We start from the raw sequence: 40,806 nt of genomic DNA on the forward strand, positions 1-40,806 counted from the left end.
CCCGCTGAGCCTGCGTAATGTCTTTGCGTCCCATGGTTCACCTCGTTCTGGCTGTGAAGCCCTCTCGGGATGTCCAGAAAGATTAGACCACCTCAGGGCACCGAAGGCTCTGCGCTGCTACGTCCACGCCCGCCGCGGCGTCCCCGGAATTTCCGCCATGAACCTTTTTTTCGCGCGACATGGGGGAGTCGCTTCAGCGGCGATGCCGCTCTCAGCGCACCGGTTTCGCCAGCCGCATCAGGTCGGTATCGAATCCATGGGCCACATAAAGGTCGCGGGCCTTCTCGTTGCCGGGGAACACGGCCAGGGTGACAAACTGGCAGTGATGTTCCTTCGCCCAGCTGTAGGCGTATTCGAGCAGGAACTTACCCACGCCGACGCCCTCGTATTTCTCCGCGACCGCGATGTTGGCGATGTGGCAATTGTCGCGGTGGGTGAAGAAATCCTTGGTCTTCTGCAGTTGCAGGAAGCCCACCGCTTCGCCGTCCTCGTTCTTTTCGGCGACGAAGATGTAGCTGTTGGACGGCTGGTCGTCGAGGTGGTGAACGAGGTCGGCCTCGATGCCCTTCAGGCAATCGGTGCGCGTGCGCCCATTGGGCAGCGGGAAACTGATGAAACGGGGGACCAGATCCAGGATGAACTCGTCGTCGTCGCTCTCGGCGAGACGGATCAGGAACGGGGAGTCGCTCATCGTATCGGGCACCGTCGCGGCTGAAGGATTCCGGAAAGAGTCTGTTTTCTACACCTTCACGCTGGCCGACGGAAGCCCCGGGGCGGGGCTTCTTTTATGTGGGAGCCGATTCATCGGCGATGGGTCCTTGCGGTAACCCTTGCCCGCTGCCGCGGGATCGCCGATGAATCGGCTCCTACAGGGGCCGGTTTACAGCAGCTCAGGCAGCGTGGCGACGCCCGCTTCAATCGCCGCCTTGTGCACGTGGATGCGCGGCAGGATGCGGGTGAAGTAGAAGGTGGCGGTGTCGCGCTTGGCCTGTTTGTCGTTCGCCGAGAGCGTGGAGCCACCCGCGGCCAGCACGCTGCGCGCCCAGAAATAGGCCAGGGTCACGTAGCCGGAGAAATAGAGGTAATCCACGGCGGCGGCGCCAAGCTCTTCCGGGTTGGCCTGCGCACGCTGCGCAATCGCCTGGGTGACGTCTCCCCAGGTCTTCGTGGCCACGGCGAGTGGGCCGATGAAGGCCTTGACGGTGTCGTTTTCCGCATTGGCCTGGCAGAAGGCGGAGATTTCGTTGAGGAAGTGCTTCAGGCCGGCACCCTGCAACTGCATGATCTTCCGGCCAAGCAGGTCGAGGGCCTGGATGCCGGTGGTGCCTTCGTACAACGTGATGATGCGCGCGTCGCGGACGAACTGCTCCATGCCGTGCTCGGCGATGTACCCGTGGCCACCGAAGATCTGCAGGGCTTCCTTGGTGCACTCCTGCGCGGCCTCGGTAAGCAGTCCCTTGGCGATCGGAATCAGGAAGGAGAGCAGTTCGCCGGCGTTCTTGCGCGCCTGCGGGTCGGCATCACGGGTCTCGATGTCGCTTTGCAGTGCGGCGTATGCCGCCAGCACGCGGCCGCCTTCGACGAAGGCGCGCTGGGTGAGCAGCATGCGGCGGACGTCCGGGTGGACGGTGAGCGGATCGGCCGGCTTGTCCGGGAAGGCCGGGCCGGTAAGCGCGCGCATCTGCAGCCGTTCGCGGGCGTAGTTGAGGCTGTTCTGCAGGGCCCGCTCGGACACGGCCAGACCCTGGATGCCGACCGCGAGGCGCGCCGCGTTCATCATGGTGAACATCGCCATGAGGCCCTTGTGCGCCGGTCCGATCAGCCATCCTTCGGCGCCGTCGAAGTTCATGACGCAGGTGGCTGAACCCTTGATGCCCATCTTGTGTTCGATCGCGCCCGCAGCGACGGCGTTGCGCTCGCCGAGCGAGCCGTCCTTGTTCACCTTGAACTTGGGCACGACGATCATCGAGATGCCGCGACTGCCCGCCGGGGCATCCGGCAGACGGGCAAGCACGAGGTGGACGATGTTCTCCGAGAAGTCGTGCTCGCCCGCGCTGATGAAGATCTTGGTGCCGGTGACAAGGTAGCTGCCGTCCGCTTGGGGTTCGGCACGCGTCTTGAGCAGACCAAGGTCGGAACCGGCCTGGGGCTCGGTCAGGCACATGGTGCCCGTCCAGCGGCCTTCGACCAGCGGCTTCAGGAAGGTCTCCTGCTGCCACTCGGTCCCGTGGTGTTCGAGCGCGTCTGTGGCACCGTGGGACAGCAGCGGATAGATGCCCCAGGCCAGGTTGGCCGAGTCGATCATTTCCTTGGTCATCGCGCCGAGCGCGGCGGGCAGGCCCTGGCCGCCGAACTTTTCGTGTGCCGTCAGGCCGGCCCAGCCCCCTTCGGCGTACTGGCGATAGGCCTCCTTGAAGCCCTTCGGCGTGGTCACCGTGGCGGTGGCCTTGTCGTAGTGGCAGCCTTCCTGATCGCCCGAGGCATTCAGCGGCGCCAGCACCTGCTCGTTGAAACGCGCGGCCTCGTCGAGCACGGCGTCGAGCAGGTCGCGTGTATGCGCCTCCCCGCCTTCCAGACGACCGAGCACGGTATCGGCACCGAGCACGTCGTAGAGGGCGAAACGCATGTCAGTGAGGGGGGCTTTGTAGATCGTCATCGTGAATCCTGGAGTAATCAGGGGGAGCGGTAGGTGTCGGGGATGCCGGGTACGGGCGAGAGCCAGTTCTTGCCGTGCACGTCGAACGTGCGCGACTTGTCCTCTTTCTCGGGCGTAGCCGATATGCGGCCGTCGATGGTGTAGGGCAGTGAGCCGCTGCTGCCCTTGGCGGCGAGTTCGGCCAGCGCCCTGGACATCTCGGCCGTGGGCAGGATGTCGATGACGGTGACGTCCGCGGCAAAAGAGGGAATGTCCTGGTCGATCTTCGCGTCCAGCAGCACACCGCCCAGCTCGCCCACGCGCAGCGTGCCCTGGAAGCGGTCGAAGGACATCCCGCCGTAGCTGTTGTTACGCAGGCGCAGGGTCACATGCCAGGTTCCGCCGGGCTTGGCGGCAACTTGCTGCAGGGTCACCGCGGGCGGGTACACGCTCTTCTTCTCCGGCCCACAGGCCGCCAGAACGGCTGTCACGGCAAGCAGTGCCGCGCGGAAAACGGTGGTGCGAAGGATCGAGGTCATTCCCTGGGATTCCGGCGATAGGCGTCGAACGATCGTTCGATGGTAGCGCTGGCCGGCCCCCGCGCGCGAGACGTGCGTTTGAAACGCGGTTCCCAAGCGCCGGTCTAGCAGGCATCATTCGTATTGACCTTTCTACGTGCCTTCCCATGACCCGACGCATCGCCGCCCGACGTTCTCCCATCCATGGAAATGGCGTTTTCGCCACCGCCGCGATCAAGGCCGGTGACGAGATCGTCGAATACAAGGGTGATCGCATGACCCACGCCCAGGCCGACAAGAAGTACGGCGACGGCGGGGAGACCGGCCATACTTTCCTGTTCACCCTCAACGATCGCTTCATCGTCGACGGCAACAGCAACGGCAATACCGCTCGCTGGATCAACCACGGCTGCAACCCCAACTGCCAGGCGGTGATCGAGGAAGCGGTGGATGGCAAGCCGACGAAGAAAGACCGCGTGCTGATCGAAGCCATCCGCGACATCGCCCCCGGCGAAGAGCTGACCTACGACTACGGCATCACGCTGGACATGCCGCACACGGCCCGCCTCAAGAAGGTGTGGTCCTGCCTTTGTGGCTCGCCGAACTGCATCGGCACCATGCTCAAGCCGAAGCGCAAGGCCGCCTGAGCCTGATTGCCTTCTGTGGGAGCCGCTTCAGCGGCGATAGCCAGGTCGCCGCATGGCCATCGCCGCTGAAGCGGCTCCCACACCTCAGTCTTCCTCGGCCCGCGGCTTCCACTGGTCTGCCAGCCTGCGTTGCACCCCAGCGGGAACGGCGTCGTAGTGGCTGAACTCCATCGCATACCGCCCTTGTCCACCGGTCATCGCTTTCAACTGCGTCGGATAGTCGGTGAGCTCCGCCAGTGGCACCCGCGCCTTGATCAGCGTTTCGCCGCCTCGTAGCGAATCGGTGCCCATGATGTGCGCGCGTTTGGAGGCCAGCCCCCCGGTCACGTCGCCCACGTAGCGTTCGGGGATCGACACCTCCAGGTCGACCACCGGCTCCAGGACCTGTGGCTGCGCACGCGATACCGCGTCGAGGAACGCCTTGCGGCCGGCGCTGATGAAGGCGACTTCCTTCGAGTCGACGGGGTGGTGTTTGCCGTCATACACCACCACGCGAACATCCTGAATCGGATAACCCGCAATGGCTCCGCCATCCAGCGCCTGGCGCACGCCTTTCTCGATAGCGGGCATGAACTGGCCGGGGATGACGCCGCCCCTGGTTTCATCGTCGAAGACGAAGCCCTTGCCGCGCTCCAGCGGTTCCACCCGCAGGAACACCTCGCCGAACTGACCGGCACCGCCGGTCTGCTTCTTGTGCCGATGATGACCTTCGGCTCCGGCGCCGATGGTTTCCCGATACGCGATGCGCGGCGGATGGGTTATCACGTCGACGTCGTAGCGCGCCTTCATCCGTTCCAGCATGAGTTTCAGGTGCAGGTCGGACAGGCCACGGATCACCGTCTCGTTGAGTTCCTTGCGGTGCTCGACGCGAAAGCAGGGATCTTCCTCGGCGAGCTTCGACAGCGCTTGCGACAGCTTCTGTTCCTGGCCCTTGTGCGCCGGCTCCACGGCTAGGCCGAACATCGGTGCCGGGAAGGCGGAGGGTTCGAGGTGGATGCGTGATTCGTCGGCGGCGTCGTGCAGCACGGCATCGAAGTGGATGTCGTCGATCTTCGCCACGGCAGCGATGTCGCCGGGCAACGCCTCGTCCACCTCGACATGGTCCCGTCCCTGCAGGCGGAACAGGTGAGCCACCTTGAAGGGTTTGCGTCCGTCATCGACGAGAAGCTGGGCGTCCTTGCGCACGGTGCCCTGCCATACGCGGAATACACCGAGTTTGCCGACGAAGGGGTCGTTGACGATCTTGAACACGTCGGCGACGACGTGGCGGGATGCATCGGCGGCCACATCGAAAGGTGAGCCCGCATGGTCACGAAACAGTGGCGGATTGGTTTCGGTGGGGCAGGGCAGGATGCGTTCGACCAGTTCGAGCAACTCGCTCACGCCGATGCCGTCGCGCGCGCCGGTGAAGACGATCGGCACGAGATGCCCGTCGCGCAGGCAATGCTCGAGCGCGCCGCGGATTTCCGCGGCCGATAGCGCGGACTCGCCCGCTTCGAGGTAGTGCTCCATCACCTCATCGTCGATCTCGACGACCTGGTCGATGATGCGCTGATGGGCTTCCCCCGGCGATGAAAAGTCGGTGTCGCCGGCGGTCTGGAAGAAGGCGTCACGCACCGAATGTCCCTTCGAGGCGGGCAGGTTCAATGGCAGGCATTCGTTGCCGAATTCCTCGCGCAGCGCGTCGACGAGCGTCGCCAGGTCCAGGCCTTCCGCATCGATGCGGTTGACCACGAGGATGCGCGCCATGCCGCGTTCTTTCGCATGCGCCATCATCGTGCGCGTGCCGTGCTCGATGCCGTTCGCGCCGTTGACCACGATGGCCACGGTGTCGGCCGCGGCGAGGGCGGCGAGCGCGGGTCCGCGGAAGTCGGCGTATCCGGGTGTGTCGACGAGATGGATGCGATAGCCGTTGCGTTCGATCGAGGCGATCGAGGCGTCGATCGAATGACCCCGGGCCTTTTCCATGGGATCGGTATCGGAGACGGTACTGCCACGCTCGATGCTGCCGGGTGTGGTCAGTGCACCTCCGGCGTGGAGCATGGCTTCGAACAGGGTGGTCTTGCCGGCACCGGCGTGTCCGGCGAGGGCGAGGCTGCGGATGCGTTCCGTGGATGGCGACACGATGCGACCCTCCTTCTCAAGGTCGTCCGGGCAATCCGGACGCTCATGGCGGCGGTGGTTCAGGCGCGCCAACGCCAGCCCCAAGGCTTCTCCGAACCCGGGCCGGACGCAAGGGGAATCTTCGTCGCCGTGAGTGGTCTGTAAGCCAGGGCTTACGCTGTGCTCAGCGGCACGCCACTATCCTGTCCCAATCTGAAGGCCCCATGGGGACTCCCGCTCGCGTGCAATATCCCGGTAAGGCGCCACCGCCCTTCGTCGAACCGCACCGGCTCGAACCGGAGGCGTCGTCGCGCTCGCGTGGACTGGTTCCTATCGACGCGGCGACGCTGGTCGCGCTGCACGCCATCGGCCGCCGTCCGCCGCCCCGCGATCGGGTGCGTTTCACGCTGGCCCTCGCGGCGGCCCTGATCCTGCACATTGGGCTGATCTTCCTCGTGCGCTACGAAATGCAACCGCAGGTACAGGTGCGCTTCGCCATGCCGGACGACCACCCCGACGTGCTCGAGGTGCGCTTCATCGAGCCGACACGTCCCGCGCCCCCCGTCGCCGACGTGCCGCCCCCTCCGCCGGTTTCCGAGCCGCCGCCCAAGGTACGCTCGCCGGAGGCCACCCGTCCCGAGCCGCCGCGGCCGAAGAAGAAGCCGGAGGATGCAGTGCCGGCCGACACCACGACACCCGCGCCGGCCCCCGCCGCCCAGGCGCCGCAACCGGCCCTGTTCGGCAGTGACGGCGCCGTGGCCATGCCGACCTCCGGTACCGGATCGAAGCCCGATTTCGTGCCGCGCAAGCCCACCGACGACACCGGCATCATGTCGCACAAGACCACGGTGACCTATACGCAGACACGGTTCGAGAAGGATTGGGCGCCGCGCGATGAAAACGCGTTGAGCAAGGGGGTTCGCCAGGTCATCGAGAAGACCACGGTCAAGCAGACCGTCGACCTGGGGCACGGTACCCGCGTCAACTGCGCGGCGGTGCTGTTCGTCCTGCCGGTCGGCTGCAACGGGGAAGATCCCTCGAAGGCCTCGAAGAAGGACGGCGACGTCCGCCTCAACATGGCGCCTGCGAATCCGTTGGTGAAGGACCTTCCCGACCAGGCTCCGCCGCCCACCGAAGCACAGTGCATCGCCGCGTTCCGCGCCGACAAGCCACTGCCGCAGGGCTGCGCCTCGGACATCCCATTGAAGGCCATGGACCAGGAGAACACCGAGCGCGATCGTCGCGCCGGCAAGTGAAGCCATCGGCGTACGCGGCGATTGTCTGCGGCGCCCACAGCATGGACACTAGTTGTCCATGCATACCCCTGGCCCGCCGGACAGCGATCGACCGATCGCCGCGAATTCGCTGCCCGTCTCGCCCCGCGAGGCGGCCATGCGTGCGCTCGTCTATCGGCGTCGCCTGCGCGAGAAGCCGCGCGAAAGCGCGCGCCGCATCGCTGGCTGGGTCGGCACGATCCTCGTCCACCTGGTCTTCCTGTTCGGGATGATCCTCGGCCCGGCGTACAACGTCCTGCCAGCGCCGCCGGAGCCGGACAATCCCGACGCGCTGCAGGTTCGCCTGCTCGACAAGCCACCGCCGCCACTGCCGCCCGTGCGTGGCACGCCATCGACCGCGCCCGTGGCCAAAGTGAAACGCACGACCACTTGGGACACCAAGGCCAGCCGGGCGGCGCGCGGTTCGCATGCGGCAGCCGTGGCGGCGGTGAAGACGCAGGCGCGCCCGGCGATCGCCGTGCCCGCCGCCCAGCCGCCCAAGGCGAAGGCTGACCCGAAACCTGCCGCGCCGCCGCCGAGCGTCGCGGCGGTGGCCGAGCGCCCCGTGGTTCAGCCCAAGTCACCACCGGCGCAGCGCGACCTCGAGAAAGTGCCTTTGCCGACACCGGCGCCGCCCGACCTTGCGGTGGATACGCCGAAGCCGCAGATCGTGCCGCCGACCTTCCAGCCGGACCCGGTTCGCCGGCCGCAGGAGGAGGGTTCGGAACCCATGCCGCCGCCCGCGTCACTGGACATCCCGCCGACCCCGGCATCGCAGATGACCGTGACGCCCAATCCGCCCACGATCACCGCCGAACGTACGACGCCGGTACCCACCCAGGCGATGACGTTGGCGACGGTGCCGCGCCCGGAGGTGGAGGAAAGCTCGGCGCCACCCACGCCGCAGGACGTCCCGCTGCCGCAGGTCGCCACCGAGCCAGCGGCGCCGCCGCAACCGGACCTGACCGTGGATACGCGTCCCGTTCCGCCGAAGATTTCGGTGCAGGCGGTGACCGCACCGCCCGTCGAGGCGGAGGCGGAGCTCGAGGCCGTCCCCTTGCCCGACGCGGTCGCGAAGCCGTCCGTATCGGCGCCGGTCACCACCGTCGATCGACCGTCGGTGCAGGCGCCCGCCGTATCGCCCGGCGACATGCAACGCCCGGTGGCGGGTGTCGAGACGGCGCCCTCCGCGCCGGGCCAGGCTCCCGGTGACACCGCTGCGGGCGAGTCGACCGCAGAGGCTGCGGCAACGCAGGGCAAGCAAGGCGACAACCACGCGGCCGAAGCGGTCGAGGGACAGTCGGCGGGCAAGGCATCGCCCGGCGAAGCCAATGTCGCTGGGTCGAATACGCCCGGCGCTGCGCAGGAGTCCGGCAAGCCGGGCGCCGCCAGGGGCGCGGACGAGGGTGAGCGGCTGACGGGAGCGAACGGCACATCCAACCGCAGCGACGGTGTCGTCGGCGGGCAGGGCGACAAGACCGGTCAGGTCGGCGCGTATACGGAACTGAAGCCGCGCGGCAACGTCACCGTGCAGAACGGTCCCCACTTCCATGTCGACTACAAGCCGACGCGGTTCGAAGGTGCGTGGACGCCGAAGGGTGAATCGAGCGTGGATACCGCGCTGCGGCAAGGTGTGGAGGCATCCACGGCACACTTCGCCGTTCCGCTTCCGCGAGGCATTCGCCTTAATTGCACGGCTGGGCCCGGCACCGCAGGCGACCGCAAGGCGAGCGACACCATGAATGCGATCTCCATCTTCACCCTTGGCTGTAGCGGTGGCGATGGCCCGCCGAAGCCGACGAATACCGAAGCCACGGCAAAAAACCAGACCATGGCTCCGGCCAAACCGCTGGCCGAAAACCTGCCGCCGGCGAACTCGGCGACGGTGGCAACGGCACCCGTAGCGCTGGACAACACCGCGTACTGCACTGCGGCTCGGATTGCTGGTGGGCCGTTGCCGCCTGGCTGCGAGGCCTCGATCAAGATCAACGTCCCCGCGGCCAACGCGGCGAGCGGTTCGTGGGTCCCGGCCAGCGATCAGTTCAAGTAGGCAGGCGTCGGATCTCGGTGCCGGCGACCATGTCGGGAATCGCCCGGCGACGGCGGTCGACAAGTGCGGGTAACAACAGCACGAGCCAGCCGATCACCGGTGCCCACAGCGCAGCCTTCATCGAGGTCAACGGATAGATGAGGACCAGGGCAAGGGGCAGGGCGGCGACGATCAGTCGCAACAGGCCCCGCTTCCAGGTCACGGGCGCGCCACTGGCATCCGTGACCCGGATGCGCCAGGGCCGCATGCCCAGTGTCTGCCCACCGCGCATCCAGGACAGCAGGAAATAGGCGCCCACGACGAGGCCCTGCAACGGCTGGTACCACCATGTGAGCATCTGCCCGTGTTCGCCGAACAGGTGTCCGCCAGTAACCATCTGCGAGAGCAGCCCCACGACCATGACGATGGCGACCACCGCGAGCACGTCGTAGACGATCGCCGCGAAGCGGCGCCAGGCGGGAGCGGGCGAGGTCGGGGTCATGCAATTCCATGGCGATGGTGACGCGGCATTGTAGACGGGGCCGATGAGTGCGATGGTGCCGTGAACTTTCGCGAGGACAAATCGAGTATCGAGCGTCTCTGATGTCGGCGTGAGAGTATTCGGGTGTTGCTTGCCATGCCCGAACTCATGTCCGTCGATACCGATCTTCCCGCCGCCGAACTTGCCGCCGATGACGCTCATCGCATCGAGCGCTTCATCGAACGCATCTGGGCGGAGGATGGCCTGGCCGACCGTACGCTCGACGCCTACCGCCGCGACCTGCAAGGGCTGGCGCGCTGGCTGGGTACGCGCGGACGCTCCCTGGCGACGGCGGGTCGCGAGGATATCTCCGCTTATCACGGCAGTCAGCCGGTCGCCGTGCGCAGCATGGCGCGGCGCCAGTCGGCGTTTCGCCGGTTCTTCGCCCAGCTCGCGCGAGACGAGGGTGCGCGCGAGGATCCGACCCTGCTCATGCAGCGCCCACGTATGCCGCGTAGCCTGCCGAAGGCGCTGGCCGAGCGCGAGATCGAGGCGCTGATCGTCGCTCCCGACCTGACTAACCCACTAGGCCAGCGTGACCGGGCGATGCTCGAATTAATGTACTCGTCCGGCCTCCGGGTGTCGGAGCTCGTGGAGTTGCCGCTCACCGGCCTGAATACGCGACAAGGCGTGCTTCGGGTCACCGGCAAGGGTGGCAAGGACCGGCTGGTGCCGGTGGGCGAGGAAGCTCTGAACCATGTCGAGACGTACCTGCGCGAGGCCCGCCCACAACTGGCCAGGGGCCATGGGCAGCCGGTGGCGCTGTTTCTGTCCCGCCGCGGCGACGGCATGACCCGGCAGATGTTCTGGACACTGGTGAAGCGCTACGCCATGCAGGTGGGTATCCCGGCCAAGCGGGTATCCCCGCATGTACTCCGGCATTCGTTCGCCACCCACCTGCTCAATCACGGAGCCGACCTGCGGGCATTGCAGATGTTGCTCGGCCACAGCTCGCTCAGCACCACGCAGATCTACACACTGGTGGCCAAGGAAGGGCTCAAGCGGCTTCACGCCCAGCATCACCCGCGCGGCTGAGGGTCCATGGCACAATCGGGGGAACCGATTGCGTGGCGCGTGTTCCAACACCTGCCCCGCACTTCCCCCGGTAGCAGATTGGAGTCCGCTATGTTCAAGAAAATCCTCCCGGCGATCCTGGCTGGCGCGTTCGCCATGACGGCCTCCGCCGCCGACGACCAGGCCGCCGTGCGCGCCGCCGTCGAAGGGATCGGCCCCGGCATCGAGGTGCAGAGCATCGCGCCCGCGCCGATTCCCGGCTATTACCAGGTCATTGCGTCGGGCCGCATGGTCTATGTCAGCGCCGACGGCCATTACATGCTCAACGGCAACCTGGTCGACCTGCAGAAGAAGACCGATCTCAGCGCCGCCGCGTGGTCTGGCCTGCGCAAGACCGAGCTGGCCAAGGTGCCCGAGTCACAGCGGCTGGTTTACTCGCCGGCCAATCCGAAGCACAAGATCACCGTCTTCACCGACGTGGACTGCGGGTTCTGCCGCCAGCTGCACGCGCACATCAACGAATTCAACAAGCAGGGCATCGCCGTCGAGTACGTGTTCTGGCCCCGCGAAGGCGTGAAGACCACCGCCGGTAACGACACACCCTCGTACACGAAGGCCGTGTCGGTGTGGTGTGCCGCCGACCGCAAGAGTGCCTTCGACTCGGCCATGTCGGGCGCGGCGGTGAAGGCCGCCAGCTGCGCCAATCCGGTCAAGGACGAATTCGAACTGGGCGAGCGGCTGGGTGTGAACGGCACGCCTACCATCGTCAACGAGAACGGCGACGTCATTGGCGGTTACCTGACCCCGGAGCAGATGCTGAAGGCGCTCAGCGCCCCGGCTGGGTCCGCGCGCAACGGCTGATTCGGAAGCTTCGCCGCTGAAGCGGCTCCCACAAGGGCGCCCGGTCTACCTCGCCCCCTGTGGGAGCTTCTTCAGCGGCGATTCCTTACGCCAGGCCCCCTGTGGGAGCCGCTTCAGCGGCGATTCCCTACGCAAGATGCTGCCGCGCAACATCATGTAGAATAGGCGTTTTCCTGCAGCGCCTTTCCCCCCGCATGATCGCACTCGACGGGCAGAGCGCCCTCTCACCGTTTCGCCTCGAACGACTGAACGCGCACCTCGATGCCCTGCATCACGGCACGCGCGTCCAGGCCGCCTGGTTCACCTATTTCGTCGACGTCGCCGTCGCACCGGAAGGCGAGGCGCGTGCGCGCCTGTTGTCCGTGCTCGAAGCGAAGCCAGGCGCGCCTGATGCGGCTACGTTCTGGGTTGTCCCGCGCCTGGGCACCATCTCGCCCTGGTCGAGCAAGGCTACCGACATTCTCCACGGCGCAGGTTTCGACGTGCACCGCGTCGAGCGCGGTACCGCCTGGCGCGTCACCGGCATGCCCGACGCGACCGATCCCAGCTACGCCGCCGTCATGGGCGCGTTCTGCGATCCGATGGTGCAGTCACCGCTGGCTTCGCTGGCCGATGCCTCGGGCCTGTTCCTTGCCGGTGAGCCGGGCCCCCTGGGCCATGTGGAGCTCGGCCTGGATCCGCGTGGCGCGCTTTCCGCCGCCAATCAGCAGCTGGGTCTTGCCCTGGCCGACGACGAGATCGACTACCTCGCCGAGCGGTATGCCGAGATGGGTCGCGCGCCGACCGACGCCGAGCTGATGATGTTCGCGCAGGCGAACTCGGAGCACTGCCGGCACAAGGTGTTCAATGCCACCTGGACGCTCGACGGCCAGACGCAGGAAAACTCCCTGTTCGGCATGATCAAGAACACCCACCAGAAGTCGCCGGCGCACACCTTGTCCGCTTATCACGACAACGCCGCGGTGATCGAAGGTTACGAGGGCAATCGCCTTTTCGTCGATCCGAATGACGGCGTATTCCGCACGGTGGCCGAATCCGCGCCGTTCGCGATCAAGGTCGAAACGCACAACCACCCCACCGCGATCGCACCGTGGCCGGGCGCCGCGACGGGCGCTGGCGGCGAAATCCGCGACGAGGGCGCGACCGGCCGTGGTGGCAAGCCGAAAGCCGGCCTTACCGGTTTCTCGGTATCGCACCTGCGCATCCCGGGCCTGCCGCGTCCCTGGGAGAAAGATCGTCCGCTGCCGCCGCGCATGGCGTCGGCCTTTGAGATCATGCGTGACGGCCCGCTGGGCGCTGCCGCGTTCAACAATGAATTCGGTCGCCCCGCGCTCGGTGGATACTTCCGCACGTTCGAGCAGGAGACCGGTGAGAAGGGTCTCCGCCGCGGTTACGACAAGCCGATCATGATCGCCGGCGGCCTCGCCGCGATCCGTCCGGACCATGTCCAGAAGCGCAAGGTTCGTCCGGGTGACAAGGTCATCGTGCTCGGTGGTCCGGCCATGCTGATCGGCCTGGGCGGCGGTGCCGCGTCCTCGGTCGCCTCGGGCACGTCCAGCGCCGAACTCGACTTCGCCTCGGTGCAGCGCGACAACGCCGAGATGGAACGCCGTTGCCAGCAGGTGATCGACGCCTGCTGGGCGCGCGGCGACGAGAATCCCATCGTCAGCATCCACGACGTGGGCGCCGGTGGCGTTTCCAACGCGATTCCCGAGATCCTCAACGACGCTGGCGTCGGCGGCATCATCGATCTCTCCGCGCTGCCGTGCGACGACCCGACGTTGTCGCCCATGCAGGTCTGGAGCAACGAATCGCAGGAGCGCTACGTGCTGGCGATCGGCGCGGAAGACCTCCCGCTGTTCGAGGCCTTCTGCGTTCGCGAGCGCTGTCCGTATGCCGTGGTTGGCGACGCCACCGCGGAAGCGCGCCTCATCGTCAAGGATCCGCGCCGCGACCTCACCGTGATCGACCTCGGCATGGACGTGCTGTTCGGCAAACCGCCGCGCATGCATCGGGACGCCGTGCGCGTGAAGCCGCGCATCGACCTGGTGGCCGATCTCACCGGTATCGGCATGGACGAGGCATTGATGCGCGTGCTGCGCCTGCCGGTCGTCGGCAGCAAGAACTTCCTCATCACCATCGGTGACCGCACCGTGGGCGGCCTCAATGCACGCGACCCGATGGTCGGTCCGTGGCAGGTGCCGGTGGCTGACGTCGCCGTGACCATGACCGACTTCGACGGCTACACCGGCGAAGCGATGGCCATGGCCGAGCGTGCACCGATCGCCTTGCTCAACAGCGCCGATGCCGCACGCATGGCGGTTGGTGAAGCCATCACCAATATGGCTGCCGCGTCGCTCAAGCTCGACGAAGTGCGTATGTCCGCGAACTGGATGGCCGCCGTGAACCATGCCGGCGAAGACGCCGCGCTGTTCGACGCGGTAAAGGCCGTCGGCATGGAGTTGTGCCCCACGCTCGATATCTCGATCCCGGTGGGCAAGGACTCGCTGTCCATGCAGACCGTGTGGACGGATGAGACCGGCAAGGCGCAGAAAACCGTTTCGCCGGTTTCCCTGGTGATCACCGGCTTCGCCCGCGTGGACGACGTCCGTCGCACGCTCACGCCGCAGATCAAGCTCGACCGTGGCGACAGCGAGCTCTGGCTGATCGACCTCGGCGCAGGCCGCGATCGCCTCGGCGGTTCGGCGCTCACCCAGGTGTTCAATCGTGCTGGCGGCGTGCCACCGGATCTGGACGACCCGAAGCGCCTGCGTGCGATGTTCGAGTTCATCCAGGAAGCGAACCAGGCCGGCCTCCTGCTGGCCTATCACGATCGTTCCGACGGCGGCGCCATCGTCACGCTGCTGGAAATGGCGTTCGCGGGACGCTGCGGCCTCGAGCTGCGCCTGGATGGCTGGGCCGAAGCGACGCTGCGTGCCCTGTTCAACGAGGAACTCGGCGCGGTCGTGCAGATCGCCGCGGCCAACCGCGAAGCCTTCGAGCAGTTGCTGGTGAAGTACAACCTCGCCGGCATGACCCACCATGTGGGTCGTCCCAAGGAAAAACTCGGCATCAAGCTCCACCTCAACGGCGAAACCGCCTTCAAGTGGAACTTCACCGAACTGTTCCGCGCATGGAACGAAACCAGCTCCGCCATGCAGCGCCTGCGCGACAACCCGCAGAGCGCGGACCAGGAAAGCGACTGGCGCCTCGACGACGCCGATCCGGGCATGTCGCCGAAGCTCACCTTCGATCCGGCCGAAGACATCGCGGCGCCCTACATCAACACCGGCGTGCGTCCGCGCGTGGCGATCCTGCGCGAGCAGGGTGTCAACGGCCAGGTCGAGATGGCGGCGGCCTTCAGCCGCGCCGGCTTCGACGCGGTCGACGTACACATGTCCGACCTCGCCAGCGGGCGCCATCACCTGAAGGACTTCCGTGGCTTCGCTGCCTGCGGTGGTTTCTCCTACGGCGACGTGCTCGGTGCCGGCCGCGGCTGGGCAACCTCCATTCTGTACAACGACGCGCTGCGCGAGCAGTTCGCGCGCTTCTTCGAGGACGGCTCCAAGTTTGCGCTTGGCGTGTGCAACGGCTGCCAGATGATGTCGCAGCTGAAGGACATCATTCCGGACGCGAAGCACTGGCCGCAGTTCCTGCGCAACCAGTCGGAGCAGTACGAAGCGCGCCTGGCGACGCTCGAGATCCTCGATTCCGCCAGCATGTTCTTCCGCGGCATGACCGGGTCACGCATCCCCGTCGCCGTGGCGCATGGCGAGGGGCGAGTGTATTTCCCGAACGTGTGCAGCCCGTCGAAGAGCCACGGCTCGGCACGCTTCGTCGACAACCGCGGCAAGCCGACGGAGAGCTATCCGCTCAATCCGAACGGTTCGCCGGGTGGCCTGGCCGCCTTCACCGCCGCCGACGGCCGCGTCACGATCATGATGCCGCACCCGGAGCGCGTGTTCCGTACGGCGCAGATGAGCTGGCACCCGGAGAACTGGGGCGAGGATTCACCGTGGATGCGCATGTTCCGCAATGCGCGCGTCTGGGTGGGATGAGCGGCGTACTCACCAGCGTCGTCATCGTGCTCGCCGATAGCGGGCCGTTCACGCGCGAGTGCGTGGATCACGCACTCGCCAGCGACGTGCCCGTCGAAGTCATCATCGTCGACAACGGTTCCACCGACGGCATTCCCGAAGCGCTCGACCGTGCCTACGCCGAAGACGATCGGGTTCGCGTGATCTACAATCGCGCGAACCTCGGCTTCGGTCCGGCGGTGAACCGCGGGGCGGCACAGGCGCATGGCGATCGCCTTCTCGTGCTCAATCCCGATTGCCTCGTCGAACCCGACACCATCGCGCGCATGGCGGCGCACATGAATGTCCACACGGGCATTGTCGGCGCGCTGGTCGGCGATAGCGCCGGTCACATCGACGCCGCCTCGCGTCGGCGCGATCCGCTGTTGCGCCGCTCCCTGAATACCTTGTTTGGCCGGAAGGGCGACAACGGCATCGATATCGGCGGTCCCATGCCCCAGGGCGTGGAGGAAGTCGAGATCGTCTCGGGCGCCATCCTGCTGATGCCGCGTGCCGTGTTCGACCGGCTGGGCGGATTCGACGAAGCCTTCTTCCTGCATTGCGAAGACATGGACCTCTGCCGGCGCGCCCGCGACGGTGGCTATCGCGTGTTGCTTGCCGGCGATGTGCGCGTCCTGCATGGCAAGGGTGGCTCGAGCCGGCATCGGCCGGTCTTCGTCAGTCGGCACAAGCATCGCAGCATGTACCTGTGGTTCCGCCGCCACGACCCCGCCGCACGCAACGCGCTACTGCGCGCGGTGGTCTGGTCGGGCATCTGGACGCACTTCGTCCTGAAAATCCCCGGCCAACTCGCGCGGCGCCGCCGCCGGTGAGTGGTGCCTCCTCGCGCACCAGCGGGCCGGCCACGCTCGGCCTGCTCGCGGTCACCGCTATATGGGGCTCCACGTTCGTTCTCATCAAGGATGTCGTCGGCCGCATGTCGGTCACCGATTTCCTCGCCGTGCGCTTTGTTATCGCCGCCGTGACCATGTTGATCCTGTTCGCCCGGCCGGTCTGGCGCCTGAGTCGCGCGCAGCTCGCGCGCGGTCTGGCCCTGGGCGTGCTCTACGGGTTCGCGCAGTGGTTGCAGACGGAAGGTCTCGCGCTTACCTCGCCCAGCGTCAGCGGCTTCGTCACGGGCATGTACGTGGTGATCACGCCGATCCTCGCGCTGCTGATTTTTCGCCAGCGCATGCCGGCCAGCACGTGGCTAGCGGTCGGCCTGGCCATGGTCGGCCTGGGCGTGCTGGCACTGAACGGCTTCGAGGTCGATCTCGGCGTCCTGCTGACGCTCGCCTCGGCCGCGCTGTATGCCCTGCACATCGTCGGCCTCGGCCACTGGTCGAAGCCTGGCGAGGCCTTCGGCATGTCCGCCGTGCAGATGGTCGGTATTGCGACGGTCTGCCTGTTGGCCACGGTGCCACATCACGGTCCGGCGCTGCCGCCGGACATAAAGGCCTGGGTGGCCGTGCTCTACATGGCGCTGATCGCCGGTGCCTTCGCCATGCTGGTGCAAACCTGGGCGCAGGCCCACATGCCGGCCACGCGCGCTGCCATCGTGATGACCACCGAGCCGGTGTTCGCCGCGGGTTTCGCCGTGCTGCTGGGGGTGGACTTACTCACCACGCGCATGGTCGGCGGCGGCGCGCTCGTACTCGCCGCGATGTACATGGTGGAACTGGCGCCGCGCTTCCGCCGGAAGAAACCGGCGGAAGCGCTGCATCACGACGTGTGAGCCGGGCGCGCTTTACTTCGCGCCCTTGTCCACCGAGAACTTGTACGTCATGACGTTGCGATAGGTCTTGCCCGGTTCCAGGCGCGCCGAACCGAAGTCCGGGTGGTTCGGTGTATCCGGGAAGAGCTGCGGCTCCAGCGCGAACGCATCGCCCTGGCGATAGACGCCACCCGACTTGCCCGAGGTGGTGCCGTCGAGGAAGTTGCCCGAATAGAACTGCAGTCCGGGTTGGGCGGACCAGAGCGACAGCACGCGCCCCGACTTCGGATCGCTGACCCGGGCGACCTCACGCGGTTGCGCCGCTTCCTTCCGTGAAATGACCCAGTTGTGGTCGTAGCCGCGCCCGAACACGATCTGTTCTTCCCTGGCGTCGCGCACGTCATGGCCGATCGGCTTGGCCTTGCGGAAGTCGAAATCCGTGCCCGCTACATGGCGAATCTCGCCGGTGGGAATCGCGGTGGCGTCGGTAGGCAGGTAGGCGTCGCCAGCGATCATCAGGCGCTGATCCATCACGCTTCCCGAACCCTCGCCCGCGAGGTTCCAGTAGGTGTGGTTGGTGATGTTGACGATCGTCGGCGCGTCCGTAGTGGCCGTGTACTCGATGGTCAACTCGTTCTTATCGTCGAGCGAGTAGGTGGCGGTCGCGGTCAGCTTGCCGGGATAGCCCTGGTCGCCGTCGGGACTGACGTAGGTGAGCGTGACGCTGGGCCGGGCCCCGGATTCGACCTTGTCGACGTTCCAGATCACCTTGTCGAAGCCGACCTTGCCGCCGTGCAGCGAATTGGGCCCATTGTTGACCGGTACGTTGTACTGCTTGCCGTCGAGGGTGAATTTGCCCTTGGCGATGCGGTTGGCGTATCTGCCCACCGTGTTGCCGAAATACTGGGGCATGGCGAACGTGCCTTTCAGGTCCGGATAGCCGAGCACAACGTCGCCGGGTTTGCCGTTTTTGTCGGGCACGTCGAGCGCATAAAGCGCCGCACCGAGTGAGAGGACCTTGGCGGTGACCCCATGACCGTTGGTCAGCGTCACGAGTGTTACGTCCTTGCCGTCCGGCGTCATACCGAATGACGCCTTCGAAGCCTCACCGGCTGAGGCGGCCGTCGCAGTGGCCAGCAGGATCGCTGTGGCCAAACCCGTTCCGATTTTTCTCATCATTCACTCCGACTACCAGCAATCTCCCGACAAGATCATATTTGTCAGACAAATGACAAGTTGCGGTGCGTCATCGTCCCGGAACGCAAGTCGGCTACGATGGACGCTCCGTTTCGTCAGGTGCTGGAACGCCATGGCATTGAAAGCAGGGGGGACGCGTAACCTGCACGCGCGCGTGATCGAAGAGATCGGTGAGTCCATCGTCAGTGGTGTACTGCGCCCGGGCGAACCGCTGCCCGGCGAGTCGCAGTTGGCCGAGCAGATGTCGGTCAGCCGCACCGTCCTTCGCGAAGCATTGAAGGTGCTCGCCGCCAAGGGCCTGATCGAGACCCGGCAGAAAACCGGCATGCGCGTACGCGATCCCGCTTTCTGGAACCATCTCGATGCGGATGTGCTGTCCTGGCGTTGCGCGGCGATGCCGACGGAAGACTTCGTCGAGAAACTGGTCGAAATGCGCGAAATCATCGAGCCGGCCGCGGTGATGGCGGCGGCCCGTCGCCGCTCGCCCGAGCAGCTCGAGGCGATAGGCGCGGCGCTGGATGCGATGGAAGATGCCCCCGATCTAGACGCCTGGGCGGCCGCCGACCTGCGTTTTCACGATGCTGTCCTGGTTGCCACCAACAACGAACTCCTCAGCTCGCTGTTCTCGGTGGTCGAGACGGCCCTGGCCACGTTCTTCATCATGTCGGCGCGCACGGCGAAAAACTTCAAGTATTCGCTCCCGCAGCATCGCACTGTCTACGAAGCGATCCGCCGCCGCCGTCCGAACGAAGCCGCCACCGCCATGCGCTCGATGATCGCGGACTCGCGCGCGAACATGCGCAAGGGCAAACGGCAGGGATAGCTCGCCGCGCGACCTCCTGCCTCGAATGTAGGAGCCGATTCATCGGCGATAACCCGATTACCCCAACGCCCGGACACGTCGCACATCGTCCGCGGACACGAACGCCTTTGTGGCATCGCCCGCTACGCATGTGGCTTCCGCAGCGGCGTTCGTTGTGGCGGTTCGCTAAGCGATACGCTGTCACCGTTGGGATCGCGAACGACGCATTGAATCGCAATATGCAGGCGGGTTAACCGCTCGCGCAGTGAGCACAAGGCCTCATTCGTAAGTTCAATTCAATCAACAACAACGCCCACCGGTCCCGCGATACCTCGCTTCCTGCCGCTCGCGAAAGAACTCCCCATAACTCGGAATCTTCCGCTCGGGATGATGTTCGCGCAGGTGTTTCACGTAGACGTCGTAATCCGGTACGCCGCAGCAGAGGCGGGCGGTTTGCACCGCCCACTTCCACAGCGAACGGGGGCCTGCCTGTGCATTGGGCGTGGTCATGGCGAGCTCCTTACGAGGCGACACTCGACAGCGCGACGTACGGCTCTTCGTGCGCGGTCGGGTGGTTGACGCGCCAGGCTCGGGCGATGGCGCGGAGCGAGAAGAACAGCATGGTCAGTACCAGCAGCATGAACAGACCGGTGAGGGCCATGTCGACGCGGTTGTTGGTGACGATGCGCTGCATTTCCTCAGCTGTCTTGGCCGGCGCGAGCAGCTTGCCCGAGGCCATGGCGTCGGCGTACTTCTGCGCGGCAGCGGTGAAGCTGATCTTGTCGTCGAACAGCTTTTGCCAGGCGGCGGTAAGTGTGCAGACGACCAGCCAGGCGGCGGGGACGCCGGGCACGAGCACGTAGCGCTCGCGCTTGAGTTTCACCGTGACCAGGGTGGCGAGCATCAGCGCGATCGCGGCGAGCATCTGGTTGGCGATACCGAACAGTGGCCACAAGGTGTTGATGCCGCCCAGCGGATCCACGGCGCCCTGGTAGAGGAAGTAACCCCACAGCCCGACGCAGATCACGGTGGCAATGATGTTGCTCGCCCAGGATTTGGTCTCCTTCAGCGGCGCGTAGGCCATGCCGGCCAGTTCCTGGATCATGAAACGGCCGACGCGCGTGCCGGCGTCGACCGTGGTCAGGATGAACAGCGCTTCGAAGAGGATCGCGTAGTGGTACCACATGGCCATCATGCCTTCGCCCGGCAGGATGCCGTGGAGCAGCTGGGCCATGCCCACCGCGAGGGTCGGGGCACCGCCGGCGCGGCCGAGGATGGTGCCTTCGCCGATGTTCTTTGCGGTTTCGGTCAGCTCCTGTGGGGTGACCAGGAAGCCCCAGGTGCTGATCGTATGGGCGGCCTGCTCGACGGTGGTGCCAACCAGTGCGCCGGGCGAGTTCATCGCGAAGTACACGCCGGGATGCAGGGACGACGCGGCGATCAGCGCCATGATGGCCACGAAGGCCTCCATGAGCATGCCGCCGTAGCCGACCATGCGCGCCTCGCCCTCGTTGGCGAGCAGTTTGGGTGTGGTGCCGGAGGCGATGATCGAATGCCAGCCGGAGACCGCGCCGCAGGCGATGGTGATGAACAGGAAGGGGAACAGGTTGCCGGAGAAGACCGGTCCGCTGCCGTCGATGAACTTGGTGACGGCAGGCATCTGCAGGGTCGGCGCGGCCAGGAAGATGGCCAGGGCGAGCAGGGCGATCGTGCCGATCTTCAGGAAGGTGGAAAGGTAGTCGCGTGGCGCGAGCAGCAGCCACACCGGCAGCACCGAGGCGAAGAAGCCGTAGCCGATGAGCAGCCAGGCCAGCGACTTCGCGTCGAAGTCGAACAGTACCGCCATGGTCGGGGTGTCGTTGACCGTCTTGCCGTACCAGATCGAGGTCAGCAGCAGGATCAGGCCGATGATCGACACCTCGAGGATGCGGCCGGGGCGGATGTAGCGCAGGTACACCCCCATCAGCAGCGCGATAGGGATGGTCGCGGCGACAGTGAACGTGCCCCAGGGGCTGTGCGTGAGCGCCTTGACCACGACCAGTGCCAGGACCGCCAGCACGATCATCATCAGCACGAGGACGCCGACCATGGCGATGACACCGGGAACCTCACCGAGCTCTTCACGCAGCATGTGCCCGAGCGACCGGCCGTCCCGCCGGAGCGAGAGGCCGAGAATCATGAAGTCCTGGACCGCTCCGGCAAACACGACGCCGACGAGGATCCAGAGCGTACCGGGCAGGTAGCCCATCTGTGCCGCAAGGACGGGGCCGACCAGGGGGCCTGCGCCGGCGATGGCGGCGAAGTGGTGGCCGAAGACCACCCAGCGGTCGGTGGGGACGTAGTCCAGACCGTCATTGCGCAGGACGGCCGGGGTGGCGCGCGACGGATCGAGCTGCAGCACGCCGTTGGCGATCAGCCGGCTGTAGAAACGGTAGCCGATGAGGAACACCGCGATGGATGCGGTCACCAGCCAGATCGCGTTGATGGGTTCGTCGCGCCGCAGGGCGACGACACCCAGGCACCAGGCACCGACGATGGCGATGGCGGCCCACAGGATCTTCCCTGCGGGGCTGGGTTTCGGAATGGCGCTATGCATGGTCTTCGGCTCCCCTCGCGGATGGGACAAGGGTCGTCCCCCCGCTCACGGCGGTCAATGCGTGGCGAGGGAAAGGCGTATTAGCCATTGGTCGAATGGTCAGCGGGCGTCGTATGCTCAACCCATCCCCACTCCCCTGGCGATAACGATGATTCGCGAGATCCTGAAAATGGGCGACGAGCGCTTGCTACGCGTCGCACCTCCCGTCCCCGACGCCATGATCGGCAGCGCCGAGCTGGATGCCCTCATCGCCGACATGTTCGACACGATGCACCATGCCGGCGGCGTGGGCCTTGCCGCACCGCAGATCGGCGTGGACCTGCAACTGGTCATTTTCGGTTTCGATAGCAGCGAGCGCTATCCGGATGCGCCGCCCGTGCCGGAAACCATCCTGCTCAATCCAGTCATCACGCCGCTGTCGCAGGACATGGAAGAGGGCTGGGAAGGCTGTCTGTCCGTTCCCGGGCTTCGCGGGGCGGTCAATCGCTACTCACTGATCCGCTACCAGGGGATCAGCCCGAAAGGCGAGGCGATCGACCGCACGGCCGAAGGCTTTCATGCCCGCGTGGTGCAGCATGAGTGCGACCACCTGATCGGGCGCCTTTACCCCTCGCGAATCACCGATTTCGGAAAGTTCGGATACACCGAGGTGCTCTTTCCGGGCATGGATATCGGCGACGATTGAGTCGTTCGCAGGGCGGCTCGAGGGCTGGTTATTCGGCCTCGGCCAGCGCCTCGACGATCACCAGAAGCGCCTTGCGGCGTTCCTTGGGGAGGCGGCTGACCAGCCCGACCAGGCGCAGCTGCTCTCGCGAATCCGCGCGGTACAGGGCAGGGCTTTCGCGCACGCCCGTGGCGCCGTTGGGCGCCCCACGGCCGGTGGCCAGCCATTCAAAATTCACGCCGAATCGCGTCGCCATGTCGATCTGGCGTTCCAGTTCGGGCAGGCCGAGATCACTCAGCCACTTACGGGCGGTTTCCCTGCTGACGTCGAACAGATCGGCGAGCTGGGTGATACGTCCGCGGCCTTTCTTCACCCCAGCCATGTCCAGCGCGACATGCAGGCGTTGGGAAAAACCTCGGTTGATAGGTGGCATGACAACTCCGGTTGAACGCTTTGGCGCTTCAAGACCCGGTATTGTTGGATAGCCCGGACAGCCAACGTAAGCCTTTTGCAGTTGCCAACTCGTGCAATTTGCGACTGTTTTTCGTTTCGCCAGTAACTAACGGAACAAGTTGACCGATTTTCTCATTTCATCCGCCGCCCGATGTGCTACGGCGGCGAAATCCGGACCGTCGCTAGCGTAAACGATGGCGCGCGAAGAAGAAATCATCAGGCCGGTGCCGTCGGTGGTCCGCCCCTGGGTCAGGACCGCCTCGATGTCGCCACCCTGTGCGCCGATGCCCGGCACCAGCAAGGGCATGTCGCCAACGACCGCGCGAACCCGCCCAAGCTCTTCCGGCCAGGTTGCGCCCGTCACCAGCACACAGTTGCCGTTTCCGTTCCATTCCCGGGCAATCGTCTCGGCCACCCGGATGTACAGTGGCTCCCCGCCACAATCGAGGGCCTGGAAGTCCGCCCCGCCCGGGTTGGATGTGCGGCAGAGCAAAATCACGCCCTTGTCCGCCCGCTCCAGGAAGGGCTCGATGGAATCGCGACCCAGATACGGGTTCAGCGTCACCGCGTCGGCACCGTAGCGCTCGAACGCCTCGGCGGCGTAATGCCTGGCCGTGGATCCGATATCACCGCGTTTGGCGTCCAGGATCACCGGGATGCCCGGGTGCTTGTCGTGGATGTGTGCGATCAGCCGTTCCAGCACCCCCTCCGCCCGCTGTGCGGCGAAATGGGCGATCTGGGGCTTGAAGGCGCAGACCAGGTCCGCGGTGGCATCGACGATATCGCGGCAGAAGGTAAAGAGGCCTTCCTCGCCGGAGAGTCCCGCCGGCAGGCGGCCGGGCTCCGGGTCGAGGCCCACGCAGACCAGGGAGTCGTTGCGACGCCAGGCGTCCTTCAGGGCGGTCATGAAGTTCATGGGCGTCTCGCTATGTCGGTAAGTTCGGGGCAACGCTGTTGTAGGAGCCGATTCATCGGCGATGCTTTCTGTGGAGCCGATTCATCGGCGATGGGCCGTCCGGCTTCACCGCTTCGTTGGCTTTTCGCCGCTGAAGCGGCTCCTACATGTGCTTATTCGCCGATGAATCAGCTCCTGCACGAGCGTGGGTGTTATCAGACCAGCTTCTTGTATTTGACGCGCTTGGGGCCGGCGTCGTCGCCGAAGCGGCGCTTCTTGTCGGCTTCGTATTCGTTGTAGTTGCCGGGGAAGAACTCGACGTGCGAATCGCCTTCGAACGCGATGATATGCGTGGCGATACGGTCGAGGAACCAGCGGTCATGCGAGATGACCACGGCGCAGCCGGGGAACTCGAGCAGAGCGTCTTCCAGGGCGCGCAGGGTTTCGACGTCCAGATCGTTCGACGGCTCATCCAGGAGTAGCACGTTGCCGCCCTGCAGGAGCGTCTTGGCCATGTGCAGGCGGCCACGCTCACCACCGGAAAGGCTGCCGACGATCTTCTGCTGGTCGGTACCCTTGAAGTTGAAGCGGCCAATGTAGGCGCGCGACTGGATCTCGAAGTTACCGATCTGCAGGATGTCCGAGCCGCCCGACACTTCCTGCCAGACGTTGTTCTTCGGATCGAGCGCGTCGCGCGACTGGTCGACGTAGGCGAGCTTCACCGTATGGCCGTGCTTGACCTCGCCGGTGTCGGGCTTCTCCAGGTTCATGATCATCTTCATGAGCGTGGATTTACCGGCACCGTTCGGACCGATGATGCCGACAATGGCCCCCGGCGGAATCTTGAACGACAGGTCCTCGATGAGCACGCGGTCGCCGAACGACTTGGTGACGTTCTTGAACTCGATCACTTCCTGGCCCAGGCGCTCGCCCGGCGGAATGAAGATTTCATTCGTTTCGTTACGGCGCTGGTACTCGACCGAGTTCAGTTCTTCGAATCGGTTGATGCGGGCCTTGCCCTTGGACTGGCGACCCTTGGCGGCCGTGCGGATCCACTCCAGTTCCTTCGCCAGCGCCTTCTGGCGCGACTTCTCCTGGTTGGCTTCCTGCTGAAGGCGTTCGCCCTTCTGCTCCAGCCACTCGGTGTAGTTGCCCTTCCAGGGAATACCGCGGCCGCGATCGAGCTCGAGGATCCACTCGGCGGCGTTGTCGAGGAAGTAGCGGTCATGGGTGACTGCCACGACGGTACCGGGGTAGTCGTGCAGGAAGGTTTCCAGCCAGTCCACCGACTCGGCGTCGAGATGGTTGGTCGGCTCGTCGAGCAGAAGCATGTCGGGCTTGGACAGCAGCAGACGGCACAGGGCGACACGGCGCTTCTCACCACCGGACAGTGGGCCGACCACGGCGTCCCACGGCGGCAGGCGCAGGGCGTCGGCGGCCACTTCGAGCTGGCGCTCGAGGGCATGCGCGTCGTTGGCGGCAAGGATGCCTTCGAGGGCTTCCTGCTCCTTGGCGAGCTTGTCGAAGTCGGCGCCTTCTTCCGCATAGGCGGCGTAGACCTCTTCGAGGCGCTTCTGGGCGTCGAGAATCTCGGCCACGCCTTCCTCGACCACTTCGCGCACTGTCTTGGTCGGATCGAGGTCGGGTTCCTGGGCGAGATAGCCGATCTTGGTGCCGGGGTTGGCGCGCGCCTCACCCTGGAAGTCGGTGTCGACGCCGGCCATGATCCGCAGCACCGTCGACTTGCCCGAGCCGTTGATGCCCAGCAGGCCGATCTTGGCGCCGGGGAAGAAGGACAGCGAGATGTCCTTGATGATCTGGCGCTTCGGGGGGACGATCTTGCTCACCCCGTTCATGGTGTAGATGTACTGCATGGATGCTCCGTAGGCCAAGGCCGCGCCCCCGGGGCCGATGCACGCCGGGTGGGCAAACCCCGATTATAGCGGCTTCGGGTGTCGGGGCGCTGTCCCCGGGACGGGAAGCCTGGCCGCCGTGTGGGACCTTTCGGGCATGGTTCATCGAGGTGTGCCCGTGTCCCGGCAGGGGTCCGCCCGCAGACGTCCGTCGAGGCGGCACACAGACTGGACGGTCTCCCTTCTGGACCCGGCCCGTCATGGTTTCCTCTTCCCGCGTCGCCGCATGGCTTCTGCTTCTTGCGTCTCCCCCTTTGGCCGCCACCACCGCCTCAAGCCTCGTCGACCGCTTCGACCTCGCGGTGGCCGGCATGTCCCCGACAGGAGGGCCGACCGTCGTGGAGCGTTCCCGGCCAAGGCGCTCCGGTGCCGACTTCGTCGTCGAGCGTCGCCTGAACGTGAAAGTTGAGTTCCCGGATAGTGTCTCCGGCACGATGTATTCGGGTCTGCTCCACGGTGAGGCCGCTGTCTTTACCCGTTCAGTCAATCGCCTGGACGCGGCGGTCATGCGCGAGGGCACGATCGAAGTGACGTCGTTGGATGCCGGTTCCACAATCGGTGCCCCGGACCTGCCTTCCCGGCGGTCTGGTCGTTCCGTCGGGCCGGGCCACTTCGAGAACCCCGCGGCCTACAGTCTTGATATTCACTTTCTCAAGCATGACGACCTGGCGGATCTGAGCATCTGGGACGTCCACGCGCGCTACGTCGCGTGGTGGCTTGCGGATCTGTCAAATCATGTTCTGCCCACCGAGCCCATCAGCGTCTGGTATTCGGCGGGCGTGCCGTCGCTCACCGACATGGCTTATGGCGGGGAAGGCTCGCTCCACGCCTTCGAGCGTGCATTGAAGGCACTGGACGACGATTACCAGTTCGGCCTGGAGCGAACCTACAAGAAAAAATACATCGTGCTGACAGCCAACGCTCCCATGCCAGGCACCGCTGGGGTGGCGTTCGAAGGCGGCAATGAAGCCATGGCGTCCCTGGGCGGGCGGGAGCGGATCATCGCGCATGAAATCGGGCACATGCTGGGCGCCAACCACCTGAGTGCAGAGACGCGCGGCTGGTGGGGGTGCGAAACGAACATGCTCTCGATCGCCAACAAGCTGCGCCACGACTGCCTCGAGTACACCGCCGCCAATCAGCGTGCGATTCGCTCCTACATGAGGCACGGGCCGGACACGACCGCCCCACGGAAGATGGCGGACGCGCCGACCGCCGAGTGATGACGCGCGAAGGGCCGCCGCGTGGCGGCCCTTCGACAAGACGCTCACGGCGTGACCGTGGGACCCCCCAGGTAAGGCGGCAGGTAACCCTTGAGATCGACGTAACGCTGGATACTGGCAACGTTTGCCGCTGAGTACTCGTAGCAGTTCGCGAGCAGTGGCGTGTCGTTGAAGTACATGTTGGTTCGGCAGGGCCACCACCGCCATCCACGCCATTCCGCCTGGGCGTGTTCGGCACCGAACAGGTGCCCCACTTCATGGGCGATGATGCTGTAAGGCCCGGACAGTGATGCAATGGCTATGCCGCTCCTCGGCACGGCCTGGCCGAGCTTCCCCTCGGCAGGCCGGTCACGCGTGAGCAGCACATATTTGTTTTTCCATGTTCGCCTGATGCCCCGGCTTTCCACGTAACGGTCGACCGCCTTGAGCCAGGTCGTCACGGACGATGGCAGGCCGTAGGGCTGATCGCTGATGCCGGGAATCGACTGCAGATAAACGACATGGATCGACATGTCCGGTGGAATGACACGGGATTCCATGTCGCGCAACCACCACGCGACGTAGCCGGCGTGAATCTCCCGCGCCTGGCTCGAACGCAGCTCATCGTGCAGGAAGAGCCGGACCTCGATCGGCGCCAGCGGGTCCGCCAGTGGCATCGGCAGGCTCGGCTCCTCGAGAAATTCCACGTCGCCCTCGAAGCCGACCGTTGCCGAACGACGTTGCCTTTTTGCATCTCCCGTGGAGCCCGCCGGAACGTGGGTATGGCCGACCGCTGCTACGTTCACGCTGAGGGACGTGACGTGTACGCCGTCTTTCGTGACGATACTTACGTCGAGGCCGCCACGGGATCGTGTGACGACGGCGGTATCGCCATCGAGCAGGGCGTCGTAGAGCGTCGCAGGCGATTCATCGGGGAAGACGACGGAGCTGCGCAGACGCGATGTCACGGTCAGCGTCGATACGTGGCCCGACTCCGTGTCTCCATCGAAAGAGGGAATGACAATCGTGGCTGGCAGCGCTCCGTTCGCGAGCGCATCGAAGCGAGCGATGATGTCGCTGCCCTGGCAATCCATCGGCAGGAGCAAAACCGGAGAGAGCGCCAGCATCACCCGCGTTGCGTGGCCTGCTTTCATGTTCATCGATCCTCCGACCAACGGCTGTTCTCGGCGAAGCCGTCGCCCGTCCGGATGTAGTTGTCGATCGAGCGCATGTTCGCCGTCGAATAGCCGTAGCAGTTGGAGCGAAGCAGGAGGCTCGGAGCGAACATGTTCGTCTCGCACCACCATCCACCGAAACGCACTTCGGCGTTCCTATGGGTCGCACCAAGCAGATGCCCGAGTTGGTGCGCAAGCTCGGGGTACCTGCCACTGATCGATGCGATGCCGTCTGCGCCTTTCTGCCAGGACCGGCCGTAACGCGCGGGCTCGGGAAGTCCGTTCACGATGAGCACGAACTTGTGCTTGTACGTGCGGGGGATGTGCTGTTCCCGCGCATAGTTCCCGACGACGCTCGACCAGTCGTGCAGGGATCCGATGAACTGGTATTTCATGTCGGTAACGTCGGGGATGCGCTGGCTGTAGAGAACGTCGACCTTCTTGCCGTGGGTGATGTTGCGCTGAAGGTCGGCGAGCCACCACGCGATGTAGCCGGCATGGTGTCGGCCGTGGTGCTCACCGGCGCAGGTGACGGGTGAGCAGGCAATGGCCGCGCGAATGCGCTTCCGCAGCTGGCCAGGATGCCGGCTGTGAGCATGAAGGACGTGGCGCGCGTCGCGCGGGTGTGAGGGTGCATGTCGCTTCCTTGGCTTGACGATTACCCAGTATTCGCCAGGCCGGGAAGAGCGATTGCAGGTGCGGCCCGCCTCAGCGGGTAGGGGCGTGCCAGCACGAAAGACCGACTCCGGCGGGCCGGAGCCGGTCGTTCACTTACAGCCTTGCGTTAAGGAAGTTGCGGATGTTCTGCCGGTTGGCATCGGTGTATTGCTGGTTGCTGATCTTGCCGATGATGCTGTTCCCCATGTTTGAAACATGCAGCAGATAGACGGCGGCATCTTCGTGCCTGGCGCCGATCATGTGGCCTACTTCGTGGGCGAAGTTGTGCCGGTGTCCGTGATTGCTCACGAAGGCCGAGTGGCCGTTAACCTGGGCCACGCCGAGGACCGTGTCGAATGAGCGCCCGACCCAGTTTTTAGCGGGCTCGCCGACGAGCAGTACGTGCTTGGTAAAGCGGCCAGCGGTTCCTCCCTGTGCCTGGACGTAGTCGTCCGCCACCTGGCGGAAGTCGGCGAGACGGTCGATCCGGGAATTGCTCGCGTGGTAATCGAAGTCGGTCACCCCTTGGATCCGCGCCTTCAGCGTCACGCGTACGGGAAGGCCCGGTTTCACCTCGGTCATCATCTCCCTGATCCAGCCGGCCGCGTACCAGTTCAGGACCTTTGCGTGATTATCTTCACCGGCGTCATCGTGCAGGAAGATCCAGACGCGGAGTTCATTCTCTTCTGCCCTGTCGGGCTGTCGCTCGGTCGGTTCTGCGTCGTTCGAAGGCGGGAAGAACAGCTCGCTGGCGCCCGCATAGTCGACCGGCCAGTCCGTCGAGCGCTTTGTGCGCCGTCTGGACGGTGTCTGCTCGGTCTTTTCGTCGAAAGCGATGTCCAGCGCATCGCCCATGCGGACGATGGTCGCCGGCTGGCCGTCGACTTCAGCCAGGAACATGGTGCCGGAACCGCCGTCGGGGGCCTCCAGTTCGACGTCCAGTCGTTCAAGCACGTCGAGCTTTCGCGCGGTTCCATCGCCAGGCAGGTCATCGCCAGGCAGGTAGAAGCTGCGGGGGAGACCGGCGGCGACTTCCGAGTCGAAAAGGGCTGTCGACGAGGTGGAGGCCAGTCCCGGGGCGGGAAAGGCGAAGGGGCTGGCGACCAGCGCCAGCGCAAACATGAGGGACCTTGGGTGCATGGGGAAATCCTTTCCGCGGCATGAGGGAGCGCAGGAGTGGCGCCCTTCAAAGGGTAGGGCGGCGAGCCCGCGAACTGCCGTCAGCCGACTGCCCAGGGTCGCGTAGGGGAATGGCGGGGCGGGGAGTGGCCGCAAACTCCCGCTAACGCTACACTTTCGGTCTTCTTTCCCCACCCGTTCCCATGAGGTCGAGATGTTCCCGAAGGATGCAAAGATCGCCGGATACGACGACGAACTCGCCAAGGCCATCGCCGACGAGTCCCGCCGCCAGGAAGATCACGTCGAGCTGATCGCCTCGGAGAACTACGCCAGCCCACGCGTCATGGAAGCCCAGGGCTCGAAGCTGACCAACAAGTACGCCGAGGGTTACCCGGGCAAGCGCTACTACGGTGGCTGCGAGTACGTGGACGTCGCCGAACGGCTCGCCATCGAGCGCCTGAAGCAGCTCTTCGGTGCCGACTACGCCAATGTGCAGCCGCATTCCGGCTCGCAGGCGAACCAGGCCGTTTACTTCGCCCTGCTGCAGCCGGGCGACACCATCCTGGGCATGAGCCTGGCCCATGGTGGCCACCTCACCCACGGCGCCAAGGTCAACCTCTCGGGCAAGATCTTCAACGCGGTGCAGTACGGCATCGATCCGGAATCGGGTCTGGTCGACTACAACGAAGTCGAGCGCCTCGCCGTCGAGCACAAGCCGAAGATGATCGTCGCCGGTTTCTCGGCGTACTCGCAGATCCTCGACTGGGGCCGCTTCCGGGCGATCGCCGACAAGGTCGGTGCCTATCTGTTCGTCGACATGGCGCACATCGCCGGTCTCGTCGCCGCGGGCGAGTACCCGAACCCGATCGAGCACGCGCACGTGGTCACATCCACGACGCACAAGACGCTGCGCGGTCCGCGCGGCGGCATCATCGTCGCCAGGGGCCTGGGCGAGGAACTGGAAAAGAAGCTGCAGTCCATCGTCTTCCCGGGCATCCAGGGCGGCCCGCTCATGCACGTCATCGCGGCCAAGGCGGTCGCCTTCAAGGAAGCGCTCGAGCCCTCGTTCAAGACCTACCAGGCCCAGGTGGTGAAGAACGCCAAGGCCATGGCGAAGACCTTCATCGAGCGCGGCTACAAGATCGTTTCCGGGGGCACCGAGAACCACCTCATGCTGATCGACCTGATCGGTCGCGACGCCACCGGCAAGGACGCGGAAGCGGCACTGGGTAAGGCGCACATCACGGTGAACAAGAACGCCGTGCCGAACGATCCGCGTTCGCCGTTCGTCACTTCGGGCCTGCGCGTCGGTACGCCGGCGATCACCACCCGCGGCTACGACGAAGCGGCCACGGTAGAACTCACCCAGTGGATGTGCGACGTGCTCGACGCCCCGGGCGACGAGAAGGTCATCGCGGCCGTGCGTGAGAAAGTCACGGCGCAGTGCGCACGATTCCCGGTTTACGGCTGATCGATGCACTGTCCGTTCTGCCAGCATGAAGACACCCGTGTCATCGATTCCCGCCTCACGGAGGACGGTGGCACGGTGCGGCGTCGCCGCGAGTGTCCGCAATGCAGCGAGCGTTTCAACACGTTCGAAACGGCAGAGCTCAAGCTTCCGGCGATCGTCAAATCCGGCGATCGTCGCGAGCCTTTCGACGAACACAAGCTGCGCGTGAGTTTTGAACGCGCGTTGCAGAAGCGTCCGGTTTCCAGCGATGCGGTGGATGGTGCGGTGCGCGCCGTGGTCAACGACCTGCGTCGCTGCGGCGAGCGCGAAGTACCGTCGCGACAGGTTGGCGAACTGGTGATGCGTGAGCTCAAGGCGCTCGACCAGGTAGCCTACGTGCGCTTCGCCTCCGTGTATCGCCGGTTCGAGGACGTCCACGCCTTCCGCGAGGAGATCGAGAAGCTCGAACGCGACCTGCCGTCGCTCGAAGGCCTGCAACTGCCGCTGCTGGATGCGGCCAGGCGCGGGCGCAAGAGCTGAGCATGTCGCGGCCGTTCTTCCCCGCCATGGACCATGTACACATGGCGCACGCACTGCGCCTGGCCGAACGTGGCCTGCACACCACCCAGCCGAACCCGCGCGTGGGCTGCGTCATCGCGCGCGGCGAGACTGTGCTCGGTACCGGTTGGCATCCACGCGCCGGTGAGCCGCACGCGGAAGTATTCGCGCTGCGCGAAGCGGGCGAATCCGCACGTGGCGCCACCGCCTACGTCACCCTCGAACCCTGCGCACACCACGGACGCACACCGCCCTGTGCCGATGCCCTGATCGCCGCGGGCGTCGGACGCGTCGTCATCGCGCACGAAGACCCCTTCGATAAAGTCGATGGGGCCGGCATCGCAAAGCTGCGTGGCGCAGGTATCGGCGTGCAGGTGGGCCTGATGCGCGATGCGGCACGCGAATTGAACATCGGATTCTTCAGCCGCATCGAACGGCAACGTCCGTGGGTGCGGGTGAAGCTGGCGATGAGTCTGGACGGCCGCACCGCGCTCGCCGACGGTTCGTCGAAGTGGATCACCGGCGAGGCTGCGCGCGCGGACGTGCAGCGCTGGCGTGCGCGTTCTTCGGCCATCCTTTCCGCCAGCGGCACGGTGCTCGCCGACGACCCGCACCTGACCGTGCGGCTGCCGGAGGGCGAGGCGTTCGTACCGCCGCTGCGCGCCATCGTCGACACACGACTGCGCACGCCGCCGCGCGCCCATGTGCTGGACGGCAACGCGCCCACGGTGCTGTTCCATGCGGAGGACGCACCGGTGGCTGCGCATCTGTCCGATGTCCCTCGAGCCACCATCCGCCGGGAGGAGGGTGGCGGCCTCGATCTTCGTGCCGTCCTTCACTGGCTGGCACGTCACGACATCAACGAAGTTCATGTCGAGGCAGGTCCGGTCCTGTGTGGCGCGTTGCTCGCCGCTGGACTGGCCGACGAATTACTGGTTTACATCGCACCGATCCTGCTCGGCCACACCGGCCGGCCCATGCTCAACCTGCCGCCGCTGGACGACATGGCCTCGCGCTGGAAGCTGCACACCGTCGACCGCCGCCAGGTCGGCGACGATATGCGCCTGCAGCTTCGCCCCGCTCCGTGACCGCCCTTTCCCACGTACGGTGGGGCATCGTGGGCTGCGGTGCGGTGACCGAGGTCAAGAGCGGCCCGGCATTCTCGAAGGTTCCCGATGCTTCGCTGGTTGCCGTCATGCGCCGTGACGGCGAGAAGGCCCGTGACTATGCCGCGCGCCACGGCGTGCAGCGCTGGTACGACGATGCGGCGGCGTTGATTGCCGATCCTGACGTCGACGCCGTCTACATTGCCACCCCGCCGTCGAGTCACCGCGAGTACGCGTTGATGGCTATCGCTGCCGGCAAGCCGGTTTATGTTGAGAAGCCCATGGCGATCGACCATGCGGAATGCATGGCCATCGTCGAGGCGGGCAGGGCGGCCGGCGTGCCCGTTTTCGTCGCCTATTACCGTCGCATGCTGCCGCGTTTTCGCCGCATCGCGGCGCTTCTGGCCGAAGGCGCCATCGGCGTGCCGCGCCTGGTCAACGTCCTCCTGCACCACCCCTTCGAGGCGCGCTACCAGGACCCGGCCAACCTGCCGTGGACCGTGCGCCCCGAGCTTTCGGGCGGCGGCATCTTCGTCGACATCGGCTGCCATACGCTGGACATCCTCGATTTCCTGCTCGGCCCCATCGTCCAGGCGAGGGGCATGGTCTCGCACCAGATGGACGCCTATCCGGCCGAAGACACCGTGGCGATGGCGTTTTCATTCGGCTCCGGCGTGCTCGGTACCGGCTTATGGAACTTCTGCGCGGACCGACGGGAGGATCGCGTCGAGATCGTCGGTGACCGCGGGCGCCTGGTCTTCGCCACCTTCGGCGAGGGGCCGATCCGCCTGGAGGCGGGCGATCGCGTCGAGGACATCCTTATCGCCAATCCCGCGCACATACAGCAGCCACTGATCGAATCCATCGTCGCGGAGCTGACCGGCAAGGGCGTCTGCCCCTCCACCGCCGAGACCGGGGCACGGACCAGCTGGGTAATGGACCAGGTGCTGAGACCCTGGCTCGTGTAGGAGCCGATTCATCGGCGATGGGTGCTTGCCCCAGACTGGCCCGCTGCCGCGGGATCGCCGATGAATCGACTCCTACAGGGGCGAGGGCGGGCTCACCGTTGCAATTTGACGGGCGGACCCCATGGTATCCTCCGCCGGCTGGCTCCCCTTGGGGGAACCGGCCTCCACAGCGTCTTCAGGGCGGGGCGAAACTCCCCACCGGCGGTAGGTTTCTGCAAGGAAACGAGCCCGCGAGCGCTTCCGGTTTTGGCCGGAAGGTCAGCAGATCCGGTCCGATGCCGGAGCCGACGGTTACAGTCCGGATGAAAGAAGACGGCGCTCGCACGTTCCCCCCAAGGGACGAGCGACGCCATGCGCCTTGGGGCGTTTTTCGCTCATTACCGCGGGAAACGTTTCATGAAAATTCGTATCTGCACCATCGTCTCCCCGCAGGGAGGCTACTGACATGTTCACCGGCATCATCCAGGCCGTCGGCCGCATTGCGCGGCTGGAACCTCGTGGCGGCGATGTCCGCCTCGTCGTCGACACCGCCGCGCTCGACATGGCCGATGTCGCCCTGGGCGACAGCATCTCGGTCTCCGGCGTCTGCCTGACCGTGATCGACTTCGACGCAAAGAGCTTCGCCGCCGACGTCTCCAACGAAACCCTCGCCCACACGACGCTCGGCAAGCACAAGGCCGGCGACACCGTGAACCTCGAAAAGGCCCTGCGCCTGGCCGACCGCCTGGGCGGTCACCTGGTCTCTGGCCACGTGGACGGTGCGGGCAAGGTCGTCTCCGTCGTCCCCGACGGCCGCTCGCTGCGCTGGACCTTCGAGGTGCCGTCCGACCTGGCGCGCTACATCGCCCACAAGGGCTCGGTCTGCATCGACGGCACCAGCCTGACCGTGAACGAAGTGAACGGCAACCGTTTCGGAGTGAACCTTATCCCCCATACGGTGGAACATACGACGTTCGCCGCGCGTCGCCCCGGCGACGGCGTGAACATCGAAGTGGACGTAGTCGCCCGCTACATCGAACGGCTGCTCTCCAGTGGCGACACCCCGCGCCTCGACGAGGCCTTCCTGAAGCAACACGGCTTCGTCTGACCCGGACCTCCCATGCCATTCAATACGATTCCTGAAATCCTCGAAGAGCTTCGCCAGGGCCGCATGGTCGTCATTCTCGATGACGAGGACCGCGAGAACGAAGGCGACATCGTCATGGCCGCCGAGAAGGTGCGCCCGGAAGACGTCAACTTCATGGTCCGCGAAGCGCGTGGCCTGCTGTGCCTTACGCTCACCGAGAAGCACACGCGCCAGCTCGGCCTCAAGCCGATGGTCAGCGACAACAATTCGCCATACCACACCAACTTCACCGTCTCGATCGAGGCGGCGGAAGGGGTGACAACGGGTATTTCCGCACACGATCGCGCGCGCACCATCCAGGTGGCCGCGGCGGCGGACGCCAAGCCCACCGACATCACCATGCCCGGACACATCTTCCCGCTGACCGCGCAGGCGGGTGGCGTGCTCAGTCGTGCCGGCCACACCGAAGCCGGTTGTGACCTGGCCACGCTGGCGGGCATGCAGCCATCCGCGGTGCTGATCGAGATCCTGCACGACGACGGGTCGATGGCACGGCGTCCGGAGCTGGAGATTTTCGCCGCGAAGCATGGCCTCAAGATCGGCACGATCGCCGACCTGATCCGCTACCGCCTCGAAACCGAGAAGACGATCGAGCGGGTGCACGAAGAAGACGTGGACACCGAGTTCGGCGCGTTCCGCCTGGTTGCCTATCGCGATGGCATTCGTCGCGGCCTGCACTTCGCCCTGGTCCGCGGCGATGTCGCCAACGGCGAGCCGGTGCTGACCCGCGTCCACGTGCGCAATACGCTCTCCGACGTGCTTCACCTCAAGCGCGACGACCTCGGCCAGACGGTCACCGAGGCCCTGCGCCGGATCGACGCCGAGCAGCGCGGCGTGCTGGTGGTGCTCTCCGGCGAAGACACGCCGGATGCCCTTCTGGCCCGCCTCAGGCGTGACGTCGCGCCGATGCCGGCTCCGAAGGACGACCAGGAATGGCGCCAGACGGGCCTCGGCGCGCAGATCCTCGCGGACCTGGGGGTGAAGCGCCTCCGCGTCATCGGCACTCCGCGTAAGCTGGTCGGCATCGCGGGCTTCGGCCTGGAAGTGGTGGAGCAGGCTGGCTGATGACCCCGAGTTACGATATTCGCCTGATCGCTCCTTCCGGTTATCCGCACAACCCCGACGCCATGGCTCGCGGCATCGCGCGCCTGGAAGAAGCCGGCCACCACGTGCAGGGCAAGGACGTCCTCGAACGCCGCGAGTTGCGCTTTGCGGGCAGTGACGCCGAGCGTGCCGCGGACATCAACGCGCTGGCCGACGTATCGAAGCCGCTGCCCGACGTGGCCCTTGCCATTCGCGGCGGATACGGAGCGCATCCGTTGCTGCCCCTGCTCGACTACGACGGCCTGCGCAAGCGCCTCGGCGGCGCCCCGCTAGCCCTGGTCGGCCATAGCGACTTCACCGCCCTGCAGTGCGCGCTGTTCGCCCGTAGTGGGCTGGTGACCCTGGGCGGACCGATGCTGGGCGCCGATTTCGGCGCGCCCGAACTCGACGCGCAGACCTGGGAACACTTCTGGGCAACGCTGGCGGCGGACGAAGGCCGCGCCACATGGAGCACGCCGGAAACCCGGGCCCTCGATGTCGAAGGGACGGTGTGGGGTGGCAACCTGGCCATGCTCACCAGCCTCATAGGCTCGCCATTCTTCCCCCTGATCGAGGGCGGCATCCTCTTCGTCGAGGACATCGCCGAACCCGCCTACCGGGTCGAGCGGATGCTCTATCACCTGCTCCACGCCGGCGTGCTGGCGCGGCAGAAGGTGCTGGTCATTGGCGATTTCACCGGTTATCGGACCACCGAATACGACAATGGCTACGACCTGGACGCCACCTTCGACCGGATCGCTGCCGCAGCCGGCATCCCGATCGTTCGCGGCCTGCCGTTCGGCCACGATGCGGCCAAGTTCACCCTGCCATTTGGCGCCCCGGGGCGGCTCATCGTCGCCGATGGGACGGCCGTGCTTACCTTCAACGGCCACCCCAGGCCGAAAACCCCGTAAAATAACCGGCCGCCAGCGGCCCGCCCGCCACAGGACTACCCCATGAAGATCATCGAAGGCGATTTCGCCACCCCCAAGGGCCGCTTCGCCATCGTTGCCGGTCGTTTCAACGCATTCGTCGTCGAGCCGCTGGTCGAGGGCGCGCGCGATGCGCTGGTTCGCCACGGCGTGAAAGAGGACGCGATCGACCTGATCCGCGTGCCGGGTGCGTTCGAAATCCCGCAGGCTGCCTACAAAATCGCCGGTTCGGGCAAGTACGCCGCCGTGCTCGGCCTGGGTGCGGTCATCCGCGGCTCGACCCCCCATTTCGACTACGTTGCCGGCGAAGCCGCCAAGGGCCTCGGCCAGGCGGCCTACGCATCCGGCGTGCCGGTGTCGTTCGGCGTTCTCACCACCGACAGCATCGAGCAGGCCATCGAGCGTGCCGGTACCAAGGCCGGCAACAAGGGCGTGGACGCCGCCATGGTTGCCATCGAGATGGTCAACCTTTACGCGAAGCTTGGTAAATGAACAACTCACCCCCGCACGGTATCGACCTCGCTGCACGCTCGCGTGCACGCCGCCGCGCCTTGCAGGCGCTGTACGCCTGGCAGGTCGGTGGCAGCAAGATGGGTAATGTCATCGAGCAGTTCCGCCACGAGCAGGACATGGTCGTCGCGGATATCGAATACTTCGAGGACATCCTGCGCGGCGTGGAGAAGCACGTGAAGGAACTCGACGACGGCATCAAGCCCTTCGTCGACCGCGAGGTCTCGCAGATCGATCCCATCGAACTGTCGGCCCTGCGCATGGGTGCCTACGAGCTGAAGTACCGCCCGGACGTGCCGTATCGCGTCGTGATCAACGAGGCCGTCGAAGCCACCAAGCGTTTCGGCGCGGATCATGGCCACAGCTATGTGAACGGTGTGCTCGACAAACTCGCGACCCATTGGCGTACGGCCGAGAAGCGATCCTGATCGTGCCGCGAATCCTCGCGGGCTAAGGAACCTGCATGGAATTCGACCTGATCGAGCGCATTCGCCGGCACACCGAGGTCCACCGTGACGACGTGCTGACCGGCATTGGCGACGACGCCGCCGTCGTCGCCGTACCGGCCGGCCGCGAACTGGCCGTTGCCGTGGACACCCTCGTCGAAGGTGTCCATTTCCCCGTGGGAACCGCCGCCGCCGATATCGGCTGGAAGGCGCTGGCAGTGAATCTCTCCGACCTCGCCGCCATGGGTGCCACGCCGGCGTGGGCACTGCTCGCGCTGACCCTGCCCGACAGCGACGAAGCCTTCGTCGACGGACTGGCGCGCGGTTTCGCTGAACTGGCCACGCCGCTGCGCCTTGCCCTCATCGGCGGCGACACGACGCGCGGGCCGCTCACCGTGACGGTGGCCGTGCACGGGTTCACTGCCCCAGGCGAAGCGCTTCTGCGCTCCGGCGCGCGCGTGGGCGACGTGGTGATGGTCACCGGTACGCTCGGCGACGCGGCTGCCGGTCTTCGCTGCCTCGCTGAGTCCGACGCTGCGCCCTATACGTCGCTCATCGAGCGCCTGAACCGGCCCACGCCACGCGTGGCGGCCGGTAACGGCCTTCGTGGTATCGCTACGGCATGTGTCGATGTCTCCGACGGCCTCGTGGCCGACCTCGGGCACATCTGCAAGGCCAGCGGTGTCGGCGCCGAAATCGATGCGGCCATGCTGCCGCGCTCGTCCGCGCTGCTTACCCACTTCGACGATGCCGACACGATCGACTTCGCGCTGTCCGGCGGCGACGACTACGAACTGTGTTTCACCGTACCGGCCGATCGTGCCGGTGAGGTGTCCGCGAACATGGCTCGCCTGGGTGGCGGCGCGACGCGCATCGGTCGCATCGTCGAAGGCGGTGGCGTTCGCGTGCTGGGACTGGACGGCACCGAGCTGGTGTTGTCGCGAACGGGCTGGAATCACTTCGTCGCATGAGCACGAAGTATGTTCTCGATGCCGACGATCGCCGCCGCCTGCTGGCGTCACCGGCAGGATGGATCGCCTGCGGCTTCGGCTCCGGTCTGGCGCCGAAGGCCCAGGGAACGTTCGGGTCACTGGCCGCCATCCTGCCGTGGCTGTTGCTGCGTGGCCTCTCCGTACCGGCATGGTTTGGCGTCATCGTCGTCGCTTTCGCGATCGGCGTATGGGCCTGCAACGTGGCCGGGCGCATCCTTGGCGTGGACGATCACCGCAGCCTCGTGTGGGATGAATTCGTTGGACTATGGATCACCTTGCTGCCCGCGCTGGTTGCGCCATGGTGGGCGGTGATCGCCGGGTTCCTCCTGTTCCGCCTTTTCGACGTCTGGAAGCCCTGGCCGATCGCGTGGTTCGACCGTCGCGTGAAGGGTGGTTTCGGCGTCATGCTCGATGACGTGATCGCCGGCCTCTTCGCCGGCGTCGTGCTTTACCTGGTCTTGCTGCTCGTTCGCTGAGGAATCGCCATGGAATACCGTCGTCTCGGTTCAACCGGCCTGCAACTTTCCGCGCTGTCGTATGGCGCATGGGTCACCTTCGGGCGCCAGGTCGGCCGCTCCGACGCACGCGAGCTGATCGCACTGGCCTACGACCATGGTGTGAATTTCTTCGATAACGCTGAGACATACAACGCCGGTGACGCCGAGCGGCTGATGGGCGATGTCATCGCCGACCTGCGTCTTCCGCGCGATGCCTACTGCGTATCGAGCAAGGTCTATTTCGGGGCGGTGACCGATCCGAAGCCGACCCAGCGCGGTCTTTCGCGCAAGCATGTCTTCGATGCCTGTCACCAGGCACTCGAGCGCCTGCGTGTCGATTACCTGGACCTCTATTTCTGTCATCGTCCTGATCCGGATACGCCGGTGGTGGAAACGGTGTGGGCGATGGATACCCTCGTTCGCCAGGGCAAGGTGCTCTACTGGGGCACCAGCGAATGGCCCGCCGAGCTCATCGAGGAAGCGCATCGTGTCGCGCGCGATAACCATCTTGTCGCGCCCTCGATGGAACAACCGCAATACAACCTGCTGCATCGCGATCGTGTGGAGCGGGAATACGCGTCGCTCTACGAGAATTACGGCATGGGCAGCACGATCTGGTCGCCGCTTGCCTCGGGCCTGCTCACAGGCAAGTACAACGATGGTGTTCCTGACGATTCGCGTCTCGGCCGCGCGGGCAACGAATGGTTGCGCGACGCGCTGCTGGAAGACGATGGCGCCAGGCTGAAGACGGTGCGTGCCCTCGCGCCGATCGCCGCCGAACTCGGCCTGCCACTGGCGCGGTTCGCGCTCGCGTGGTGCCTGAAAAATCCGCACGTCTCGACCGTTATTCTCGGCGCAAGCAAGAAAGCACAGCTCGAAGAGAACCTGAAGGCGCTCGATGCGGTGAAGCTGCTCGACGACGCCGTGATGCGCAAGATCGAAGCCGCCCTGAAGCCGTTGTAGATGCTCTCTTGGCGGTCAAGCGTTCTTGAGATGTTCGGGGCTAAAGAGCTTCGAGGTATCGAAGCTCTCGTCGTTGCGGATGCAGGCCCA

The 40,806-nt window shown here is 65.6% G+C and carries 38 protein-coding genes and 1 riboswitch; of the genes, 24 read left to right on the plus strand and 14 right to left on the minus strand.

Features of this window, described 5'->3' with window-relative positions:
* Window positions 1–211: 211 nt before the first annotated feature.
* From C8J98_RS21525 to C8J98_RS21535, 3 genes are all read right to left on the minus strand, one after another.
* Entirely contained in the window at window positions 212–691 is a 480-nt protein-coding gene (locus tag C8J98_RS21525) for a GNAT family N-acetyltransferase (RefSeq protein ID WP_107915959.1), read from the minus strand.
* A 189-nt stretch (window positions 692–880) separates the two neighbouring features.
* The gene (locus C8J98_RS21530; protein WP_107915961.1) at window positions 881–2,656 is read right to left on the minus strand and encodes an acyl-CoA dehydrogenase C-terminal domain-containing protein; all 1,776 of its coding nucleotides are present in this window, start codon (window positions 2,654–2,656) and stop codon (window positions 881–883) included.
* Window positions 2,657–2,673: 17 nt separating this feature from the next.
* Window positions 2,674–3,174, minus strand: coding sequence for a hypothetical protein (locus C8J98_RS21535; protein ID WP_107915963.1), 501 nt, complete (start codon window positions 3,172–3,174; stop codon window positions 2,674–2,676).
* Between the two features lie 146 nt (window positions 3,175–3,320).
* Between C8J98_RS21535 and C8J98_RS21540 the strand changes: the two genes are divergently transcribed.
* Window positions 3,321–3,800, plus strand: coding sequence for an SET domain-containing protein-lysine N-methyltransferase (locus C8J98_RS21540; protein WP_107915965.1), 480 nt, complete (start codon window positions 3,321–3,323; stop codon window positions 3,798–3,800).
* A gap of 84 nt (window positions 3,801–3,884) precedes the next feature.
* On the opposite strand, the gene fusA is transcribed toward C8J98_RS21540, so the two are convergent.
* The gene (fusA, locus tag C8J98_RS21545; RefSeq protein WP_107916022.1) at window positions 3,885–5,924 is read right to left on the minus strand and encodes an elongation factor G; all 2,040 of its coding nucleotides are present in this window, start codon (window positions 5,922–5,924) and stop codon (window positions 3,885–3,887) included.
* A 203-nt stretch (window positions 5,925–6,127) separates the two neighbouring features.
* Between fusA and C8J98_RS21550 the strand changes: the two genes are divergently transcribed.
* Window positions 6,128–7,159 (plus strand): hypothetical protein, encoded by a 1,032-nt coding sequence (locus tag C8J98_RS21550; protein WP_107915967.1) that lies wholly within the window; start codon window positions 6,128–6,130, stop codon window positions 7,157–7,159.
* A gap of 58 nt (window positions 7,160–7,217) precedes the next feature.
* The gene (locus C8J98_RS21555; protein WP_107915968.1) at window positions 7,218–9,227 is read left to right on the plus strand and encodes a hypothetical protein; all 2,010 of its coding nucleotides are present in this window, start codon (window positions 7,218–7,220) and stop codon (window positions 9,225–9,227) included.
* On the opposite strand, the gene C8J98_RS21560 is transcribed toward C8J98_RS21555, so the two are convergent.
* On the minus strand, window positions 9,220–9,708 hold the full coding sequence (locus tag C8J98_RS21560) for an RDD family protein (RefSeq protein WP_107916024.1): 489 nt from the start codon (window positions 9,706–9,708) through the stop codon (window positions 9,220–9,222). The genes C8J98_RS21555 and C8J98_RS21560 overlap by 8 nt on opposite strands.
* Before the next feature lie 135 nt (window positions 9,709–9,843).
* On the opposite strand from C8J98_RS21560, the gene xerD reads away from it, so the two are divergent.
* From xerD to C8J98_RS21585, 5 genes are all read left to right on the plus strand, one after another.
* Entirely contained in the window at window positions 9,844–10,782 is a 939-nt protein-coding gene (gene xerD, locus C8J98_RS21565; RefSeq protein ID WP_233260334.1) for a site-specific tyrosine recombinase XerD, read from the plus strand.
* A gap of 90 nt (window positions 10,783–10,872) precedes the next feature.
* Window positions 10,873–11,622, plus strand: coding sequence for a DsbC family protein (locus tag C8J98_RS21570; protein WP_107915972.1), 750 nt, complete (start codon window positions 10,873–10,875; stop codon window positions 11,620–11,622).
* A 194-nt stretch (window positions 11,623–11,816) separates the two neighbouring features.
* Entirely contained in the window at window positions 11,817–15,680 is a 3,864-nt protein-coding gene (gene purL, locus C8J98_RS21575; protein WP_107915974.1) for a phosphoribosylformylglycinamidine synthase, read from the plus strand.
* Window positions 15,638–16,531, plus strand: a complete 894-nt coding sequence (locus C8J98_RS21580; RefSeq protein WP_343125731.1) for a glycosyltransferase family 2 protein — start codon at window positions 15,638–15,640, stop codon at window positions 16,529–16,531. The genes purL and C8J98_RS21580 overlap by 43 nt, the downstream gene beginning before the upstream one ends.
* Window positions 16,528–17,433: a DMT family transporter gene (locus tag C8J98_RS21585; RefSeq protein ID WP_107915978.1), complete on the plus strand. Its 906-nt coding sequence runs from the start codon at window positions 16,528–16,530 to the stop codon at window positions 17,431–17,433. The genes C8J98_RS21580 and C8J98_RS21585 overlap by 4 nt, the downstream gene beginning before the upstream one ends.
* Window positions 17,434–17,445: 12 nt before the next feature.
* On the opposite strand, the gene C8J98_RS21590 is transcribed toward C8J98_RS21585, so the two are convergent.
* A complete protein-coding gene (locus C8J98_RS21590; RefSeq protein WP_233260335.1) occupies window positions 17,446–18,567 on the minus strand; it encodes an aldose epimerase family protein in 1,122 nt (373 codons plus the stop codon).
* A gap of 154 nt (window positions 18,568–18,721) precedes the next feature.
* Here C8J98_RS21590 and C8J98_RS21595 point away from each other — a divergent pair, with 154 nt between their 5' ends.
* On the plus strand, window positions 18,722–19,432 hold the full coding sequence (locus C8J98_RS21595; protein WP_107915982.1) for a FadR/GntR family transcriptional regulator: 711 nt from the start codon (window positions 18,722–18,724) through the stop codon (window positions 19,430–19,432).
* 279 nt (window positions 19,433–19,711) lie between these two features.
* On the opposite strand, the gene C8J98_RS21600 is transcribed toward C8J98_RS21595, so the two are convergent.
* Together C8J98_RS21600 and C8J98_RS21605 are read right to left on the minus strand one after the other, a co-directional pair.
* Window positions 19,712–19,921 (minus strand): YbdD/YjiX family protein, encoded by a 210-nt coding sequence (locus tag C8J98_RS21600; protein ID WP_107915985.1) that lies wholly within the window; start codon window positions 19,919–19,921, stop codon window positions 19,712–19,714.
* 10 nt (window positions 19,922–19,931) lie between these two features.
* The gene (locus C8J98_RS21605; protein WP_107915987.1) at window positions 19,932–22,007 is read right to left on the minus strand and encodes a carbon starvation CstA family protein; all 2,076 of its coding nucleotides are present in this window, start codon (window positions 22,005–22,007) and stop codon (window positions 19,932–19,934) included.
* Between the two features lie 148 nt (window positions 22,008–22,155).
* Here C8J98_RS21605 and def point away from each other — a divergent pair, with 148 nt between their 5' ends.
* Window positions 22,156–22,692, plus strand: a complete 537-nt coding sequence (gene def / locus C8J98_RS21610; protein WP_107915989.1) for a peptide deformylase — start codon at window positions 22,156–22,158, stop codon at window positions 22,690–22,692.
* Between the two features lie 28 nt (window positions 22,693–22,720).
* On the opposite strand, the gene C8J98_RS21615 is transcribed toward def, so the two are convergent.
* The 3 genes from C8J98_RS21615 to ettA form a co-directional block, all read right to left on the minus strand.
* Window positions 22,721–23,104, minus strand: a complete 384-nt coding sequence (locus C8J98_RS21615) for a hypothetical protein (protein ID WP_046969476.1) — start codon at window positions 23,102–23,104, stop codon at window positions 22,721–22,723.
* A 126-nt stretch (window positions 23,105–23,230) separates the two neighbouring features.
* Entirely contained in the window at window positions 23,231–24,040 is an 810-nt protein-coding gene (gene pyrF, locus C8J98_RS21620) for an orotidine-5'-phosphate decarboxylase (RefSeq protein ID WP_107915991.1), read from the minus strand.
* A gap of 194 nt (window positions 24,041–24,234) precedes the next feature.
* Window positions 24,235–25,893 carry an energy-dependent translational throttle protein EttA gene (gene ettA, locus C8J98_RS21625; protein WP_107915994.1) on the minus strand — a complete coding sequence of 553 codons (1,659 nt, stop codon included), beginning with the start codon at window positions 25,891–25,893 and terminating at the stop codon, window positions 24,235–24,237.
* 239 nt (window positions 25,894–26,132) lie between these two features.
* Between ettA and C8J98_RS21630 the strand changes: the two genes are divergently transcribed.
* The gene (locus C8J98_RS21630; protein ID WP_158272774.1) at window positions 26,133–27,155 is read left to right on the plus strand and encodes a reprolysin-like metallopeptidase; all 1,023 of its coding nucleotides are present in this window, start codon (window positions 26,133–26,135) and stop codon (window positions 27,153–27,155) included.
* A 44-nt stretch (window positions 27,156–27,199) separates the two neighbouring features.
* Here the strand turns inward: C8J98_RS21630 and C8J98_RS21635 are convergent, their stop codons facing one another.
* Window positions 27,200–28,288, minus strand: coding sequence for a reprolysin-like metallopeptidase (locus tag C8J98_RS21635; protein WP_158272775.1), 1,089 nt, complete (start codon window positions 28,286–28,288; stop codon window positions 27,200–27,202).
* Between the two features lie 2 nt (window positions 28,289–28,290).
* On the minus strand, window positions 28,291–28,704 hold the full coding sequence (locus C8J98_RS22125) for a hypothetical protein (protein WP_158272776.1): 414 nt from the start codon (window positions 28,702–28,704) through the stop codon (window positions 28,291–28,293).
* Here C8J98_RS22125 and C8J98_RS22130 point away from each other — a divergent pair.
* On the plus strand, window positions 28,675–28,848 hold the full coding sequence (locus tag C8J98_RS22130) for a hypothetical protein (protein WP_158272777.1): 174 nt from the start codon (window positions 28,675–28,677) through the stop codon (window positions 28,846–28,848). The two genes, C8J98_RS22125 and C8J98_RS22130, sit on opposite strands and share 30 nt — an antisense overlap.
* 232 nt (window positions 28,849–29,080) lie before the next feature.
* Here the strand turns inward: C8J98_RS22130 and C8J98_RS21645 are convergent, their stop codons facing one another.
* Window positions 29,081–30,106, minus strand: a complete 1,026-nt coding sequence (locus tag C8J98_RS21645; RefSeq protein ID WP_146171698.1) for a hypothetical protein — start codon at window positions 30,104–30,106, stop codon at window positions 29,081–29,083.
* A gap of 193 nt (window positions 30,107–30,299) precedes the next feature.
* Here C8J98_RS21645 and glyA point away from each other — a divergent pair, with 193 nt between their 5' ends.
* The 12 genes from glyA to C8J98_RS21705 all read left to right on the plus strand — a co-directional run bounded on the left by glyA (window position 30,300) and on the right by C8J98_RS21705 (window position 40,716).
* Complete coding sequence (gene glyA, locus C8J98_RS21650) at window positions 30,300–31,556, plus strand: serine hydroxymethyltransferase (RefSeq protein WP_107916004.1); 1,257 nt, start codon at window positions 30,300–30,302, stop codon at window positions 31,554–31,556.
* Between the two features lie 3 nt (window positions 31,557–31,559).
* Entirely contained in the window at window positions 31,560–32,075 is a 516-nt protein-coding gene (nrdR, locus tag C8J98_RS21655) for a transcriptional regulator NrdR (protein WP_063571237.1), read from the plus strand.
* Window positions 32,076–32,116: 41 nt separating this feature from the next.
* The gene (gene ribD / locus C8J98_RS21660) at window positions 32,117–33,181 is read left to right on the plus strand and encodes a bifunctional diaminohydroxyphosphoribosylaminopyrimidine deaminase/5-amino-6-(5-phosphoribosylamino)uracil reductase RibD (RefSeq protein ID WP_107916026.1); all 1,065 of its coding nucleotides are present in this window, start codon (window positions 32,117–32,119) and stop codon (window positions 33,179–33,181) included.
* The gene (locus C8J98_RS21665) at window positions 33,178–34,167 is read left to right on the plus strand and encodes a Gfo/Idh/MocA family oxidoreductase (RefSeq protein ID WP_107916006.1); all 990 of its coding nucleotides are present in this window, start codon (window positions 33,178–33,180) and stop codon (window positions 34,165–34,167) included. The genes ribD and C8J98_RS21665 overlap by 4 nt, the downstream gene beginning before the upstream one ends.
* Window positions 34,168–34,334: 167 nt before the next feature.
* Window positions 34,335–34,485, plus strand: a riboswitch (FMN riboswitch).
* A 127-nt stretch (window positions 34,486–34,612) separates the two neighbouring features.
* Window positions 34,613–35,254 carry a riboflavin synthase gene (locus C8J98_RS21670; RefSeq protein ID WP_107916008.1) on the plus strand — a complete coding sequence of 214 codons (642 nt, stop codon included), beginning with the start codon at window positions 34,613–34,615 and terminating at the stop codon, window positions 35,252–35,254.
* Window positions 35,255–35,266: 12 nt separating this feature from the next.
* Window positions 35,267–36,358 (plus strand): 3,4-dihydroxy-2-butanone-4-phosphate synthase, encoded by a 1,092-nt coding sequence (gene ribB / locus C8J98_RS21675; protein ID WP_107916010.1) that lies wholly within the window; start codon window positions 35,267–35,269, stop codon window positions 36,356–36,358.
* Complete coding sequence (gene ldcA / locus C8J98_RS21680) at window positions 36,358–37,290, plus strand: muramoyltetrapeptide carboxypeptidase (protein ID WP_107916012.1); 933 nt, start codon at window positions 36,358–36,360, stop codon at window positions 37,288–37,290. The genes ribB and ldcA overlap by 1 nt, the downstream gene beginning before the upstream one ends.
* Before the next feature lie 42 nt (window positions 37,291–37,332).
* Window positions 37,333–37,800 carry a 6,7-dimethyl-8-ribityllumazine synthase gene (ribE, locus tag C8J98_RS21685; protein ID WP_046969466.1) on the plus strand — a complete coding sequence of 156 codons (468 nt, stop codon included), beginning with the start codon at window positions 37,333–37,335 and terminating at the stop codon, window positions 37,798–37,800.
* The gene (gene nusB, locus C8J98_RS21690) at window positions 37,797–38,246 is read left to right on the plus strand and encodes a transcription antitermination factor NusB (RefSeq protein ID WP_107916014.1); all 450 of its coding nucleotides are present in this window, start codon (window positions 37,797–37,799) and stop codon (window positions 38,244–38,246) included. Before ribE ends, nusB begins: the two co-directional genes overlap by 4 nt.
* Before the next feature lie 35 nt (window positions 38,247–38,281).
* Window positions 38,282–39,235, plus strand: coding sequence for a thiamine-phosphate kinase (thiL, locus tag C8J98_RS21695; RefSeq protein WP_107916016.1), 954 nt, complete (start codon window positions 38,282–38,284; stop codon window positions 39,233–39,235).
* Window positions 39,232–39,732, plus strand: a complete 501-nt coding sequence (locus C8J98_RS21700; RefSeq protein WP_107916018.1) for a phosphatidylglycerophosphatase A — start codon at window positions 39,232–39,234, stop codon at window positions 39,730–39,732. Before thiL ends, C8J98_RS21700 begins: the two co-directional genes overlap by 4 nt.
* Before the next feature lie 9 nt (window positions 39,733–39,741).
* Window positions 39,742–40,716: an aldo/keto reductase gene (locus C8J98_RS21705; RefSeq protein ID WP_107916020.1), complete on the plus strand. Its 975-nt coding sequence runs from the start codon at window positions 39,742–39,744 to the stop codon at window positions 40,714–40,716.
* Window positions 40,717–40,806: the final 90 nt, after the last annotated feature.

This window comes from Luteibacter sp. OK325, from assembly GCF_003050935.1.
In the GTDB taxonomy this organism is placed as follows: Bacteria; Pseudomonadota; Gammaproteobacteria; order Xanthomonadales; family Rhodanobacteraceae; genus Luteibacter.

Bases quoted from the DNA above. Each gene is read 5' to 3' on its own strand.
- nrdR (WP_063571237.1), top strand. From the start codon at position 31,560: ATGCACTGTCCGTTCTGCCAGCATGAAGACACCCGTGTCATCGATTCC.
- C8J98_RS22125 (WP_158272776.1), bottom strand. From the start codon at position 28,704: ATGAAATACCAGTTCATCGGATCCCTGCACGACTGGTCGAGCGTCGTC.
- xerD (WP_233260334.1), top strand. From the start codon at position 9,844: ATGCCCGAACTCATGTCCGTCGATACCGATCTTCCCGCCGCCGAACTT.
- C8J98_RS21605 (WP_107915987.1), bottom strand. From the start codon at position 22,007: ATGCATAGCGCCATTCCGAAACCCAGCCCCGCAGGGAAGATCCTGTGG.
- C8J98_RS21600 (WP_107915985.1), bottom strand. From the start codon at position 19,921: ATGACCACGCCCAATGCACAGGCAGGCCCCCGTTCGCTGTGGAAGTGG.
- thiL (WP_107916016.1), top strand. From the start codon at position 38,282: ATGGAATTCGACCTGATCGAGCGCATTCGCCGGCACACCGAGGTCCAC.
- C8J98_RS21525 (WP_107915959.1), bottom strand. From the start codon at position 691: ATGAGCGACTCCCCGTTCCTGATCCGTCTCGCCGAGAGCGACGACGAC.
- C8J98_RS21570 (WP_107915972.1), top strand. From the start codon at position 10,873: ATGTTCAAGAAAATCCTCCCGGCGATCCTGGCTGGCGCGTTCGCCATG.
- def (WP_107915989.1), top strand. From the start codon at position 22,156: ATGATTCGCGAGATCCTGAAAATGGGCGACGAGCGCTTGCTACGCGTC.
- ribE (WP_046969466.1), top strand. From the start codon at position 37,333: ATGAAGATCATCGAAGGCGATTTCGCCACCCCCAAGGGCCGCTTCGCC.
- C8J98_RS21700 (WP_107916018.1), top strand. From the start codon at position 39,232: ATGAGCACGAAGTATGTTCTCGATGCCGACGATCGCCGCCGCCTGCTG.
- glyA (WP_107916004.1), top strand. From the start codon at position 30,300: ATGTTCCCGAAGGATGCAAAGATCGCCGGATACGACGACGAACTCGCC.
- nusB (WP_107916014.1), top strand. From the start codon at position 37,797: ATGAACAACTCACCCCCGCACGGTATCGACCTCGCTGCACGCTCGCGT.
- C8J98_RS21540 (WP_107915965.1), top strand. From the start codon at position 3,321: ATGACCCGACGCATCGCCGCCCGACGTTCTCCCATCCATGGAAATGGC.
- C8J98_RS21630 (WP_158272774.1), top strand. From the start codon at position 26,133: ATGGTTTCCTCTTCCCGCGTCGCCGCATGGCTTCTGCTTCTTGCGTCT.
- C8J98_RS21705 (WP_107916020.1), top strand. From the start codon at position 39,742: ATGGAATACCGTCGTCTCGGTTCAACCGGCCTGCAACTTTCCGCGCTG.
- ribB (WP_107916010.1), top strand. From the start codon at position 35,267: ATGCCATTCAATACGATTCCTGAAATCCTCGAAGAGCTTCGCCAGGGC.
- ettA (WP_107915994.1), bottom strand. From the start codon at position 25,893: ATGCAGTACATCTACACCATGAACGGGGTGAGCAAGATCGTCCCCCCG.
- C8J98_RS21555 (WP_107915968.1), top strand. From the start codon at position 7,218: ATGCATACCCCTGGCCCGCCGGACAGCGATCGACCGATCGCCGCGAAT.
- C8J98_RS21550 (WP_107915967.1), top strand. From the start codon at position 6,128: ATGGGGACTCCCGCTCGCGTGCAATATCCCGGTAAGGCGCCACCGCCC.
- C8J98_RS21560 (WP_107916024.1), bottom strand. From the start codon at position 9,708: ATGACCCCGACCTCGCCCGCTCCCGCCTGGCGCCGCTTCGCGGCGATC.
- ldcA (WP_107916012.1), top strand. From the start codon at position 36,358: ATGACCCCGAGTTACGATATTCGCCTGATCGCTCCTTCCGGTTATCCG.
- ribD (WP_107916026.1), top strand. From the start codon at position 32,117: ATGGCGCACGCACTGCGCCTGGCCGAACGTGGCCTGCACACCACCCAG.
- C8J98_RS21595 (WP_107915982.1), top strand. From the start codon at position 18,722: ATGGCATTGAAAGCAGGGGGGACGCGTAACCTGCACGCGCGCGTGATC.
- pyrF (WP_107915991.1), bottom strand. From the start codon at position 24,040: ATGAACTTCATGACCGCCCTGAAGGACGCCTGGCGTCGCAACGACTCC.
- C8J98_RS21615 (WP_046969476.1), bottom strand. From the start codon at position 23,104: ATGCCACCTATCAACCGAGGTTTTTCCCAACGCCTGCATGTCGCGCTG.
- purL (WP_107915974.1), top strand. From the start codon at position 11,817: ATGATCGCACTCGACGGGCAGAGCGCCCTCTCACCGTTTCGCCTCGAA.
- C8J98_RS21535 (WP_107915963.1), bottom strand. From the start codon at position 3,174: ATGACCTCGATCCTTCGCACCACCGTTTTCCGCGCGGCACTGCTTGCC.
- C8J98_RS21670 (WP_107916008.1), top strand. From the start codon at position 34,613: ATGTTCACCGGCATCATCCAGGCCGTCGGCCGCATTGCGCGGCTGGAA.
- C8J98_RS21530 (WP_107915961.1), bottom strand. From the start codon at position 2,656: ATGACGATCTACAAAGCCCCCCTCACTGACATGCGTTTCGCCCTCTAC.
- C8J98_RS21645 (WP_146171698.1), bottom strand. From the start codon at position 30,106: ATGCACCCAAGGTCCCTCATGTTTGCGCTGGCGCTGGTCGCCAGCCCC.
- C8J98_RS21635 (WP_158272775.1), bottom strand. From the start codon at position 28,288: ATGAAAGCAGGCCACGCAACGCGGGTGATGCTGGCGCTCTCTCCGGTT.